57 protein-coding genes and 1 pseudogene (1 of these 58 only partly in view) are annotated in these 56029 nt (G+C 64.2%); 33 read left to right on the top strand and 25 right to left on the bottom strand.

Annotated features, from left to right (window positions below; genetic code table 11):
• From urtC to M1D78_RS02785, 4 genes are all read left to right on the top strand, one after another.
• Positions 1-1080 (top strand): urea ABC transporter permease subunit UrtC, encoded by a 1080-nt coding sequence (urtC, locus tag M1D78_RS02800; protein WP_437422090.1) that lies wholly within the window; start codon positions 1-3, stop codon positions 1078-1080.
• Complete coding sequence (urtD, locus tag M1D78_RS02795) at positions 1077-1922, top strand: urea ABC transporter ATP-binding protein UrtD (protein ID WP_437422091.1); 846 nt, start codon at positions 1077-1079, stop codon at positions 1920-1922. Before urtC ends, urtD begins: the two co-directional genes overlap by 4 nt.
• Before the next feature lie 165 nt (positions 1923-2087).
• A complete protein-coding gene (gene urtE, locus M1D78_RS02790; protein ID WP_437422092.1) occupies positions 2088-2786 on the top strand; it encodes an urea ABC transporter ATP-binding subunit UrtE in 699 nt (232 codons plus the stop codon).
• A gap of 152 nt (positions 2787-2938) precedes the next feature.
• Positions 2939-3700 (top strand): SDR family oxidoreductase, encoded by a 762-nt coding sequence (locus M1D78_RS02785; protein WP_437422093.1) that lies wholly within the window; start codon positions 2939-2941, stop codon positions 3698-3700.
• A 39-nt stretch (positions 3701-3739) separates the two neighbouring features.
• Here M1D78_RS02785 and M1D78_RS02780 read toward each other — a convergent pair whose 3' ends face one another.
• Positions 3740-4438, bottom strand: coding sequence for a methyl-accepting chemotaxis protein (locus M1D78_RS02780; RefSeq protein ID WP_457933571.1), 699 nt, complete (start codon positions 4436-4438; stop codon positions 3740-3742).
• A gap of 471 nt (positions 4439-4909) precedes the next feature.
• Positions 4910-5503 (bottom strand): annotated as a pseudogene (locus M1D78_RS02775) (cache domain-containing protein); the annotation flags it as partial.
• Positions 5504-6011: 508 nt separating this feature from the next.
• Between M1D78_RS02775 and M1D78_RS02770 the strand changes: the two are divergent.
• From M1D78_RS02770 to M1D78_RS02740, 7 genes are all read left to right on the top strand, one after another.
• Complete coding sequence (locus tag M1D78_RS02770; protein ID WP_437422095.1) at positions 6012-6845, top strand: urease accessory protein UreD; 834 nt, start codon at positions 6012-6014, stop codon at positions 6843-6845.
• A gap of 68 nt (positions 6846-6913) precedes the next feature.
• A complete protein-coding gene (gene ureA / locus M1D78_RS02765) occupies positions 6914-7216 on the top strand; it encodes an urease subunit gamma (protein WP_003283033.1) in 303 nt (100 codons plus the stop codon).
• Between the two features lie 11 nt (positions 7217-7227).
• Positions 7228-7782, top strand: a complete 555-nt coding sequence (locus tag M1D78_RS02760; RefSeq protein ID WP_423706022.1) for a GNAT family N-acetyltransferase — start codon at positions 7228-7230, stop codon at positions 7780-7782.
• Positions 7779-8084: an urease subunit beta gene (locus tag M1D78_RS02755; RefSeq protein ID WP_243604003.1), complete on the top strand. Its 306-nt coding sequence runs from the start codon at positions 7779-7781 to the stop codon at positions 8082-8084. The genes M1D78_RS02760 and M1D78_RS02755 overlap by 4 nt, the downstream gene beginning before the upstream one ends.
• A gap of 162 nt (positions 8085-8246) precedes the next feature.
• The gene (ureC, locus tag M1D78_RS02750; protein WP_437422096.1) at positions 8247-9947 is read left to right on the top strand and encodes an urease subunit alpha; all 1701 of its coding nucleotides are present in this window, start codon (positions 8247-8249) and stop codon (positions 9945-9947) included.
• A 767-nt stretch (positions 9948-10714) separates the two neighbouring features.
• Positions 10715-12187, top strand: a complete 1473-nt coding sequence (locus M1D78_RS02745; protein WP_437422097.1) for an NCS1 family nucleobase:cation symporter-1 — start codon at positions 10715-10717, stop codon at positions 12185-12187.
• 97 nt (positions 12188-12284) lie between these two features.
• The gene (locus M1D78_RS02740; protein ID WP_437422098.1) at positions 12285-13466 is read left to right on the top strand and encodes a GAF domain-containing sensor histidine kinase; all 1182 of its coding nucleotides are present in this window, start codon (positions 12285-12287) and stop codon (positions 13464-13466) included.
• Positions 13467-13484: 18 nt separating this feature from the next.
• Here the strand turns inward: M1D78_RS02740 and M1D78_RS02735 are convergent, their stop codons facing one another.
• On the bottom strand, positions 13485-13751 hold the full coding sequence (locus M1D78_RS02735; RefSeq protein ID WP_437422099.1) for a DksA/TraR family C4-type zinc finger protein: 267 nt from the start codon (positions 13749-13751) through the stop codon (positions 13485-13487).
• Positions 13752-14068: 317 nt separating this feature from the next.
• On the opposite strand from M1D78_RS02735, the gene M1D78_RS02730 reads away from it, so the two are divergent.
• A complete protein-coding gene (locus M1D78_RS02730) occupies positions 14069-14788 on the top strand; it encodes a TorF family putative porin (protein WP_243604008.1) in 720 nt (239 codons plus the stop codon).
• A gap of 15 nt (positions 14789-14803) precedes the next feature.
• On the opposite strand, the gene M1D78_RS02725 is transcribed toward M1D78_RS02730, so the two are convergent.
• The 3 genes from M1D78_RS02725 to M1D78_RS02715 form a co-directional block, all read right to left on the bottom strand.
• Positions 14804-15961, bottom strand: a complete 1158-nt coding sequence (locus tag M1D78_RS02725; protein ID WP_437422100.1) for an MFS transporter — start codon at positions 15959-15961, stop codon at positions 14804-14806.
• Positions 15962-16019: 58 nt separating this feature from the next.
• On the bottom strand, positions 16020-16883 hold the full coding sequence (locus tag M1D78_RS02720; RefSeq protein ID WP_437422101.1) for an isocitrate lyase/PEP mutase family protein: 864 nt from the start codon (positions 16881-16883) through the stop codon (positions 16020-16022).
• Between the two features lie 94 nt (positions 16884-16977).
• Positions 16978-17850 carry a DMT family transporter gene (locus M1D78_RS02715; RefSeq protein ID WP_437422102.1) on the bottom strand — a complete coding sequence of 291 codons (873 nt, stop codon included), beginning with the start codon at positions 17848-17850 and terminating at the stop codon, positions 16978-16980.
• Between the two features lie 271 nt (positions 17851-18121).
• Between M1D78_RS02715 and M1D78_RS02710 the strand changes: the two genes are divergently transcribed.
• The 5 genes from M1D78_RS02710 (at position 18122) to M1D78_RS02690 (ending at position 21583) form a co-directional block, all read left to right on the top strand.
• Positions 18122-18604 carry a GNAT family N-acetyltransferase gene (locus tag M1D78_RS02710; RefSeq protein WP_243604512.1) on the top strand — a complete coding sequence of 161 codons (483 nt, stop codon included), beginning with the start codon at positions 18122-18124 and terminating at the stop codon, positions 18602-18604.
• A 166-nt stretch (positions 18605-18770) separates the two neighbouring features.
• A complete protein-coding gene (gene ureE, locus M1D78_RS02705; protein WP_243604012.1) occupies positions 18771-19271 on the top strand; it encodes an urease accessory protein UreE in 501 nt (166 codons plus the stop codon).
• On the top strand, positions 19271-19948 hold the full coding sequence (locus M1D78_RS02700) for an urease accessory protein UreF (protein ID WP_437422502.1): 678 nt from the start codon (positions 19271-19273) through the stop codon (positions 19946-19948). Before ureE ends, M1D78_RS02700 begins: the two co-directional genes overlap by 1 nt.
• A 300-nt stretch (positions 19949-20248) precedes the next feature.
• Positions 20249-20863, top strand: coding sequence for an urease accessory protein UreG (gene ureG / locus M1D78_RS02695; protein ID WP_423706016.1), 615 nt, complete (start codon positions 20249-20251; stop codon positions 20861-20863).
• A gap of 150 nt (positions 20864-21013) precedes the next feature.
• Positions 21014-21583, top strand: a complete 570-nt coding sequence (locus tag M1D78_RS02690) for a HupE/UreJ family protein (protein ID WP_437422103.1) — start codon at positions 21014-21016, stop codon at positions 21581-21583.
• Positions 21584-21738: 155 nt separating this feature from the next.
• Here M1D78_RS02690 and amn read toward each other — a convergent pair whose 3' ends face one another.
• The 6 genes from amn to M1D78_RS02660 all read right to left on the bottom strand — a co-directional run bounded on the left by amn (position 21739) and on the right by M1D78_RS02660 (position 28217).
• On the bottom strand, positions 21739-23211 hold the full coding sequence (gene amn / locus M1D78_RS02685) for an AMP nucleosidase (RefSeq protein WP_437422104.1): 1473 nt from the start codon (positions 23209-23211) through the stop codon (positions 21739-21741).
• Between the two features lie 73 nt (positions 23212-23284).
• On the bottom strand, positions 23285-23461 hold the full coding sequence (locus M1D78_RS02680; protein WP_437422105.1) for a hypothetical protein: 177 nt from the start codon (positions 23459-23461) through the stop codon (positions 23285-23287).
• A 387-nt stretch (positions 23462-23848) separates the two neighbouring features.
• Entirely contained in the window at positions 23849-24103 is a 255-nt protein-coding gene (locus M1D78_RS02675; RefSeq protein WP_437422106.1) for a Txe/YoeB family addiction module toxin, read from the bottom strand.
• Between the two features lie 7 nt (positions 24104-24110).
• Entirely contained in the window at positions 24111-24368 is a 258-nt protein-coding gene (locus M1D78_RS02670; protein ID WP_437422107.1) for a type II toxin-antitoxin system Phd/YefM family antitoxin, read from the bottom strand.
• 119 nt (positions 24369-24487) lie between these two features.
• Positions 24488-26137: an acyl-CoA dehydrogenase family protein gene (locus M1D78_RS02665; protein WP_437422108.1), complete on the bottom strand. Its 1650-nt coding sequence runs from the start codon at positions 26135-26137 to the stop codon at positions 24488-24490.
• A 148-nt stretch (positions 26138-26285) separates the two neighbouring features.
• Positions 26286-28217 carry a sensor histidine kinase gene (locus M1D78_RS02660; protein WP_437422109.1) on the bottom strand — a complete coding sequence of 644 codons (1932 nt, stop codon included), beginning with the start codon at positions 28215-28217 and terminating at the stop codon, positions 26286-26288.
• Between the two features lie 258 nt (positions 28218-28475).
• Between M1D78_RS02660 and M1D78_RS02655 the strand changes: the two genes are divergently transcribed.
• From M1D78_RS02655 to lnt, 10 genes are all read left to right on the top strand, one after another.
• Positions 28476-29270, top strand: a complete 795-nt coding sequence (locus tag M1D78_RS02655) for a hydroxymethylpyrimidine/phosphomethylpyrimidine kinase (protein WP_437422110.1) — start codon at positions 28476-28478, stop codon at positions 29268-29270.
• 10 nt (positions 29271-29280) lie between these two features.
• Complete coding sequence (gene thiE / locus M1D78_RS02650) at positions 29281-29922, top strand: thiamine phosphate synthase (protein ID WP_437422111.1); 642 nt, start codon at positions 29281-29283, stop codon at positions 29920-29922.
• Between the two features lie 57 nt (positions 29923-29979).
• Positions 29980-31269, top strand: coding sequence for a glutamate-1-semialdehyde 2,1-aminomutase (gene hemL, locus M1D78_RS02645; protein WP_437422112.1), 1290 nt, complete (start codon positions 29980-29982; stop codon positions 31267-31269).
• Positions 31269-31904 (top strand): hypothetical protein, encoded by a 636-nt coding sequence (locus M1D78_RS02640; RefSeq protein ID WP_437422113.1) that lies wholly within the window; start codon positions 31269-31271, stop codon positions 31902-31904. The genes hemL and M1D78_RS02640 overlap by 1 nt, the downstream gene beginning before the upstream one ends.
• Before the next feature lie 97 nt (positions 31905-32001).
• Complete coding sequence (locus M1D78_RS02635) at positions 32002-32544, top strand: tetratricopeptide repeat protein (protein ID WP_437422114.1); 543 nt, start codon at positions 32002-32004, stop codon at positions 32542-32544.
• 90 nt (positions 32545-32634) lie between these two features.
• A complete protein-coding gene (gene miaB, locus M1D78_RS02630; RefSeq protein WP_437422115.1) occupies positions 32635-33948 on the top strand; it encodes a tRNA (N6-isopentenyl adenosine(37)-C2)-methylthiotransferase MiaB in 1314 nt (437 codons plus the stop codon).
• Between the two features lie 249 nt (positions 33949-34197).
• Positions 34198-35199, top strand: coding sequence for a PhoH family protein (locus tag M1D78_RS02625; protein WP_437422116.1), 1002 nt, complete (start codon positions 34198-34200; stop codon positions 35197-35199).
• Positions 35192-35659, top strand: coding sequence for an rRNA maturation RNase YbeY (gene ybeY / locus M1D78_RS02620; RefSeq protein ID WP_437422117.1), 468 nt, complete (start codon positions 35192-35194; stop codon positions 35657-35659). The genes M1D78_RS02625 and ybeY overlap by 8 nt, the downstream gene beginning before the upstream one ends.
• A gap of 37 nt (positions 35660-35696) precedes the next feature.
• Positions 35697-36542 (top strand): HlyC/CorC family transporter, encoded by an 846-nt coding sequence (locus M1D78_RS02615; protein WP_437422118.1) that lies wholly within the window; start codon positions 35697-35699, stop codon positions 36540-36542.
• Positions 36543-36645: 103 nt separating this feature from the next.
• Positions 36646-38160, top strand: a complete 1515-nt coding sequence (gene lnt, locus M1D78_RS02610) for an apolipoprotein N-acyltransferase (RefSeq protein WP_437422119.1) — start codon at positions 36646-36648, stop codon at positions 38158-38160.
• 9 nt (positions 38161-38169) lie between these two features.
• Here the strand turns inward: lnt and M1D78_RS02605 are convergent, their stop codons facing one another.
• Positions 38170-38931, bottom strand: a complete 762-nt coding sequence (locus M1D78_RS02605; RefSeq protein WP_437422120.1) for a YdcF family protein — start codon at positions 38929-38931, stop codon at positions 38170-38172.
• A 71-nt stretch (positions 38932-39002) separates the two neighbouring features.
• Positions 39003-39443 (bottom strand): hypothetical protein, encoded by a 441-nt coding sequence (locus M1D78_RS02600; RefSeq protein WP_437422503.1) that lies wholly within the window; start codon positions 39441-39443, stop codon positions 39003-39005.
• A gap of 238 nt (positions 39444-39681) precedes the next feature.
• Here M1D78_RS02600 and leuS point away from each other — a divergent pair, with 238 nt between their 5' ends.
• The 6 genes from leuS to lipA all read left to right on the top strand — a co-directional run bounded on the left by leuS (position 39682) and on the right by lipA (position 46908).
• A complete protein-coding gene (leuS, locus tag M1D78_RS02595) occupies positions 39682-42303 on the top strand; it encodes a leucine--tRNA ligase (RefSeq protein ID WP_437422504.1) in 2622 nt (873 codons plus the stop codon).
• A 44-nt stretch (positions 42304-42347) separates the two neighbouring features.
• Complete coding sequence (locus tag M1D78_RS02590) at positions 42348-42953, top strand: LPS-assembly lipoprotein LptE (RefSeq protein ID WP_437422121.1); 606 nt, start codon at positions 42348-42350, stop codon at positions 42951-42953.
• A 37-nt stretch (positions 42954-42990) separates the two neighbouring features.
• Positions 42991-44019, top strand: a complete 1029-nt coding sequence (holA, locus tag M1D78_RS02585; protein ID WP_437422122.1) for a DNA polymerase III subunit delta — start codon at positions 42991-42993, stop codon at positions 44017-44019.
• Positions 44020-44103: 84 nt separating this feature from the next.
• Positions 44104-44262: an alternative ribosome rescue factor ArfA gene (gene arfA, locus M1D78_RS02580; protein WP_437422505.1), complete on the top strand. Its 159-nt coding sequence runs from the start codon at positions 44104-44106 to the stop codon at positions 44260-44262.
• A gap of 60 nt (positions 44263-44322) precedes the next feature.
• Entirely contained in the window at positions 44323-45630 is a 1308-nt protein-coding gene (locus tag M1D78_RS02575) for a lytic murein transglycosylase (protein WP_437422123.1), read from the top strand.
• Between the two features lie 225 nt (positions 45631-45855).
• Complete coding sequence (gene lipA / locus M1D78_RS02570; protein ID WP_437422124.1) at positions 45856-46908, top strand: lipoyl synthase; 1053 nt, start codon at positions 45856-45858, stop codon at positions 46906-46908.
• Positions 46909-46993: 85 nt separating this feature from the next.
• Here the strand turns inward: lipA and lipB are convergent, their stop codons facing one another.
• The 11 genes from lipB to M1D78_RS02515 all read right to left on the bottom strand — a co-directional run.
• Positions 46994-47653: a lipoyl(octanoyl) transferase LipB gene (lipB, locus tag M1D78_RS02565; protein ID WP_437422125.1), complete on the bottom strand. Its 660-nt coding sequence runs from the start codon at positions 47651-47653 to the stop codon at positions 46994-46996.
• 37 nt (positions 47654-47690) lie between these two features.
• On the bottom strand, positions 47691-47975 hold the full coding sequence (locus M1D78_RS02560; RefSeq protein ID WP_437422126.1) for a DUF493 domain-containing protein: 285 nt from the start codon (positions 47973-47975) through the stop codon (positions 47691-47693).
• A 61-nt stretch (positions 47976-48036) separates the two neighbouring features.
• The gene (locus M1D78_RS02555; protein WP_437422127.1) at positions 48037-49194 is read right to left on the bottom strand and encodes a D-alanyl-D-alanine carboxypeptidase family protein; all 1158 of its coding nucleotides are present in this window, start codon (positions 49192-49194) and stop codon (positions 48037-48039) included.
• Between the two features lie 67 nt (positions 49195-49261).
• On the bottom strand, positions 49262-50251 hold the full coding sequence (locus tag M1D78_RS02550) for a septal ring lytic transglycosylase RlpA family protein (RefSeq protein WP_437422128.1): 990 nt from the start codon (positions 50249-50251) through the stop codon (positions 49262-49264).
• Positions 50251-51228, bottom strand: a complete 978-nt coding sequence (gene mltB, locus M1D78_RS02545) for a lytic murein transglycosylase B (RefSeq protein WP_437422506.1) — start codon at positions 51226-51228, stop codon at positions 50251-50253. The genes M1D78_RS02550 and mltB overlap by 1 nt, the downstream gene beginning before the upstream one ends.
• A gap of 112 nt (positions 51229-51340) precedes the next feature.
• Positions 51341-52444, bottom strand: a complete 1104-nt coding sequence (gene rodA, locus M1D78_RS02540; protein ID WP_457933570.1) for a rod shape-determining protein RodA — start codon at positions 52442-52444, stop codon at positions 51341-51343.
• Positions 52445-52482: 38 nt separating this feature from the next.
• Positions 52483-54372: a penicillin-binding protein 2 gene (gene mrdA, locus M1D78_RS02535; RefSeq protein WP_437422130.1), complete on the bottom strand. Its 1890-nt coding sequence runs from the start codon at positions 54370-54372 to the stop codon at positions 52483-52485.
• A gap of 11 nt (positions 54373-54383) precedes the next feature.
• A complete protein-coding gene (gene rlmH, locus M1D78_RS02530; protein ID WP_437422131.1) occupies positions 54384-54851 on the bottom strand; it encodes a 23S rRNA (pseudouridine(1915)-N(3))-methyltransferase RlmH in 468 nt (155 codons plus the stop codon).
• An 8-nt stretch (positions 54852-54859) separates the two neighbouring features.
• Positions 54860-55219, bottom strand: a complete 360-nt coding sequence (rsfS, locus tag M1D78_RS02525; RefSeq protein WP_437422132.1) for a ribosome silencing factor — start codon at positions 55217-55219, stop codon at positions 54860-54862.
• A gap of 15 nt (positions 55220-55234) precedes the next feature.
• Complete coding sequence (gene nadD, locus M1D78_RS02520) at positions 55235-55894, bottom strand: nicotinate-nucleotide adenylyltransferase (RefSeq protein WP_437422133.1); 660 nt, start codon at positions 55892-55894, stop codon at positions 55235-55237.
• Positions 55894-56029, bottom strand: the final stretch of a protein-coding gene (locus M1D78_RS02515; RefSeq protein ID WP_437422134.1) for a glutamate-5-semialdehyde dehydrogenase. Its footprint extends 1130 nt past the window's final position; 136 of the gene's 1266 nt are visible here — the last part of the coding sequence; its start codon lies beyond the right edge, outside the window — the gene reads right to left on this strand; it ends in the stop codon at positions 55894-55896. The genes nadD and M1D78_RS02515 overlap by 1 nt, the downstream gene beginning before the upstream one ends.

The following is a 56029-nucleotide window of genomic DNA, read 5'->3' as shown; positions in this document are numbered from 1 at the left end:
ATGAACCAGCCACTCACCGTTACCGCCGCACAAAAAGCTGGCCCGACACTGACCGTCGTTGCCCTCGGTTTGGCACTCGCCATCCTGCTGGCCATGCCGCTGCTGCACCTGTTGCCGGCCGACAACGCCTTCCATGTCTCGGCCTACACCTTGACGCTGGTGGGCAAGATTCTCTGTTACGCCATCGTCGCCCTGGCGCTGGACCTGGTGTGGGGTTACGCCGGCCTGTTGTCCCTCGGCCACGGCCTGTTCTTCGCCCTCGGTGGCTACGCCATGGGCATGTACCTGATGCGCCAGAGCGCCGGTGACGGCCTGCCGGCATTCATGAGCTTCCTCGCCTGGAACGAGCTGCCCTGGTACTGGTATGGCACGTCCAGCTTCCTCTGGGCGATGTGCCTGGTCGTGCTGGTGCCGGGCCTGCTCGCTTTTGTGTTCGGGTTTTTCGCCTTCCGCTCACGGATCAAGGGGGTGTACTTCTCGATCATGACCCAGGCGCTGACCTTCGCCGGCATGCTGCTGTTCTTTCGCAACGAGACGGGTTTTGGGGGCAATAACGGCTTTACTGGTTTCAGTCGCATCCTTGGGTTCGACATAACCGCCCCTGCCACCCGCGCAGCGCTCTTTCTCGCCACGGTGGCGCTGCTTGCCGGCAGTTTGTTACTGGGTTGGACGCTTGCGTGGAGCAAGTTCGGCCGGGTACTGACTGCGGTCCGCGATGCCGAAAACCGGCTGATGTTCTGCGGCTACGATCCGCGCGGCTACAAGCTGTTCATCTGGACGCTATCCGCGGTGCTTTGCGGGCTGGCCGGTGCGCTCTACGTGCCGCAGGTGGGGATCATCAATCCCAGCGAAATGGCACCGACCCAATCCATCGAAGCCGCCGTCTGGGTCGCCCTCGGCGGCCGAGGCACGCTTATCGGCCCGCTGCTCGGCGCCGGTATCGTCAATGGCATGAAGAGCTGGTTCACCGTGGCGTTCCCCGAGTACTGGCTGTTCGCGCTCGGTGCGCTGTTCATCATCGTCACGCTGTACCTGCCAAAAGGCGTCATCGGACTACTGCGCCGGAGGGGCGAAGGATGAAGACCGCACCCGTACCCGAACTGATCGAAACGGCCGATGCACTAGGAAGTGGCCGAGATGCCATTGGCCTTGGCCGTATGAAAACCCAAGGCCTGGATGCTCGCCACGGCACGATCCTCAGTCTTGAAGATATCTGCGTCAGCTTCGATGGCTTCAAGGCACTGACCAACCTCAGCCTGTACATCGGCATGGGGGAGCTGCGCTGCATCATCGGCCCCAACGGCGCCGGCAAGACCACCATGATGGACGTCATCACCGGCAAGACCCGACCAGACAGCGGCAGCGCCTATTTCGGCGATACCCTCGACCTCACTCGCATGAGCGAGGTCGAGATCGCCCAGGCAGGCATCGGTCGCAAGTTTCAGAAACCCACGGTATTCGAAGCGCTGTCCGTATTCGAGAACCTGGAACTGGCGCAGAAGACCGACAAATCGGTGTGGGCCAGCCTCAAGGCCAAACTCAACGGCGAACAGAAAGACCGTATCGACGACGTGCTGGAGACCATCCGCCTCGGCCAGTCGCGTCATCGTCCGGCCGGGCTGCTGTCCCACGGGCAGAAGCAGTTCCTCGAGATCGGCATGCTGCTGATGCAGTCGCCGCAGCTCTTGCTGCTCGACGAGCCGGTGGCCGGCATGACGGATGCCGAAACCGAATTCACCGCTGAGCTGTTCAGGTCGCTTGCACGCAAACATTCGCTGATGGTCGTCGAGCACGACATGGGCTTCGTCGACACCATTGCCGACCACGTCACCGTGCTGCATCAAGGCCAGGTGCTGGCCGAGGGTTCGCTGCAGCAGGTGCAAGCGGATGAGCGGGTGATTGAGGTGTATCTGGGGCGGTAAGCCGTTCACAGGGAGATGACTGGCGCCATTCACCGAGGGCATCACGGTGGATGGGTAAAGCGTCATCCACCCTACGCCCGCCAAACGCCCATGCCCGCATCAACGCAAACCTAATCGTAGGGTGGATAACGCCAGAGGCTTATCCACCAAGTGAAGGAGTCGCACATGCTGCAAGTCCAGCAACTGCACCAGTACTACGGCGGTAGCCACATCCTGCGCGGCCTCTCGTTCGAAGTGCCGATCGGCGAAATCACCTGCCTGCTCGGACGCAACGGGGTGGGAAAAACCACCCTGCTCAAGTGCCTGATGGGCCTGATTCCGGCCAAGGAAGGCCAGGTCGAATGGGAAGGCAAACCCATCACGGGCTTCAAGCCGCACCAAAGGGTGCAGGCCGGTATCGCCTACGTTCCGCAAGGGCGGGAAATATTTGGCCGACTGACCGTCGAAGAAAACCTGCTGATGGGCCTGTCCCGCTTTAGCGCCAAGGAAGCCAAGGAAGTGCCGGCGTTCATCTACGAGCTGTTTCCGGTACTCAAGGAAATGAAGCATCGCCGTGGCGGCGACCTTTCCGGCGGCCAGCAACAGCAGCTTGCTATCGGCCGAGCCTTGGCCAGTCGCCCGCGCCTACTGATCCTCGACGAGCCTACCGAGGGCATTCAGCCATCGGTGATTAAGGAGATTGGCGTCGTCATCCAGAAGCTCGCCGCCCGCGGTGACATGGCGATTCTCCTGGTCGAGCAGTTCTATGACTTCGCGGCCGAACTGGCCGACCAGTACTTGGTGATGAGCCGCGGCGAGATTATTCAGCAAGGCCGTGGCGCGGACATGGAAGCCGAGGGGGTGCAACGGTTAGTGGCGATCTGAGCCACGCAGCGCGGGGCGGTGACAAGCGTCGTTGAGGGCGACCTGAGCACTTCTTGCGGTCAACTGTATGCTGCCGCGATCGCCGCAGCGCAGTAAGCTTCGGCAGACCGGCCTTAGCGGCCCGCTTATCCGTACAGATATGAGGTCCTTGCATGAACAACGTGGTTTTCATCACGGGTGCGACATCCGGCTTCGGCCGCGCCACCGCCCGCCGTTTCGCCGAAGCTGGCTGGGCCTTGGTACTCACCGGGCGCCGCGTGGATCGCCTGGAGGCGCTGAAGGAAGAATTGTCGAGTAAGGTCCCGGTGCACATCGCCGCGCTGGATGTGCGCGATGCCGAGGCAGTGAAGCAGGTGGTCGCCGAACTGCCCGAAGGCTTTAGGGAGGTGAAAACGCTGGTCAACAACGCAGGCCTGGCCCTGGCGCCGGAGCCCGCGCAAAAGGTCGCGCTGGAAGACTGGCACACTATGATCGACACCAACGTGACAGGGCTGGTCAACGTCACCCACGCGTTGCTGCCGCGCCTGATCGAAACCGGCAAAGGCGCGAGCATCGTCAGCATCGGCTCGGTCGCCGGCCACTGGCCCTACCCGGGCGGCCACGTCTATGGCGCGACCAAAGCCTTCGTCGAGCAGTTCAGCTACAACCTGCGCTGCGACCTGCTGGGCACCGGTGTTCGGGTGACCGACATTGCCCCGGGCATGGCCGAGACCGAATTCACCCTGGTCCGCACCAAGGGCAACCAGGACGCGTCGGACAAGCTCTACCGCGGCACCACCCCGTTGACTGCCGAAGATATTGCCGAGCAGATCTTCTACGTCGCGACCTTGCCCGATCACATCAACATCAACCGCCTCGAAGTGATGCCGACCCGCCAAGCCTGGTCGCCTTTCAATATCGACCGCGACGCCTGAGCCGGCACAAGGCGGACGCACCAGCGCCCGCCCTCGATGTCACGCGCCGCGGCTCATGCCGGCCAGGCGGTGGGAGATTGCCTGCATGCCTTGGCCGAGTTCGCGCAGGCTGGCCGCATCCCGCGCGCCCTCCTCGCTCGCGGCATGGATGCGAACGGCCAGTTCGTTGATTTCCTGTGTCACATGGCTCTGCTCCTGCGCCGCCACGGCGATCTGCTGGGCGCGCTGGGCGATGTCATCGAAGCTGGCGACGGTGTCGCCCAGGGTGCCGGCGACGCCAGCGGCTTGTTCGACGGCGTCAGTAGTGCGGTTGGCGCCGGTCTGCATGGTCGCCACGGCCTGGCCGGACGCCTGCCGCAGTTGCACGATCATCTGCTGAATTTCGTTCGCCGAGCCCTGGGTGCGTGCCGCGAGGGTGCGGACCTCGTCGGCGACCACGGCGAAGCCCCGGCCCTGCTCCCCGGCGCGCGCCGCCTCGATGGCCGCATTCAGTGCAAGCAGGTTGGTCTGTTCGGAGATCGACTTGATCACCTCGAGCACGCTGCCGACTTGTTCGATGTCCACGCCCAACTGGGTGATCGCCGTCGCCGCGCCGGTGATGTCATCGGCAAGACCGGCGATCGCCTGGCTGTTGCGCTGGACCTGTTCGCGCCCCCGCTCAGCGGCATCCAGCGAATGGCGCGCGGTATCGGAGCAGTCCGTGGTATTGCGCGCCACTTCCGCCGCGCTGGCGGACATTTCGGTGATGGCGGTGGCCAGCTGGGTATTGTCCAGACGCTGCGCCTCGGCACGTTCGGCCAGGCCAACGGACAGTTGCGCCAGCTCCGCAGCCTGCCGCTCGAGATGGTTGGATTCCTCGGCGATGCGCCGCAGCATCTGCCGCAACGAGCCGGCGTAGCGGTTCACGGCGCCACGCAGCGCGCCGAGCTCATCGGCACGGTGGATCTCCAGTTCGTTAGCCGCACTGCCCTGCTCGCCGAGGCGTTCGATCTGCAGTGTGGTTTCGTCCAGTTGCGCCAGCAGACGCTTGCCAGCGAACCAGGCCAGGCCGAGCAGCAGGCCGAGCAGCGGCAGGAGGAGCAACAACATTTCCAGGGTGAGCTCGTCGGCAAGGCCAGTGACCTGGCTTTCAGGCGTGACCAGGCCGACCCACCAGCCCGTGCCTTGGATCGGCTCGAGCGTGACGTAACCGGCGCCACCCAAACGCTCGTCGTTTGGCAGGAACAGCGCGCCGTGCGCGGCGTTGCGGTTGCCCAGTGCCTCGACGACCGGCACCAGGGAGGGCTGCTGCTTGGCCAGGTCGGCCAGGCTCGGCAGTCGCTTGGCTGCGCCGGCCTGTGGGAAAAACAGCAGGTTGCCAGCCCGATCCACTGCAAAGGCGTAGCCGCCGGTGACATTGCCGTTGGCCTGGAGAAACTGGGCCAGCCCGTCGAGTTTGAGGTCGATGGTGGCGACCCCCGCGAATATACCGTCACGCTGGTAGGGCACGCTGCAGGTGGTCATTACCACGCCGCTGACCGAGTCCTCGTAACCGTCGGACCACAGGCAGCGCCCGGCCGGTGCCGAGCGCGCACCGCTGTACCAGGACTCGCCGTGGTAGGGCGCGGTCTGCGCCGCATTGTAGTCGTCGGAATAGTCGAGCCCGCCGGTGGCATTGCGCGCCCAGAAGAAGCTGCGCCGCTCCACGCCCGCAGTGAAGGCGCCTGGCTCCGGCCACAAACCGCCACCGGCGATGGCGGCATCGCCCTGGCCGTCGACAACCCGGGGCAGGGTCACCCGGGCCAGGGCTTCATCGTTGGGCATCACCTCGGCCAGATGTGCGATGGCCGCGGTGGTTCCTTCGATACGCGACAACTGCAAGGCCAGCTGACGCGCCAGCGCCGCGGTCGATTGCTGCGCGGCGGCGCTACCGGCGGCGAGCAGGCGCGGCTTGCCGCCGAGCGCCATGACCGTATAGATCGCCAGTGCCGTCAGCATCAGCAGGACAAGGACGCCCAGCGTCATACGGGAGGCGATCCGGGTAGGAATGATCGACATACTGCAACTCCACGAAAAGTTGGCCGGTTAACGGCACCAAGCGCAGCGACTTGAATCGATTCGTCGGCTTGCCTGGAGCATCCGACAGAAGGCACTTGCGCCCCACAAACGAGCACACTTACGCGAAATGCGCGCTAGTGGTGCAGTTATGCCGATTCCCCTCGACGCCCATTGACGGCGGTCAGGCTGCTCCGCGCCATTTGTGCACCGCCACGGCGCACAGGCACGACTATTGCTGACCGCATTAGACCGAACGCCAGACACGCGACCGCGTATGACTTCACTGACCCCGATCTTCACCCCGCACTGGCTGGCCGAGCTCGACCTCGGCTACGCACGGCTCGGCCAGGCGACGCGCCCGGTCCGCCGTCGTCACAACGGCCCATTGCGGGTGCAGAAGCACCTCTACCCCGAGGGCCCCGAGGTCTGTCAGCACATTGTCGTGCACCCTCCTGGCGGCATCGCCGGGGGCGATCGCCTGGCGATTCATGCGGAAGTTGGCCACGGTGCCTGGGCGCAGCTCACCAGCCCCGGCGCCGCCAAGTGGTATCGCGCTGCCAGCCCGGCCCATCAGACCCTCGACCTGCGTGTGCAGGCCGGCGCGACGCTGGAGTGGCTGCCGCAGGAGACCATCGTCTACGCCGGCGCGCAGCCGGAACTGCGCACCCGCATCGATCTGGAAGGCGACGCGCGATTGTTCTATTGGGACATCGTCGCCCTTGGCCGCCCCGCCTGTGCGGAGCGGTTCGACTGTGGCCGGCTGCGCGCCGCGCTGGACATTCGCCGCGACGACCAGCTGCTCTGGCATGAACGCCAGGCGATCGAAGGCGGCGACCGCCTGCTCGATTCGCCCATCGGCCTCGCCGGCCAACCGGTTTTCGGCACCCTGATCGTCACTGGCACGCTCGACACCGATGTGCTCGACGTCTGCCGCGACCTGAAGACACCTGTGCGCGGCGACCTGACCCAGTTGCCCGGCCTGGTCGTTGCACGCTGCCTGGCCGGCGAAACGCTGGAAGCACGCGCCTGGATGATCGCGCTCTGGCAGCGACTGCGCCCGGCGCTGCTCGGCCGCGAAGCGCTGGCGCCGCGGATATGGAGCACCTGACAGCCTCACCGGCGAGCCGGCCTTGCCGTTACCCTCGCCCGTGCCAATGAACACTACGTGGAATCGCTATGGACCTGTCACCCAGAGAAAAAGACAAGCTGCTGATCTTCACCGCCGGCCTGGTGGCCGAGCGCCGGCTGGCCCGCGGTGTGAAGCTCAACTACCCGGAGGCCATGGCCTACATCTCCGCCGCGCTGCTCGAAGGCGCGCGCGACGGCCAGACGGTCGCCGAGCTGATGCACTACGGCACCACCCTGCTCAGCCGCGAACAGGTGATGGAGGGCGTGCCGGAGATGATCCCGGAGATCCAGGTCGAGGCGACCTTCCCGGACGGCACCAAGCTGGTCACGGTGCATCAACCAATCGCCTGAAATATCGGTCAATGTCTACTGCCCACGACCTTGAACCGTTCTTGAAGGAAACCAACGTGCAGATACGCGACGCCCTGGACACCGACCTCGAAGGCATCCTGCAGATCTACAACGACGCGGTAGAGAACAGCACGGCGATCTGGAACGACCGCACCGTCGACCTCGCCAACCGCCAGGCCTGGCTGGCCGAGCGTCACGCGCAGGGCTACCCGGTGCTGGTGGCTATCGACGAAGCGGGACAGGTGGCCGGCTATGCCTCCTTCGGCCCCTGGCGCCCTCACGACGGCTATCGCCATACCGTGGAGAACTCGGTCTACGTCAGCCCCGACCATCGCGGCAGCGGTATCGGCCGTAGCCTGATGCAGGCACTGATCGAGCGCGCCCGCATGCTCGACAAGCACGTGATGGTCGCCTTCATCGAAAGCGAGAACCGCGCCTCGGTGCACATGCACCAGCAACTGGGCTTCATCCATGTCGGCCAGATGCGCCAGGTCGGCTGCAAGTTCGGCCGCTGGCTGGACCTGACCATGATGCAACTGACCCTGAACAGGACATCGAAACCATGATTCCCGGCGAATACCAGATCCAGGACGGCGACATCGAGCTCAACGCCGGCCGCCGCACCCTGACCCTCTCCGTGGCCAACAGCGGCGACCGACCGATCCAGGTCGGTTCGCACTACCACTTTTTCGAAACTAACGACGCCCTCACCTTCGACCGCGCCGCCACGCGCGGCATGCGCCTGAACATCCCGGCCGGCACCGCGGTGCGCTTCGAACCGGGACAGAGCCGCGAGGTGGAACTGGTCGAGCTGGCCGGCGAGCGCCGAGTATTCGGCTTCGCCGGGCGGGTGATGGGCGCGCTGTGAGCGAGTCGGTCCAGGGGTTCGACGAGCGGGCGAATAAATTCGCCCCTACAGGTTCGGTGCCGAACATCCCGCAGCGTCGACGCAATACGTAGGGGCGAATTCATTCGCCCATGAACGAACCACCGGCAGCCACCGTTCGCGCCGAGGCATCAAGGAACAGCCATGAAGATATCCCGCCAAGCCTACGCCGACATGTTCGGCCCCACCGTCGGCGACAAGGTGCGCCTGGCCGACACCGACCTGTGGATCGAAGTCGAAAAAGACTTCACCACCTACGGCGAGGAAGTGAAGTTCGGCGGCGGCAAGGTGATCCGCGACGGCATGGGCCAGGGCCAGCTGTGCGCCGCAGACGTGGTCGACACGCTGATCACCAACGCGCTGATCCTCGACCACTGGGGCATCGTCAAGGCGGACGTCGGCTTGAAGGACGGCCGCATCGCCACCATCGGCAAGGCCGGCAACCCGGATATCCAGCCCGACGTGACCATCGCCATCGGCGCGGCCACGGAAGTCATCGCCGGCGAAGGGATGATCCTCACCGCCGGCGGCATCGATTCGCACATCCACTTCATCTGCCCGCAGCAGATCGAAGAGGCGCTGATGAGCGGCGTCACCACCATGATTGGCGGCGGCACAGGACCTGCCACCGGCACCAACGCCACCACGGTGACGCCCGGCCCCTGGCATATGGCGATGATGCTCAAGGCCGCCGACGCCTTCCCGATGAACATCGGCTTCACCGGCAAGGGCAACGCCTCGCTGCCTGAACCGCTGATCGAGCAGGTCAAGTCCGGTGCCATCGGCCTCAAGCTGCACGAGGACTGGGGCACCACGCCGGCGGCCATCGATAACTGCCTCTCCGTGGCGGACCAGTACGACGTGCAGGTGGCGATCCATACCGACACCTTGAACGAATCCGGCTTCGTCGAGACCACCCTCGGCGCGTTCAAGGGCCGCACCATCCACACCTACCACACCGAAGGTGCCGGCGGTGGTCACGCGCCGGACATCATCAAGGCCTGCGGCTTTGCCAACGTGCTGCCCAGCTCGACCAACCCGACCCGGCCGTTCACCCGCAACACCATCGACGAGCACCTAGACATGCTCATGGTCTGCCACCACCTGGACCCGAGCATCGCCGAGGACGTGGCCTTCGCCGAGAGCCGTATCCGCCGCGAAACGATTGCCGCCGAGGACATCCTCCACGACCTCGGCGCGTTCTCGATGATCAGCTCCGACAGCCAGGCCATGGGCCGCGTCGGCGAGGTGATCACCCGCACCTGGCAGACCGCCGACAAGATGAAGAAGCAGCGCGGCGCCCTGCCGGGCGACGGCGCGGGCAACGACAACTTCCGCGCCAAACGCTACATCGCCAAGTACACCATCAACCCGGCGATCACCCACGGCGTCAGCCACGAGGTGGGCTCGATCGAAGTGGGCAAGTGGGCCGACCTGGTGCTCTGGCGCCCGGCGTTCTTCGGCGTGAAGCCGAGCCTGATTCTGAAGGGCGGCGCCATTGCCGCGAGCCTGATGGGCGACGCCAACGCGTCGATCCCGACGCCGCAGCCGGTGCACTACCGGCCGATGTTCGCCAGTTACGGCGGTTCACTGCATGCGTCAAGCTTCACCTTCATCAGCCAGGCCGCCTTCGAAGCCGGCGTGCCGGAGCAGCTAGGCCTGAAGAAGAAGATCGGTGTGGTCCGGGGTTGCCGCCAGGTGCAGAAGAAGGACCTGATCCACAACGACTACACGCCGGACATCCAGGTCGACCCGCAGAACTATCAGGTGCGCGCCGATGGCCAGCTGCTCTGGTGCGAGCCGGCCGACGTGCTGCCGATGGCGCAGCGGTATTTCCTGTTCTGATCGGCTAGCGCGGTAACGCGGGTAGGGCGCGCTCAACTTGCGGACCAGATGCGCCCTGTCGTGCGCTGGAACGCGGGCGAATAAATTCGCCCCTACACGGGGATTCCATTCGGTTGGTTGAGCCGTTGCGGGAGCGTGACGTGCGTTGAACGCGGGCGAATGAATTCGCCCCTACAAGGGTTCCATTCGGTTGGTTGGGCCTTTTTCGGACCGTGACGTGCGTTGAACGCGGGCGAATAAATTCGCCCCTACACGGGATTCCATTCGGCTGGTTGAGCCGTTTCGGAGCGTGACGCGCGTTGAATGCGGGCGAATGAATTCGCCCCTACAAAGGTTCCATTCGGTTGGTTGGGCCTTTTCGGGCCTGACGCGCGTTGAACGCGGGTGAATGAATTCGCGACATCGGGTTGGTGTGGCGGGGCATGGCTCGGCCGTACGTCCTGTAGGGGCGAATTTATTCGCCCAGCCGCTCCGGCGGCCATCGGCGCACCATGACTGCACGCTCCGACGGCAGATGCAGCACAACGGGGCATTCTGGCCGCGCGCGCCGGCAAGTGCTGTGCCTGCCGCCACGCGAGTTGTATACATAAATCCGGCACCTTGCCCAAGCGTGATCTAGGCTGAAACCGTTGCCTTCCGGCGGACAGACGGGGCGGCACGCAGCCTTTCGCGACGTGTGCAGTACGCGGAACGCTTCAAGGGAACGCTGGTGCGGTACACAAACTGCATACAGCTGACAGAACCAGCCTTGCACACGAGCGCTCGCCATGAACGATCAGGATTTGACCCTGCCACACCCCGATCCGACCCTGCACAACGCCGACCTCGAGCCCCTCGCGCCTGGCAAACGCAAATGGGGATGGTTCGAAATCTTCAACGTCTGGTCCAACGACATTCAAAGCCTGTTCGGCTACACGCTGGCCGCGACCCTGTTCATCAGTTACGGCCTGAACGGCTGGGCCGTGCTTGCCGGGATCGTGCTGGCCGGCTTCATCGTGATGGGCCTGGTGCAGCTGACCGGCAAGCCCAGCGTGAAGTACGGCATCCCCTTCCCGGTCATGGCCCGCGCCAGCATGGGCGTGCGCGGTGCGAACTTCCCGGCCATGGTGCGCGGCATCGTGGCGATCTTCTGGTACGGCGTGCAGACCTATTTCGCCTCGACCGCCGTGGCCCTGCTGATCCGCACCCTCACGGGTCCAGGCTCCGAGGCGACGCTGCTGGGCCTGACGACCGTCGACTGGGTCGCCTACGTGCTGGTCTGTGCCTTTCAGGTCGCGCTGTTCGTACGTGGCGTGGACTGGGTGACGCGGTTTCTGAACTGGGCCGGGCCGCTGGTATATCTGGTGATGATCGCGATGATGATCGCCATCTGCTACAAGGCCGGCCCGAGCCTCGCTGGCGCGCTGGGCGGAATTTTCAGCGGCACCGGCAGCTACGCAGGCGGGCCGGTTGCAGCGTTCGCCGCGGTTGTCGGCACCATGGTCGCCTACTTCGCGGCAGTAGTGATCAACTACGGCGATTTCGCCCGCTTCGTCAAAACCGAGCGTCAGATGCGAATCGGAAACTTCCTGGGCTTGCCGGTGAGCCTGGCGTTCTTCTCGCTGATCGCGCTGGTGATCACCGCCGGCACCGTGGTGGTGTTCGGCGAGACGCTGACCAACCCGACCGATATCGTGGCGCGGATCGATCATGTGGGCCTGACGCTCATCGCCGCCATCACCTTCTTCGCCGCGACAGTCGGCATCAATCTGGTCGCCAACTTCATCCCGCCGGCCTACGACATCGCCAACCTGTCACCCGCCCGCATCAGCGCACGCACGGGAGGCTTCATCACTGCCGCGATTGCCTTCTTCATCGGTGCGTTGTGGGTTTCGTTCATCAGCGCGGTGGGCATCGCCGCGTTCGTGGACACCCTGGGTGCGGTGCTGGCGCCGCTGTACGGCATCATCGTGGCCGACTACTACCTGGTTCGCCGTCAGCGACTGGATGTGCAACAGCTGTTCAGCGCCGAACCCGGTTCGACCTACTATTTCAATGCTGGCTGGAACCGCAAGGCGATCATCGCCTTCGGCATCGCCTCGATCTTCTCCGTCGCCTCGGTCTGGACGCCGGGCCTGGAAAGCCTGTCGGGCTTCGCCTGGCTGCTGGGCGCGCTGTTCGGGGCCGTGCTGCACTACCTGTTGATGCGCAAGCAGATCCTGCCGGTCAGCGCCACGCCCACCGCGACGTCCCAGCTGTAACCGATCGCACCGGGCCAACCGCGCGTGGGCTCGGTGCGTTTGTCGGGTGACGCATGCTAGAGTGCCCAGCCATCCGTATGGCACAACGACCCGCTCCATGAACCGATCGGTCATCGACGATATCTCGGCCATCGGCCGTATCAGCGCCGTACCGGCGATTCTCCAGGTCATCTGCGACACGACCGGCTTGCGCTTCGCCGCGGTGGCCCGTGTCACCGAGGACTCATGGACGGCCTGCGCGGTACTCGACAAGATAAATTTCGGCCTCGAGGTCGGCGGCGAGCTGGACGTCACGACCACGCTCTGCCACGAGATCCACTCCTCACACGAGACCATCATCATCAGCAAGGCGAGCGAAGACGATCGCTACTGCAATCATCACACGCCCAGGCTGTACGGCTTCGAGAGCTACATTTCCACACCAATCTTCCGCTCGGACGGCAGCTTCTTCGGCACGGTATGCGCGCTGGACCCGCTTCCGGCAAAGCTGTCGGAAGCGGTTGTGCTGCCGATGATGGAATCCTTCGCCAGACTGCTCGCCATGCAGCTGGAGTCGGAGGCGCGTTTCGAGGCGACCGAGGCCGCCTTGTTCGATGCGCGGCAGACGGCCGAATTGCGCGAGCAATTCATCGCCCTGCTCGGGCACGACCTGCGTAACCCGCTCTCCTCAATCATGTCCGGCGCCCAGTTGCTGCAGCGCCGCTCCAGCGACCCCACCGTGCTCGGCATTGCTGGCCACATGCTGACCGCCAGCCATCGCGCCGCTCGGCTGGTGGACGATGTGCTCGACTTCGCCAGGGGCCGGCTCGGCAAGGGCATACCGCTGAACCTGAGCCCCTGTGACGACCTGCGCGGCGCCTTGGGCCATATCGTCGAAGAACTCCAAAGCGCCAACCCGCACCGCAGGATCCAGGCGAACATCGGGCCGCTGGAGGGCGTTCGCTGTGACGCCGATCGCCTCGGCCAGCTGCTCTCGAACCTGCTGGCGAACGCCCTGGTGCACGGCGCGCCCGAGGGGACGATCGAGGTGACCGCAAAGATCGAAGACGATCAACTGCTGCTCTGCGTGAGCAACGCCGGGCAACCCATTGCGCCGGATCGCCTGGCCAAGCTGTTCCAGCCTTACTGGCGTGAGGAAACCAGCCCGCAATCCGGGCTCGGGCTGGGTCTGTACATTGCCAGCGAAATCGCGCAGTCCCACGGCGGGGAGATGCAGGTCGCCTCGACGGCCGAAGCGGGCACCACCTTCATGTTCAGGATGCCTCTAAGCGGGCCCTGATGCGCTGGCGCGGGGCAGTCAACGTAACTGGCTGTCCTTGCTGCCGCGCCGGTTGTACCCGCTGAATCTGGCGTCCTGCTTGTCCTGCTCCGCCTGACAGCGGATGCACAGCCGAACGCCGGGAACGGCCGCGCGTCGTGCCTCTGGAATGGGTTCGTCACAGGCTTCGCAACGCTGCAGGCTCTCGCCATGCCCGAGCCGACTGCGCGCGCGCTGCACGGCGTCCTCGAGCGTGCTGTCGATCTGGTCCTGCACAGCCCCCTCGTTAGCCCAACCGGTAGCCATCGCACCCTCCTCGGCCCGACAGGGCCTTCTCACAGGTCTCTACCTTTCTCTGATCGACCCTGGGCCGGACAGGTTCACCAGCCGCTGAAATCAAGTGCCGCAAATACGTACCGCCAGCACACCGGCACCGCTTGTCGGTTTGCTGGCGCCAAATCGACGAGTGGGGCTCGCCGGAAAAGGGCTTTGGCTATCCTTCGAGCCGAAGTGAAGGGAAGGCCGTGTCTCGGCGGGCGCTTGGAGCGCTCTGGCACGGCCTCGCCCGCTCATGGTCGTCGCTGGTCGGCCTACCAGACACACCTGACCCGTGAAGCGGAATTATGGACAAGAGATACCTGATCGCGCTGGTCATCGCCCTGGGCGGTTGCGCCAGCCAGCCAGAAGTCATGGAACGGGAGGTCGGGCAATTCGACCTCAAACTCGGTACGGCGCCGACACGCAGCATGGCCCAAGGGCTGGTTCAGCCAGCCACGGCCAGCACGTTCCGGGGTGGGCTGGACCTCACCCATGAGAGCGGAGTGTATGTCGGCCAGTGGTCGCCCAGCGTCGGGCTTCTGGACGGCAGCCAGCTGGAGCTCAACAGCTACGTCGGCTACGCGCAGCCTCGGATGGACGACTCGCCCGGCTATGAGCTGGGGGTGATCCGCTACAGCTTCCCGGAAATCGACACCTGGGACCGCGAGGAATACTACGCGGGCTTCAACCTGGGCAGCAGCCGGCTGGGCGGCGCACTGAGCAGCGCACTGGGGCGCACCGACAGCACCCTGTTTATCGAACTGGGTTCGGTCCGCCCTTTCGACGTCGGGGTCCGTCTGAAGTACGCCACCCACTCAGTGGACAACCCGCTGTATTACAACGGCGGCAGCCTGCGAACGTTCAATGACTGGTCGCTGAGCCTGTCCCGGCAGCTGCTCGGGGTGAAGCTGGACCTGTCCTATTCCGACTCGAACCTGCAGGGCGCGCAATGCGGCGTCTATTCGGGACAGAACGCCTATTGCGAAGGGTTCATGATGTTCAAGGCCGAGCGCGCCTTTTTCTAAGCGCCCGGCCGGTCATCAGCCCTGGCGAAAACGCAGCTGCGCATGGCCGACAGCGAGCAGGAATGCTGCTGCGGCGAACCCGTAGAGCAGGCCCAGGTTGCCGTCCTGGAACAGCCACGAGCCCAGCACCGGCCCGGTCGCCATGCCCATGAAGCGGAAGAAGTTGTAGCTGCCGACGGCCGTGGCTCGGTTCTCGTGGTACAGGTCCATCAAGAGGCTGGTCTGCACCGGCAGCGACAACCCGAGAAACAGCCCGAACGCAGTGACCGCCACGACCAGCGCGGCGAGCGATGACTGAGCGACCGCCAGGAACAGCATCAGGCTGAGCGCATTGAGCAGCGCCGTGATCAGCAGCATGGGTCGTGGCCGCCAATGGCCGAGCAGCCGCCCGCCGACGAAACTGCCTATCACCACCGCGATCGACAGCGGCAGGAATACCAGCCCCTTCTCGCTGGCGCTCAACCCGTAGCGGGCGTCCAGGATCCGCGGCATGAACACCAAGTAGTTATAGAACGCGTAGTACTGCACGAAGCTCAGCAGCATGATCGCCAGACCCTGGCGATTGCCGAGCACCTCGAGGTACTGCACCGGGTGAAACGCGCGCGGCGGCCCGCCGGCGGGGCGGGTTTCCTGCAGCCAGAGCGCATTGCTCGTCAGCGCCCCAATACCGACGATCGCCAGCAGCAGAAACACGTAGTGGAAATCCACGTGCTCGCCAACGAAGCCACCCACCACAGGCCCGGCGACCGGACCGAGCGCCACCATCATCTGGAACGAGCCCATTGCACGGCCCCGCGCGGCGCCTTCGAAGCGGTCGCCGATCACCGTGACCGCCACCACCGCACCGGCGGCGATGCCCACCGCCTGCAACGCCCGGAAGGCCAGCAGCACTTCGATGTTGTTGGCCAGAAAGCAGCCCATCGAGGCGACGACGTAGACCGCCAGACCCGCCAGCAGGGTGCGCTTGCGACCGGTGCGGTCGACCAGCGGCCCATAGATGATCTGCATGAAGGCGAGCACGAAGGTAAAGATCGAAATGCTCAGGTTGATCAGGAACGGCGTGGTCCGCAGCGCGGTGCCGAGCTCCGGCAGGATCGGCGTGTAGACCGTCTGGGTGAAGGGGCCGAGAAAGGCGGCGAAGGCGACCATGAAGGTCAGTAGACGTGGGCTCATCAGGTCTCCCAAGCACGGCAATGGTCGCGGCGGCCGGGGCGAGCCGCCGCCGCAGCGGTCACTCCTTGACCTGCATGTATTCCTCGGCCCAGACCATGTACTCCTCCGCTGTCGAGTACTTGACCGACAGCTGCGAGGCGTTGAGGTCGGAGGCGTCGATCTGGCGCTGCTCGCGCAGGCAGTCGTAGGTCGCCTTGATCGCGGCGAAATAGGCGGCATGGCCGTTCACCACGATGCGCACACCCAGCCGGGCGAGGCGTTCGTTGTCGCGCAATTGTGGATTGCCGTAGGTGACGAGCATCAGCGGCACCTTGAGCTTTTCGGCGACCTGCTCGAGCTGCTCGAAATTCTCGATGCCGACCAGACAGATCGCGTCCGCCCCGGCCGCCTCGTAGGCCTGCACGCGCGCGATCACCTCTTCCAGGCCGATCACGCCGGCGTTGGTCCGGGCGATGATGCACAGCTCGGGGTCGATGCGCGCCTCCAGCGCCGCGCGAATCTTGCCGACCGCCTCGAACATACCGATGAGATCGGTGGACTTGCGGCCGAATTTGGCCGGCAACAGGGTGTCCTCGATGGTCAGCGCGGCAATCCCGGCGCGCTCGAGCTCGACCACGGTACGCATCACGTTCAGCGCATTACCGTAGCCATGGTCGGCATCGGCGATGATCGGCAGTCGCGAAACGCGGCCGATGCGCGCGGCCTGCTCGACGAACTCACTGAGGGTGATCAGCGCGAAGTCGGGCGCAGCCAGTACCTGCAGCGAGGCGACCGAGCCACCGAGAATCCCGACCTCGAACTGGAGATCGGCAGCGATGCGGGCCGACATCGGATCGAATACCGAGGCGGTGTGATAACAGCGGTCCGAGGCCAGCAACTTGCGGAAGTCCTGGCGCAGGGTGTGATGAGAGCGTCGTTGCATGTGTCCGTCCTGTTGAGTCGCACGCAAGGGTCTTCGCCCTTGTCTGGTCTAGTGTTGAAAGCTCTGCGGCGGGCCTGCGGCACACCACGGTGAATCAAAGCGGCGCGCGTGGCTGCCGCCCCTGTACGTACGCCATGACCAGCCCACTGGCAATGATCACAGCCATCCCGGTGATGGCACCAGCATCCGGCGTGTGGCCGAACGCGATCAGGCCCACCACACCGGCGAAGATGATCTGCGCATAGGTGAAGGGTGCCAGCGCGGCTGCACTGGCGAAGCGGAACGCGTTGGTCAGCAGCAGATGCCCGCTCATGGCCATGGCGCCGAGCGCCGCCATCATCACGGCGTCATGCAGAGACGGCGTCTGCCAGTTGAAGATCACCAGCACGCTCATGACCAGACTGCCCACCAGGCTGGTGATGAAATTGCTGGTCACCGGATGGTCTGTCGCGCTGAGCCGGCGGGTGATCAATTGGTAGATCGTGAAACTGACCGCGGCGCCGAAGGGCAGCAGGATCGCCGGAGTGAACAGCGCGCCGCCCGGGCGCACGATGATCATCACGCCGATCAGCCCGCAGCCTACCGCCAGCCACTGAGCGCGGCTGACCTGCTCGCCCAACAGCGCCGAGGCGATGGTGACCAGCAATGGCGTGAGGAAGATGACGGCGGTGGCCTCGGCCAGCGGGATGTAGCTCAACCCGCTGATGAACAGCATGCTGACGCTGACCAGGCTCAGGCCGCGGCAGATCTGCAGAGTCGGACGCAGCGTCTGGAAGACGCGCCGTCCCATGCGCGGCGTGAACAGGGCAAGCATCAGGGTCGTCTGCGCCATGTAGCGCGCCCAGATAACCAGGAATACCGGATAGAGCTGCGTCAGGTGTTTGGACAGGCCATCGTGCGAAGCCAGAGTCAGACAGGACACCAGAATGAGCAGCACGCCGAGCAGGGGCTGGTGGGAATTGTTCAATTGGTAAACCGCGACGATAGGTAGCTACCTAAGAATTATGCGCCTAAATCCGTGTTTCGTCAGTCGTCACATGAGCCGAGCCGACCAGACGATCGCCCTTCACCGTGGCCGTCGTGTCGCGAAACGGTCATGCCATTCGGGTGTAATCGCGATCATTCCGTCGGGTACCGCTCCAGCCGCTCGACTATCGCGTATGATCGCCGCCCCGCGCGCGCCGCCATAGCAACGGCCGCGTCAATCCGAGTCTTGTCTGATGTTCAAGTTACGCGCGATGCAGGTGCGCGATATCCCTGCCGTGATGTCGATTCAGGAAGAATCCTACGCCGCCGAAATCCTCGAGGATGAAGCGGTCATCCGCGACCGTCTCGCTGCCTTTCCGCGACTCGCCTGGGTGGCCGAAGACGAACAAGGCGTCTGCGCCTATCTGTTCGCCTATCACTCGCGCGTCGGCAAGGTCACCCCGCTGGACGGCGATTTCAAACAGTACCCCGAAGCCGATTGCCTCTACCTGCACGACCTGGCCGTCTCGCGCCGCGCCGCCGGCCGTGGCATCGGCCCGGCGTTGGTGAGCCGCAACCTGGAGCAGGCCAGCCGCCAGCAGATCCGCTATTCGGCACTGGTCTCGGTGCAGGAATCCGAAGCCTTCTGGTCGCGCCTGGGCTACAGCGCCCATACCGAACTCGAACCGCGCCAGGTTGATAACCTCGCCAGCTATCGCCTCCCCGCGGTTTACATGGTGCGCGCCCTGCATTGACGCACCCTGATGGTGCGACCACATAGCTGACGCACCATCATGATGCGGCCTGAGCCCCATTTTCAGGCACGGCCAGCCCCGCAGCCGGCGCGACGCCTTTGCCAACGCAGGTTGGCAAGCGCCTTGCTCTGCTTGTGCCGAACGCACAACCGGAACTGCCGCGCCCATGCTGGTCATTCATCGCCGTACACAGACGCATGCCAAGGCTGACGCCGAACTCCTGCTTACCTATGAGGCACGCAGCAAGTCGCGCCTGCGCTGCTTCACCACGACGGGCGAGGACGTCGGCCTGTTCCTCGAGCGCGGCCAGCCGCCGCTACGCGATGGCGAGTCTCTCGAGGCCGAAGACGGCCGCATCGTCCGCGTGCGCGCGCGCCCGGAGCGCCTGCTGCATGTCACCTGCGCCAGCGCCTTCGAGCTGACGCGCGCGGCCTATCACCTCGGCAACCGCCACGTGGCGTTGCAGATCGGCGACGGTTGGCTGCGCCTGCTCGACGACTACGTGCTCAAGGACATGCTGCTGCAGCTTGGCGCCACGGTCGAAGCCATCGAGGCGCCCTTCCAGCCCGAACATGGCGCCTATGGCGGCGGCCACCATCACTCCCACGCGGGCGAGGCCGAGTTCAGCTACGCCCCTCGTCTGCACCAGTTCGGAGTGCGCCCGTGATCAACGGTGCGGCCTGGGGCCTGCTGCGCCTGGCCAGCCCGCAGCTGCCGATCGGCGGCTACAGCTACTCGCAGGGTCTGGAAATGGCGGTCGAGCAGGGTCTGGTCGCCACCGCCGAACAGGCTGCTGCCTGGCTCGAGGATCAACTGCTCTTGAACCTGGCGCGCTTCGAGGCGCCGCTTCTGCTGGCGCACTGCGAAGCGGCCGCCCGCGAGGATTGGCCCGCCCTTGCTGAACTCGCCGAGCGCCACCGCGCCAGTCGTGAAACTCGCGAACTGCAGCTGGAAAGCCGGCAGATGGGTTACTCGCTCGGCCAACTGCTAGACGGCCTGCCGGAACTGGACGCCCCTGCCCGCGCGCTGCTTGCCCGCACCCCCGAACCCGGTCTGGCGCTGACCTGGGCGCTCGCCGCCCGCGCCTGGCAGATATCGCCGCGGGAAGCGTTGAGCGCCTGGTTGTGGGGCTGGCTGGAGAACCAGCTGGCGGTGCTGATGAAAACGCTGCCCCTGGGGCAGCAGGCGGCCCAGCGGCTGACGTCAGCCTTGCTGCCAAGCCTCGACCAGGCCGCTCGCATCGCCACCGACCGGACGCCCGAGGATTGGGGGAGCCTGCCGTTTGGACTGGTGCTGGCCAGCATGGGGCACGAGCGGCAGTACAGTCGGTTGTTCAGGTCATGATCAGACCAACGCCGCCTCCGCCATTCGCATCAGGCGGAACGAGCACTGCCCGCGAGCCCGCGCTCCCATGCGACCTACTGTATTCACGGAGCCCATGCAAAGGGACCTCGGCCGCGAAGCCGTTGGCTTTTTGCCCGAGTGTCGGAACGTCCCTTGGAAGCACCCAAGCCACTGCCGACACGCACTGCATCCGCAAGCGGCAAACACGCTCACCCAACGAATCCCATCCCTGCCCCAATCGGCAGCGGCACCCCTTTCGCAACCCCAAGGCAGCCACACCGCCTTCCAGAGGAGACCATCATGAACAGCCAACCCCTGCGCGTCGGCATCGGCGGCCCGGTCGGGTCGGGCAAGACCGCCCTGACCCTCGCCCTGTGCCGCGCCCTGCGCGAGCGCTACAACATCGCCGTCGTCACCAACGACATCTACACCCAGGAGGACGCCCAGTTCCTGGTGCGCAACGAAGCCCTGGCACCCGAGCGCATCATCGGCGTGGAAACCGGCGGCTGCCCGCACACGGCCATTCGTGAAGACGCCTCGATCAACCTCGAAGCGGTCGAGCAGCTCAACCGGCGCTTCCCGGGGCTGGACCTGATCATCGTCGAATCCGGTGGCGACAACCTCTCGGCGACCTTCAGCCCCGAGCTGTCGGACCTGACGCTCTACGTGATTGACGTCTCGGCCGGCGACAAGCTGCCGCGCAAGGGCGGGCCGGGGATCTGCAAGTCCGACCTCCTGGTGATCAACAAGGTCGACCTCGCCCCCATGGTCGGCGCCTCGCTGGAGGTCATGGACCGCGACGCCCGCAAGATGCGCGGCGACAAGCCGTTCGTGTTCAGCAACCAGAAAGTCGGCCAGGGACTCGACGAGATCATCGCCTTCATCGAAAAACAGGGAATGCTCAGCGCCGCCTGAGCCAGCACCGCCTGTAGGCGTGCCCGTCCGTGCTCGCTCATCGCCAAGCGCTTCGCCAGCCAGCGGGCTGCTACCGGGAAACCGCCGACCGCGCCGACGCGAAGCATCGCGACGATTCGAACGCATCATGCAAACCAGAGGGAACACCGAATGAACAGAAAACTTCTCTTCGCCACCGCCCTGCTGCTCAGTCCGGCGCTGGCTGTAGCCCACCCCGGGCACGACCACGCCGGCATCATGTCCGGTCTCGCCCATCCGGTCTTCGGCCTCGATCATCTGCTGGCGATGCTTGCCGTCGGGCTCTGGGCGGCGCAGCAGACCGGCACGGCACGCTGGGCGCTGCCGCTGACCTTCGTTGCAACCATGCTGCTCGGCGGCCTGCTCGGCTTTGCCGGCACCGAGATGCCAATGTTGGAAACCGGCATCGCCGGCTCGGTGCTGGCGCTGGGCCTGTTGGTCGCACTGGCGGTACGCCCGCCGCTGGCCGTCGCAGCCGGTCTGACCGCCCTGTTCGCCGCCAGTCACGGGGTCGCACACGGCTTGGAGTTGCCGGCCCTGTCGAGCCCCTGGGGTTATGCCGCCGGTTTCGTGGCCGCGACCGCGGCGCTGCACGGCGCCGGCTACGTCGTTGCCCGCAGCTTGCCGCAGGTTGCCGCGCCTCTGGTACGCATCGCCGGTGCGGCGTCGGCCCTGGCTGGCGCCTGGTTGCTCGCGGCCTGACAGACGACGCGTGAATGGTCGAGGTGCAGAGCCTCAACTGCGCGCGCCTGGGCCGAAGCGACCGTGTACCCCTGCGGCTTCACGCCGCCATGCCGTTCTTGAAATGAAAAGCCCGAGCCAGTGACCTGACTCGGGCTTTTTTCGTTGCGCCTGGCTCAGCGGAACGGCGGTTCGTCGAAGCTGCGCAGCTTGCGTGAATGCAGCGAGTTGAGCTGGCTGCGCAGCAGGTCGAGGGCAGCGATGCCTATCTTCAAGTGCTGGGTCACGGCCCGCTCGTAGAAGGCGTTGGCAGACCCCGGCAGCTTGATCTCGCTGTGCAGCGGCTTGTCCGACACACAGAGCAGCGTCCCGTATGGCACCCGCAAGCGATAACCCTGGGCGGCGATGGTGCCGCTCTCCATGTCTACCGCTACAGCGCGCGAAAGATTGATCAACGGCCGCTCCTGCGCCCAGCGCAGCTCCCAGTTACGGTCGTCGTAGGTCAGGACAGTGCCGGTGCGTAGGCGCTTCTTCAGTGCCTCACCCTGATCACCGGTAACTTGCGCAGCAGCCTCTTGCAGCGCCTGCTGCACCTCAGCCAGCGCCGGCAGCGGAATATGCGGTGGCAGTACGCGATCGAGAATGCCGTCGCGCCGCATGTAGGCGTGAGCCAGCACATAGTCGCCGATGGACTGCGACTGCCGCAGACCGCCACAGTGGCCGATCATCAACCAACAGTGCGGACGCAGCACCGCGAGATGGTCGGTAATGTTTTTCGCGTTCGATGGCCCTACGCCGATATTGACAAGGGTGATGCCGTGGCCGTCTTTCGCAACCAGGTGATAAGCCGGCATCTGGTAGCGGTGCCAGAGCACGCCGCCAATGATCGCCTGGGCTTCCCCCTCCTCCATGCCTCGCTCGATGACGATGTTGCCTGGCAGCACCATGCGCGTGAAACGGGTGTCATCACGCAGCATGTCCAAACCGTGGCGGATGAATTGGTCGACGTAGCGGTGATAGTTCGTCAACAGAATCCATGGCTGTACGTGGCGCCAATCGCTGCCGGTGTAATGCACCAACCGGCGCAGGGAGAAGTCCACGCGCGCGCCGTCGAACAGCGCAAGCGGATAGGGATCGGCATGTTCCCAGTCGTAGAGCCCATCGGCGATATCATCGGTCGCCGCGGACAAGTCCGTGCTGGGGAACACCCGCGCCAGCTCGGCAGCCGTCACGCCCGTGCCAGCTAGCTCGTCGCCCTGTTCGATCACGTAGGGGTAGGGAATGTTGCGATCACTGATGCCGACCTCGACCTTGACGCCGAAATCGGCGATTAGCGGCCGCAACTGATCGAGCAGATAGCCGCGAAACGCCCCCGGATGAGTCACGGTGACGCTGTATATGCCCGGCGCCTGTACTTTCGCGTAGGCGCGGGTCGAAGCCGGGACCTGGCCGTGGCAGGCGTAGGTCAGGCGTAGCTCGGGGTAGCGAAACAGCGCGCGCTCGGCGGCATCGGGCTCCTCGCGCGTGGCGACATAGCGTTTGAGTGCCTGGTTCAGGGCGCGAGTGGCGTGCTGGTGCAACTCGGCAAGGTGGTCCACGGCCGCTTCAGCGCTGGTGGCAATGCGAAAAGTCTCGCCTGCTGGATTCATGGTGGGTTTCCTTGTCTGGTCATTGAAAACATCTTGCCTGCTGTTCGATGACAGCGGTAGCACCTGCCCGAGCTCATTCATCGCACCGATGCGCCGCGAGCTGCAGTACTAACTGCTCCAGCCGCGCCTTGAGCAGTGCCAGGCTGGGCGCAGCGGTCAGGCTCAGGCGCAGCGCGTGAGGCGCATCATGGCCGACGGCGAACGCCTGTGCGGCGGCTGCCTCGATGCCCGCATCACGGCATATCCGCATCGCATCGACACCCGGAGCCAGGGGCAGCCATAAATGCGGCGACGGCGTGCTCGAAGCGCCAAGCAGTTTTTGCGCCAGGCGCCAGCGGCGCGTGACTTGGTCACGCTGCCCGGGCCAACAGATGTGCCTCTTCCACGCCGCTTCGCAAAATGCCCAGCTTTTCTTCACCTAGCACAACGGGTTATAAACCCGCCGTCGCGCCCCACGCGGGCGCGTGGATTGAAACGCCGCCCAGTTAGCCAGCTTGGCTAGGGTCTTAGTGGTCGCGCCCTACCCGGGCGCTTGGGTTGAAACATCCTTCGCCGTGGCTGGCTCGGTCTTCTGGCCACCACCATTTGCTCAGGTTCAAGCCACGCTTGTAATCGCGCTGATTGAGACAGGGTCTGTTTAATAGTGATAACGACACATGACAATCTGCAACTGACCATCATCCACCGCATAAACCAGCCTGTGCTCGCTGCTGATTCGTCTTGACCATAAACCGCTCAGGTTGTGCTTGAGCGGTTCCGGTTTACCGAGTCCCGTAAAGGGTGTGCGCACGGCATCGCGGATAAGCAGGTTGATTCGTTTAAGACTTGCCTTGTCGTTTTGCTGGAACCAGAGGTAGTCATCCCATCCTTCGGGCGTGAACAGGATATTCATGCCGTGCTTATTCGTCTTCCAGCAACTGTCGAGACGCTAGCTTACCGGCGCGCAAATTGTTGACGGATCTGATCAGACGCTCGGCATTAGCAGGCGAGCGCAATAAATGCGCCGTTTCCTCCAGCGCATTAAAGTCGGCGAGGGAAATCATGACTACCGGCTCACCTTTCTGCCGGGTGACCATAATCGGTGTGCGGTCGCCATTGACCCGGTCCATGGTTTCAGCGAGATGCTGGCGCGCTGTGGTGTAGTTGATGGTTTGCATAGTGGATTCCTCAAGCATGCGCGAAATGTACACATATCTGTACATACCCTCAAGCCGATCAAGCACCGCCGCCCAGCGCGCCTATTGAATCCCCCGGAGTTACCCAGACGGAGAAACGGCTAATCCAGAAACGGCGCACTCCGCGCCAACACCGCACTGATGTCCAGCCCTGTCGGAAGGGTGCCGAAGACGCGGCCGCGGCCGTCCAGGCGGCTGGCGATGAAGGCGTCCGATACGGCTTCGTTGCCCGCCTCGAGGAGCAGCTTGGCCTGCAGGGCGACGGCGAGGTCTTCGGTCAACTGACGGGCCCGGTAATGGATGGCGTCGGTGTCGGCGAGCGCCGCCTGGAGCTGGCGGACATGCACGCGTAGCCGCGGGTCGCCATGGCCGTCGCCAAGCTCGTTGTGCAAGACATCAAGCGCGCCGGATTCCCTGGACAGGGCTCGCAATAGGTCCAGGCACTGGACGTTGCCGGAACCTTCCCAGATCGAATTGACCGGCGCCTCGCGGTAAAGGCGCGGCATGAGGGTGTCCTCGACATAGCCGGCTCCGCCCAGGCATTCGCTGGCCTCGGCGATCATTTCGGGCGCGCGTTTGCAGATCCAATATTTACCGATCGCCGTAACGATGCGCGCGAAGGTCGTCTCACCCTCATCGAACGGGTGGTCCAGCGCGCGGGCCATGCGCAGGGTCAGTGCCAGTGCGGCCTCGCTCTCAAGGGCGAGATCTGCGAGCACGTTCTGCATCAAGGGTTGCTCGATCAGCGCCTTGCCGCCGACCAGACGATGCGTGCAATGGTGCATCGCCTGGGTGAGCGCCTGACGCATCAGCGAGCTGGAGCCGACCATGCAGTCGAAACGGGTGGAGGAGACCATCTCAATGATGGTCGGCACGCCGCGCCCCTCCTCACCGATCATCCAGGCGAGCGCGCCACGGTATTCGACCTCACTGGACGCGTTAGACCAGTTGCCAAGCTTGTTCTTCAGCCGCTGGATGTAGAACTGGTTGCGGCTACCGTCCAGGCGGTGGCGCGGCAGCAGGAAACAGCTCAGCCCTCGCTCGGTTTGCGCCAAGGTCAGAAAGGCGTCGCACATGGGCGCCGAGCAGAACCATTTGTGACCGACCAGCTCGTAGGCCTGGCCTGGCCCGGTCGCGCCGATGGGGTGGGCGCGCGTGGTGTTGGCGCGAACATCGGTGCCACCCTGTTTCTCCGTCATCGCCATGCCGATGGTGACACCGGCTTTTTGCTCCATAGGCACGTTGCGCGGGTCATATTCGCGGCTGAGAACTTTTGGCAACCAGACGTCCGCTATACCGGGCTGCTGCAGCAACGCAGGCACGCTGGCATAGGTCATAGTCAACGGGCAGCTGCTGCCGGCTTCTGCCTGATTGTGCAGGTACATCAGCGCGGCCCGCGCAACCTGGGCGCCAGGCTGCGGGTCGGTCCAGGGCAGCGATGGAATGCCATGCGCGATGGCGGTGCCAATGAGCTGGTGATACGCGGGATGAAACTCGACCACATCGATGCGATGGCCGTAGCGGTCGTGGCTTTTGAACACCGGCCGGCTCTCGTTGGCGAGGAACCCCGCCGCCATCAACGGGCCGCCAGCCAGCGCACCGTAGGTCTCAAGTCGCGTTTCGGCCCAGCCGCCCCGGTAACGCCGCACCCAGTCCTGCAAGGGTAGGTCGAGGCGATAAAGGTTTGCGCCGTCGAGCGGCGGCACCTGGTTCAGCACCTCGTGCGTTTCGGCGTATTGATGCAGGCTCATGGCAGCTCTCCTCGGTGGCGACGTGGCGCGCCGGCAGCGATCCGACCTGGGCAGGCAGGCCGCGCGGGCTCCATCAATGAAGTGAAGCACGCACCAGGAGGGTGCAAAAGCGAGGTTTCGGCCAAAGTTGCGCGGCATCGCGCGGAGGTCAGGTCGCCTGGAACGGCATCAGCAATTGAAAACGGCTGCCCTGGCCGGGTTCAGAATGGTAGGACAGCCGCCCGCCTTGGAGCTCGACCAATTGCCGGCAGAGCGACAAACCAATGCCAAGGCCACCGTACTGACGCGTCATGCTGCCATCGAGCTGCCGGAAATACTGGTAGAGCGAGTCGTCCGACGGCGCCTCGAAACCGATGCCGGTATCGATCACTTCGACCTGCAGCTCATAGTCCGATCCGCTCTGCCGCCCACTGACCGCCAGGGTGACGCCGCCGTGCAAGGTAAACTTGATCGCGTTGTCGAGCAGATAGCCGAGGCTTTGCTTGAGCTTGGCAGCATCACCGACCATCGCTTCGGGCAAGCCGCTGACGAAATCCAGCTCGAAGGACAGGCCGCGCACCGCGGCGCGGGCGCCATAGAGCATGTAGAGCTCGTCGAATACGGCACGCAGCCCGAACGCCTCCCGGCGCACCCGCAGCTTGCCGGCCTGGAGTTCGGTCAGCGCAAGGATGTCGTTGACCAGCCGCATCATGTCACGTGCCGAGCTGGTAGCGATGCGCTGGTACTGTTCCAGCTCGCCATCCAACTCCAATGTTCGCATCAGGTCCAGGCTGCCGATCACGCCATGCATAGGGGTACGCAGCTCGTGGGTGACGTTGGCGAGAAATTGGTCCTTCAGGCGGTTGCTCTCGGCCAGCTCGCGGTTCAGTTCTTCGAGCTTGCGTCCGGTCTCCTCGAGCATCTGGGCGCGCTCTTCCTTCATCATGTTGATGCGGTCGGCCAGCGCCAGCGACAGCAGCGCGACCTCCACCGCCGAGCCGATCTGCCCCGCGTACATGGTGAGGAACATGTGCGGCAGGTAGCCGAGCACCATGAGCGTGTTGATCTGCCCGCCGATGAGAAAGGTCGTCCAGGCGATCATGAAGTAGCGCGCCACACGCATGCCACGGTGCCAGGCGAGGATGCCGGCAACGAAAATGACAAGGATGAACCACAGCGCCAGGAAGGTCGCCAGCCGCAGCGCCAGTGCGTAGCTGGAGGTGAACGACAGCACCATGGTGACCAGCCCGAGCGCCATCAGCCCCAGCAGCGCGCGGTCGATCCAGGGACTGTGCTCGGCGGTGTGCAGGAAACTGCGTGCGAACTGACAACCGAACAGCCCCGCCGCGCCGATCAGAAAGGGCGTCGAGGCGTTGGCCCACCACGGCGACTCTGGCCAGAAATACTGCACGCCAAGGCCGTTCACCGAGATCTGGTAGAGGCCGAACGAGCCGATGTAGAGGATGTAATAGAGGTAGCTGCGGTCGCGGACGCTGAGATAGATGAAGAGGTTGTAGACCAGCATCACCAGCAGTACGCCGTAGATCACCGCCAGGATATAGATGTGCGCCGATTGCTCCTCAAGATAGGCGACGGGCGCCCAGAGCGTCAGCGGCACCTGGATCGAGCCCTCGCTTTCCAGGCGCAGGTACACCCGTTTCGCCTGGCCCGGCGCCATCTGCAATTCGAACAAGTGGTTGCGCTGGTGGATTTCTCGTTCGCTGAAGGGCAGCCTGTCGCCGCTGCGTCCGGCCAGGCGGTAGCCACCCTGGCCGTCCGGGAGGTAAAGCTCGAGCAGGTCCAGCGGCGGATAGGCCAGTTCGAGCCACCAACGGCTGCGCTCACTGGCGCGATAGTCCAGGTCGAGCCGCAGCCAGAAGGCCGAACGCGAATACCCGGCGTTGAGCACCTCCTGGTGCTGCGGCACGAACTGGCCAGCGGCGTCCATCGCGAGCACATCCTCGATCCTCGCTTCGCGGGTCGGATCTTCCAGCACGGCCATTACGCGCCCAAGGGGAATGCGGCGATCGTCTTCATCGAACACGACGGCGTTGGCCAGCATCGGCAGCATGCTAAGGATGAGCAAAAGGAAATGGCGCATGTATCGGGGAATCCATCAGCACGTCAGGGAGCCCATCCCTGAAGACACGTGACCGCTCAGAAGTGGTGGCACTTTAGCATGGGCCGGGGACAAGTTTCCGACGAACCGCGGGAACCCGCCGGACGGTCTACTGTCTCGCCCTGCCCCGACTGACCTCAAGCAAGCCGGGCCAGGTGTTTGGTGATAAGCTCGCACGCCTCTAAATGCCAGCGCAACGCTGCGCTGGCTGCCTGTGCCACGCCAAACTGGGGAATTCGAATGCCCGGCCCTTGCTCCCGTCCTGTCGTCCTCTGCCTGTCTGGCCATGACCCGAGCGGCGGCGCCGGCCTGCAAGCCGACATCGAAGCCCTGATCGCCCAGGCCTGCCACGCAGCACCAGCGGTCACGGCATTGACCGTACAGGACACGGTTGACGTTTCGGATTTTCGCGTGCTGGACCGCGAGTGGGTGCTGGCCCAAGCCAATGCGGTGATTGACGATCTTCCCGTGGCGGCAGTGAAACTGGGCATGCTGGGTTCGGTCGAGATGGTCGGCACGGTGCTGCAGATCATGCAGAAGCTGCCCGGCGTGCCCCTGGTATGCGACCCGGTCCTGCGCGCTGGTGGTGGTGGCGCCCTCGGCAAGGACGAGGTCGGCTACGCCATGCGCGAACGGCTGTTTCCGGTTTCGACGATCGCGACGCCTAACCTCCCCGAGGCACGCATTCTTGCCGAATTACCCGAAGGCTCGGCCGATGAATGTGCCGAACGCCTGTTGCCGCATATCCGTCACTTGCTGATCACTGGCGGGCACGGTGACGAAACCGAAGTACACAACCGCCTCTACTGCCGTGACGGCAGCCGCCACGACTTCAGCTGCCAACGCCTGCCGGGCAGCTATCACGGCTCCGGCTGCACCCTGGCCAGCGCGCTGGCCGGGCGCCTGGCGCTCGGAGAAGAGCTGGTCAGCGCTGTGAAGACAGCCCTTGACTACACCTGGCGCACGCTGCGTGACGCCGAAGCGCCGGGCCGCGGCCAGTACATTCCCCGCCGCCTTCCGCTGGACCTGTCTTAAGGAGCCGCCGATGAAAGAGCTCACCCGACTGCGCGGCCTCTACGCCATTACCGACAGCACATTGCTCGCTGACGGTCGCCTGCTGCCCTATGCCGAAGCCGCGCTGAACGGGGGCGCCCGGCTGCTGCAATACCGCGACAAATCCGACAACGACGCGCGCCGGCTACGAGAAGCCGAGGCGCTGCTGAAATTGTGCGAGCGCTACGGTGCCGGCCTGATCATCAATGACGACGCCGAGCTCGCCGCACGCCTGGGCGCGGGCCTTCATCTAGGCCAGCAAGACGGTTCGCTGTCAGCCGCACGTGCCCTGCTTGGTCGTAAGGCAATCATCGGTGCCACCTGCCACGCCCGGCTAGACCTGGCAGAACAGGCCGTGGCCGACGGCGCCAGCTACATCGCTTTCGGCCGGTTCTTCGACTCTAATACCAAACCCGGCGCACCGGCCGCCACGGTCGATCTGCTCGAACAGGCCCGCCAACGGTTCGCCGTGCCGATTGCCGCGATCGGCGGTGTGACGCTGGCGACCGCGCCCGAGCTGATCGCCCGTGGCGCCAGCTTAATCGCGGTGATTCATGCCCTGTTCAGTGCTGACTCGGCGCAGGACGTCGAGCGCCGCGCCCGCGCTTTCACCGACCTGTTCGCCGCCGGCTGATCGGGGGCGAAGCCCACGCCCGCCCATTCCTAATTCTTTTTGTACGAGAGGCCCCGCATGTCCCGTTCCGAAATCCTCTTCGCCAGCGCCCAGCAACACATTCCCGGTGGCGTGAATTCCCCGGTCCGCGCCTTCCGCAGCGTCGGCGGTACCCCACTGTTCCTCAAGCACGCCGAAGGCGCCTACGTCACCGACGAGGATGACAAGCGCTACGTCGATTACGTCGGCTCCTGGGGCCCTATGATCCTGGGCCACAGCCATCCAGACGTGCTCGACGCAGTACGCCGCCAGTTGCAGCATGGCCTGTCTTACGGCGCGCCGACGGCGATGGAAACCGAAATGGCCGAGCTGGTCTGCAGCCTTGTGCCGTCGATGCAAATGATGCGCATGGTGAGCTCCGGCACCGAGGCCACCATGAGCGCCATCCGCCTGGCCCGCGGCTATACGGGGCGCGACAGCATCATCAAGTTCGAGGGTTGCTACCACGGCCACTCCGACAGCCTGCTGGTCAAGGCAGGCTCCGGCGCGCTGACGCAGGGTGTGCCAAGCTCCGCCGGCGTACCGGCCGCCTTTGCCAAGCACACCCTGACACTGCCATTCAACGACCTGGCCGCCGTCGAGCAGATGCTCAGCGAAGTCGGCGAGGACGTCGCCTGCATCATTGTCGAGCCCGTGGCCGGCAACATGAACTGCGTACCGCCTGCCCCCGGCTACCTGCAAGGGCTGCGCACACTCTGCGACAAGCACGGTGTGGTGCTCATCTTCGACGAGGTGATGACAGGCTTTCGCGTCGCGCTGGGCGGCGCCCAGGCGTACTACGGCGTGACACCGGACCTGACCACCTTTGGCAAGATCATCGGCGGCGGCATGCCTGTCGGCTGCTTTGGCGGCAAGCGCGCCATCATGGAGCGCATCGCTCCGCTCGGCCCGGTCTACCAGGCCGGCACGCTGTCGGGCAATCCACTGGCCATGGCGGCAGGCCTGACCACCCTCAAGTTGATCAACCGCCCGGGCTTCCACGCCGAGCTGACCGACTACACCACACGTATGCTCGACGGGCTGAAAGCACGTGCTTCGGCGGCAGGCATTCCCTTTGTCACGACACAGGTCGGCGGCATGTTCGGCCTCTACTTCAGCGAAGCCGACGATATCGTCACCTTCGAGGATGTGATGGCCAGCGATGCCGAGCGCTTCAAGCGTTTCTTCCACCTGATGCTGGACGGTGGCGTGTACCTGGCGCCGAGCGCCTTCGAGGCTGGCTTTACCTCAATCGCCCACGGCGACACCGAGCTCGAGCTGACCTTGAACGCGGCCGAACGCGCGTTCGCCGAGTTGAAGAGGGTCTAATGCCTGACCTGTTCCAGGCACTGCTGTTGACGGTATCGGCGGCGGCCAGTGCCGTCGCGCTGGGCCTTGCCCGCCGCGGTCATGCCGAACCCAACCAGCCGGCGCTGTTCGGCGCCCTGCTCGCCCTCACCCTGGCGGCCACAAGCGGGGGCTGTGCCGTAGCGAGGCTGGCGTTCGGGCTGGATACCTTGCATGCCGAACGCTGGTTGTTTCAGGCAACCCTGCTGCTGGGGCTGCCCATGGCAGCCGCGGCCGCAGTTGCGCTCAGCCGCGGCTGGGTCTGGAGCCGTCCGACCTGGGGCCGAGTGGTGATCGGCCTGTGCGTATTCTTCGAACTGGCTCGCCGGCTCGACCGAAGCGATGAGTACGCCGCACTTCTGGCACTGGCCAGCGCACTCCTGGTCGCCTATGCCGGACTGGTGCAATGGCCACATCATCAGAAGACGCTGGCTGGACTGGTTGCCGGCGCATTGATGCTGTTCTCCGCCTCCTGGAACGGCTTGGTGTTCAACAATCCCTTGGCCGATTACCAACGCTTTTGCCTAGCCCTGCTCTGCCCGTTGCTGGCTTGGTTCGTGCCAACGCTGGCCTCCCGGCACCATCAGGGCGACGAAATGCGGCCTACGCATGATTAAGGCTTTGTAAGGCGGCGGCGCCTTATCCATAATGTGACCGTCGGCTCGTTTTCAGCCACTTCCAACCACCGCCCTGATCTTCGAGGCGCCTCGATTCATGATTCGCACCGGTCGCAGCCTCGCTCTCGGCTGCCTGCTGCTACTGACGCCGCTGTCGAGCTTCGCAGGCGGCAACTCGCTGTTGATCCCGGCGACCTCCCGCTGCGCACTGAACATGGCCCCCGAAGACATGGCCGATGCCCTGCGCGCTTGTGAGCAGGCCGCGCGCGCCGGTGATGTCCAGGCCGCCTATGAGCTCGGCGAATATCACTATGATGGCCGCCGCGCACCGCGCGATCTGCCCAAGGCCTTGCACTGGTTCGAACAGGCCTCGCTGCAGGGCCACGCCATGGCGCAGCATCGCCTCGGCATCATGTTCTTTCGCGGCGAAGGCGTCCCGGCCAATAACGTCCAGGCCTATGTGGTTCTGAAGATGTCGGCGGTCAACGGTGAAGAGGAAGCGCTGGATACCGCCGACCGGGTGTCCTCGCAGATGCGCCGCGACGAACTGGAGATTGCCACCCAGGTGCTCGGCCAGATCTTTCGCGACTACCTGATGGACCTGCAAACGGCCGGCGAGAGCAAGCCCTTCTCCCCCTGAGCCGCCGCCCGGACTCTGCGCGGCGCTTTCAACGGGTCCGGCGTGCGCATATAATCGCCGGTCATTTTTTGCACAACGCCGGCCCGTAACATGACCCGCAAGCTCTACATCGAAACCCACGGCTGCCAAATGAACGAGTACGACAGCTCGCGCATGGTGGATCTGCTGGGCGAGCAGCAACCCCTTGAGATCACCGCCAACCCGGCGGAAGCCGATGTAATTCTGCTCAACACCTGCTCGATTCGCGAAAAGGCCCAGGAGAAGGTGTTCTCCCAGCTTGGCCGCTGGCGCGAACTGAAGCAGGAAAACCCGCAGCTTGTCATTGGGGTCGGCGGCTGTGTGGCCAGCCAGGAAGGTGCGGCGATTCGCGACCGGGCGCCCTACGTCGATGTAGTCTTTGGCCCGCAAACGCTGCATCGCCTGCCGGAAATGATCGACGCCGCCCGCACCACCAAAGAGCCGCAGGTCGACATTTCCTTTCCCGAGATCGAGAAATTCGACCGCCTCCCAGAGCCACGTGTCGATGGCCCAACCGCCTTCGTTTCGGTCATGGAAGGCTGCAGCAAATACTGCACGTTCTGCGTGGTGCCCTATACCCGCGGCGAGGAGGTCAGCCGCCCGCTGACCGACGTACTGGCTGAGATCATCCACCTCGCCGAGCACGGCGTGAAGGAAGTGACGCTGCTGGGGCAGAACGTCAACGGCTACCGCTACGACGACCATGACTTCGCGGACCTGCTGCATGCCGTGGCGGAGATCGACGGCATCGAGCGCATCCGTTACACCACCAGCCACCCGCTGGAATTTTCCGACGCCATCATTCAGGCCCATGCGGATATCCCGCAGCTGGTCAAATACCTTCATCTGCCTGTGCAGTCCGGCTCCGACCGCGTCCTGGCGGCGATGAAACGCAACCATACGGCGCTGGAATATAAGTCGCGCATCCGCAAACTGAAGGCCGCCGTGCCGGAAATGCTGATCAGCTCAGACTTCATCGTCGGCTTCCCCGGCGAAACGGAGAAGGACTTCGAGCAGACCATGAAGCTAATCGAGGACGTCGGTTTCGACTTCTCCTATTCCTTCGTCTACAGCGCGCGCCCCGGCACGCCCGCGGCCGACCTCACCGACGACACGCCCGAAGAGGTCAAGAAGCAGCGCCTGGCCATTCTCCAGCAGCGCATCAATCAACAAGGCTTCGAAAACAGCCGACGGATGGTGGGAACGCGCCAGCGCATTCTCGTTACCGACTACTCGAAGAAAGATCCGGGCATGCTTCAGGGCCGCACCGAGCACAACCGGATCGTCAACTTCCGCAGCAGCAATCCACTGCTGATCGGCCAGTTCGTCGAAGTTCATATCGACGACGCCTTGCCGCACTCGCTGCGCGGCACGCTGATCGACTGACGGGCGGCAAGCCGGCGGGTTCGCCTCGCGGTTGCCGCTCATCGGAGCGCCACGCGAGGCGACTAGACGATCTCTATCGGCACTTCCCGACTCCTGGGCGCCGCGCCCAGGGCACGCTGCGTTGGCCGCTGCGGTAGCGATTCGGCCCACGAAGAAGTGCCGCGTACCGCCCGCTCCCGCCGCTGCTTTTTTCTTCATGCGGCGCTATTCTCAGCACATCTTCATGCACAGCAGGTCAATCAAAAGCCCTTGAACACCCCTATAGAACCCCATCGTTTCATCCTTGAACCCTTCGAAGCCGATCGCTTCGCCAATCTCTGCGGCCAGTTCGACGAGCATTTGCGCCTGATCGAACAACGCCTGGAACTGGAAATCCGCAACCGCGGCAACCAGTTCGAACTGGTTGGCCCGAGCGAAGTCGCCAAGGCCGCCGAAAACCTCCTGCGTCGCCTCTACCGCGAAACCAAGAGCACCGAGCTATCGCCTGATCTCGTTCACCTGTTCTTGCAGGAATCGGGCATGGAAGAGCTGGCCAACCCCTCCGCAACGCCGAATATCTCGCTGCGCACGCGCAAGGGCAACATCCGCCCACGTGGGGCCAACCAACAGCGCTACGTGAAGTCGATCCTCGATAACGACATCAACTTCGGCATCGGTCCGGCCGGCACGGGCAAGACCTATCTTGCCGTCGCTTGCGCTGTCGACGCCCTGGAGCGCGAGCAGGTGCGGCGCATCCTGCTGGTCCGCCCGGCGGTCGAGGCGGGCGAAAAGCTCGGTTTCCTGCCCGGTGACCTCGCACAGAAGATCGATCCCTACCTGCGCCCGCTCTATGACGCGCTCTACGAGATGCTCGGCTTCGAGCATGTGGCGCGCCTGATCGAGAAGCAGGTGATCGAAATCGCCCCGCTGGCCTATATGCGTGGGCGCACGCTGAACAACAGCTTCATCATCCTCGACGAAAGCCAGAACACGACGCTCGAGCAGATGAAGATGTTCCTCACCCGGATCGGCTTTGGCTCGACCGCCGTGATCACCGGCGACATCACTCAGGTCGATCTGCCTCGCGGCACCAAGAGCGGCCTGTCCCATGTCATTGAAGTGCTGCGTGATGTCGACGGCATCAGCTTCACGCATTTCAAACCCAAGGACGTGGTGCGCCATCCGCTGGTCCAACGGATCGTCGAGGCGTACGAGCGCTTCGATGAGCACGGCGGTGACCAGAAACGGCGGGACGCGCAGCGCAATGATTGAGCTCGATCTACAACGCGCGACCGCGTCCGACGCACCGGACGAGCAGGCGTTTCGCCGCTGGTGCGAGCTGGCCCTGCGTCAACGCAGCGCCGACTCCGAACTGACCATACGCTTGGTCGACGAAGCGGAAGGCCGCAAGCTGAACCGCGATTACCGCGGCAAGGACTACGCCACCAATGTGCTGTCCTTTCCAGCGGACGTGCCCGATGGCCCGGATGGCGAACCGCTTCTCGACATCCCGCTACTCGGCGATCTGGTGATCTGCGCCGCGGTGGTCGAACGCGAGGCGGCCGAACAAGGCAAGGCACTCGAAGCCCACTGGGCGCATCTGGTGATTCACGGCTGCCTGCACTTGCTGGGCTACGACCATCAGGAAGACGTGGAAGCCGAAGAAATGGAAAGCCTGGAACGTCAACTGCTGGCTGAACTGGGTCATCCCGACCCCTACGCTGGCGAATAGCCCCCGGGGCACTGCAAGGACCTTTGAGTCAAAAGACATGAGCGAAGACCGATCGAGCAACGGGCAGAAGTCGTGGTTTGGAAAGATCACACAGGCTTTTGCCCATGAGCCGAAAACCCGAGAAGAGCTGCTGGACGTCCTGCGCGGCGCGCACCAGAACAAGCTGCTCGACAACGAAGCCCTGGCGATTGTCGAGGGCGCCATCCAGGTCGCCGACCTGCAGGTGCGCGACATCATGGTGCCACGCTCGCAGGTGATGAGCATCCGCGCCGACCAATCGCCAAAGGAGTTCCTGCCCGCGGTCATATCCGCCGCGCACTCCCGCTACCCAGTCGTCGGCGACAGCCTCGACGAAGTGATCGGCGTGCTGCTGGCCAAGGACTTGCTGCCTCTGATCCTGCAGGACGACCAGCACAACTTCGACATCAAGGACCTGCTCCGCCCGGCCACCTTCGTGCCCGAATCCAAGCGTTTGAACGTGCTGCTACGCGAGTTCCGCGCCAACCACAGCCACATGGCCATCGTTATCGACGAGTACGGCGGCGTTGCCGGTTTAGTCACCATCGAGGACGTGCTGGAGCAAATCGTCGGCGATATCGAGGATGAGCACGATATCGAGGAAGACAGCTACATCCGCCCGCTGCCGAGTGGCGATTTTCTGGTCAAGGCGCTCACCCCGATCGATAGTTTCAACGACTACTTCGCCAGCGAATTCCCGGACGAAGAGTTCGATACCGTTGCCGGTTTGGTGATGAACGCCTTCGGGCATTTGCCCAAGCGCAACGAGACTACCGAGATCGACGGGTTCCGCTTCCGCGTGCTGAACGCCGACAGCCGGCGCGTACACATGCTGCGCCTGACTCGTACTGCCGCGGACAGCTGATCGAGGCGGGAGGCTGGGCGGACCTGCTGATGTCACGAAGGCCCGCCGTACCTCCCTTCTCCCCGCCAAACGCCTCCTGCGCTTTTCTCGTTGAAGGAAGCCTATGCATTGGATCACTCGCCCCGGCTGGCCGGGCAACCTGCTGGCAATTGCCGCCGGCGCGCTGACGACCCTGTCGCTGGCACCGTTCGATTATTGGCCGCTGGCGCTGGTCTCGATCGCACTGCTCTACATCGGCCTGCGCGAGGTCACGCCGCGGCAGGCCGCCGCCCGCGGTTGGTGCTACGGCTTTGGCCTCTTCGCGTCCGGGGTGAGCTGGGTCTACGTCAGCATTCATGATTTTGGCGCCGCGCCGCCGCCGCTGGCGGGGCTGCTGACATTAGGCTTCGTTGCCGGCCTGGCGTTGTTCTTCTCCTTGCTCGGCTGGTTCTGGGCGTACACGCTGCGCACACCTGGCGCACCGCTGCGCAACGCCTTGGTGTTCGCTGCCCTATGGCTTGCCATCGATGCCTTGCGCGGCTGGCTACTGACTGGCTTTCCCTGGCTGTACACCGGTTATAGCCAGCTGAACGGTCCCCTGGCCGGGCTCGCTCCGCTGGGAGGCGTATGGCTGCTCAGCTTCGGCCTGGCCTTGACCGCGACGCTGGTGAGCGAGGCGCCGCGCTTGTTCGCGAGCAAGGCGCTGTTAGCCGTTGCCGCGCTTGTTCTGGTGCTGCTCTGGGCCAGCGGGCTTGGGCTGGGCGGCCACGCCTGGACCTCCCCGAAAGGCGCGCCAATCAGCGTCGCGGCAATGCAGGGCAACGTGGCGCAGAGCCTCAAATGGGACCCGAAGCAGTTGGAGATGCAGCTACTGCTCTACCGCGACATGACCTTCCGTAGTCGCCCGGTGGACCTGATCGTCTGGCCCGAGACCGCCATCCCGATTCTCAAGGAGCATGCCGAAGGCTACCTGACGATGATGGGCCGTTTCGCCCTGGACCGGCAGGCAGCGATGATCACCGGCGTGCCGGTGCGCCAGCCCAATGGCGATGGCGAGCTGCGCTATTACAACGGCCTCACCACTGCCGGTGACGCGCACGGCACCTATCTCAAACAGAAGCTGGTGCCGTTCGGTGAATATGTCCCGCTGCAAGAAATGCTGCGCGGGCTGATCGCCTTCTTCGACCTGCCGATGTCCGACTTCGCCCGCGGCGAGCCCGGACAGGCGCTGCTGCAGGCCAAGGGTTACCAAATCGCCCCGTTCATTTGTTACGAGGTGGTCTACCCGGAATTCGCCGCCAGCCTCGCGGCACAGAGCGACTTGCTGCTGACAGTCAGCAACGACGCCTGGTTCGGCCATTCGATTGGCCCACTGCAGCATCTGCAGATGGCGCAGATGCGCGCGCTGGAAGCCGGTCGCTGGATGGTCCGCGCGACTAACAACGGTGTCACGGTGCTGATCGACCCGCAGGGGCAGATCACCGAGCAGATCCCCACATTCAAGGAGGCCGTGCTCTATGGGGAAGTCACGCCCATGCAGGGCCTGACGCCCTATCTGCGGTGGCGCTCCTGGCCATTGACCCTGACGTGCGGCCTGCTGCTCGCCTGGGGAGTACTGCGTCGGCGCAGCGCGGCCTGACCGCGCCGCTTACGGGTAGAACAGCGGATACAGAAGCAAGCCAGCCGCCTCGTTGAGCAGCATGCCGTTCTGCCAGATCGCCTTGCTCTCCGGTAGCCAGCCGCCGAAAGGCCTGCCGTTGGGCACGCCGAGGAAGCCCATGGGCGCAGGAATGACTTGCAGCCCGACCTGTTCGAAGCACCAGCGCGCACGTGGCATATGCGGCGCCGAGGTCACCAGCAGCACCCGCTCCACGCCAGCGGCCTTCAGCATCTCGGCACTCTGTACCGCGTTTTCCCAGGTGGTGCGGCTGCGCTCCTCGAGCCAGCGTGTCTCGGTGGAAAAGTCTCGCTGCAGCGCTTCCGCGGCGAGCAGGGCCTCGCTGGGCGGTTCGCCATAATGCAGCCCACCGCTGGCGAGGATCGGTAAACCGGTAGCCTTGGCCAGCCGCGAAGCGTAGCGCAGCCGCTCGAGCGCGATATGGCTGGGCTGGTCCGAGCCCCAACCCGGGTCAGCCTGCTCCCGCCCGGCCCCCAGCACCACGATGGCCTGCGCCACTTGCCCCGCGCGCTCCCAGTCGTTGCTCGCCAGCGCCGGCTCGGTCTCCAATTGACGCGCCGCCCACTCCACCGTGACAGGCAGGCTCATTAGCCACAGGCCGCCGAACCCCAGCACGAAACAGCAAGCCGCGAGGCGAGGCGCACTACGGCGCAACCACCAGCCGGCCAGCAGCAACAGGAGCAGGCCTCCCGGCGGTAATAGCAGCTGCTTGAACAAGTAGCGAATCGGCATGCGTGGCTCCAACGGACGGGTCGCCACACTTTACCTAGCTCGGCGCGCCGTTGTCGGCTTTGGACGAGAGCCTAGTGCCGTGGGTAGGTATGCAGCCGCTGGCGAGCCCGCAGCAATTGCGAGCCGCACGCGCCGCAAGCGACCGCACCCGGTCCGTCTGGCCAATGCACGTGGGTGCCGCAGAGCGCGCAGGTCATTGCCTGCTGAAGCGCCGGCGGTGTCTGTCTGCAGCGCTTCGCCGAGTGCTGGCGCAAGACGTTGCGTAGCGCGGGGCGCGCCGCCTGCCTGACTATCTGTGCCTGCTCTTCGGCCGCCGCATGCCATCCGGACAGCCATTGGGCATCCTGCTGCAGGTACGCACGGATCAGCTCGAACTCGGCGGGCGTCAATCCGGCCACTTCGAGTTCCGTCGATGCGCCCTCGCTTCGCTCCGCCTCTTCAAGGGCGAGGCTCAGCCGCTGCAATACGCGGCCGTACAGATTGCCTTCGTCCGCCTGGCGCTCTTTGCCCATGATTTCACCTCTCATCTGCCTCGCCCCACTACAAGCGTAGTCCAGACTCCGTGCTCCACGGCGCCCGCGACAAACGGGAGCGGCAAAACGGGTTTCCCTCGATTGCAGGGGGTCATGTATGCTACGGCGCTTCCATGCGTTCGTATCCGCCCCGTCGCGCCGCGCCCTGCCGCCAAGTGCCGGCACGCTGCAGCCGACTGCCGAGCGAACCGCCATCCCCTTCTCTATGCCAGTAGCCATGCACGAACAGTATCAGCCCCGCGAAATCGAAGCCGCCGCGCAGTCCCACTGGGACGCGCAGAAATCCTTTGAAGTAAGCGAGCAAGCAGGCAAGGACACCTTCTACTGCCTGTCGATGTTCCCCTACCCCAGCGGCAAGCTGCACATGGGGCACGTGCGCAACTACACCATCGGCGACGTGATTGCGCGCTACCAGCGCATGCAGGGCAAGAACGTCCTGCAACCGATGGGCTGGGACGCGTTCGGCATGCCGGCAGAGAACGCCGCGATGAAGAACAAAGTCGCGCCAGCCAAGTGGACCTACGAGAACATTGCCTATATGAAGGCCCAGCTCAAGTCGCTGGGCCTGGCGGTCGACTGGACGCGCGAGGTCACAACCTGCAAGCCCGACTACTACCGTTGGGAGCAGTGGCTGTTCACCCGCCTGTACGAAAAGGGCGTGATCTACCGCAAAAACGGTACCGTGAACTGGGATCCGGTCGACCAGACCGTGCTGGCCAACGAGCAGGTTATCGACGGCCGTGGCTGGCGCTCGGGCGCGCTGATCGAGAAGCGCGAAATCCCGATGTACTACTTCAAGATCACGGCCTACGCCGACGAACTGCTGTCGAGCCTGGACGAGCTCGATGGCTGGCCGGAACAAGTCAAGACCATGCAGCGCAACTGGATCGGCAAGTCGCGCGGTATGGAGATCGCTTTCCCCTACGACGCGGCTAGCGTCGGCAGCGACGGCGTGATGAAGGTCTTCACCACGCGCCCTGACACCCTGATGGGCGCCACCTACGTGGCGGTGGCTGCCGAGCACCCGCTGGCCTCCATCGCGCTTGAACGCATGGATGCCGATCAGACAGCCGAACTGCAGGCCTTCATCGACGAGTGCAAGCGCGGCGGCGTGGCCGAAGCCGACATCGCCACCCAGGAGAAGAAAGGCCTGGCCACTCCCCTGCGCGTGCAACACCCGCTGACTGGCGAGCTGCTGCCGGTGTGGGTCGCCAACTATGTGCTGATGAATTACGGCGAAGGTGCGGTCATGGCCGTGCCGGCGCATGACGAGCGCGACTTCGCCTTCGCCACCAAGTACGACCTGCCGATCAAGCCGGTGGTACGCACCAGCGCAGGCGATGAGACGCCCGCACCCTGGCAGGACGCCTACGGCGAGCACGGACAGCTGATCAACTCGGGCGACTTCGATGGCCTGGACTTCGAAGGCGCTTTCGACGCTATTGAAGTGGCGCTCCAGAAGAAGGGCCTGGGCCAGTCGCGCACCCAGTTCCGTCTGCGCGACTGGGGCATCAGCCGCCAGCGTTACTGGGGCTGCCCGATCCCGATCATTCATTGCGACAGTTGTGGCGACGTGCCGGTCCCGGAAGACCAACTGCCGGTCGTGCTGCCGGAAGACGTGGTGCCGGACGGCGCTGGAAGTCCGCTGGCGAAGATGCCCGAGTTCTACGAATGCAGCTGCCCGAAGTGCGGCGCGCCGGCCAAGCGCGAAACCGACACCATGGACACCTTCGTCGAGTCGTCCTGGTACTTCGCCCGCTATGCCAGCCCGCATTACGAAGGCGGCATGGTCGACCCGCAGGCCGCCAATCACTGGCTGCCGGTGGACCAGTACATCGGCGGTATCGAACACGCCATCCTGCACCTGCTCTACGCCCGCTTCTTCCACAAGCTGATGCGCGACGAAGGGCTGGTCAACTCCAACGAGCCGTTCAAGAACCTCTTGACCCAGGGCATGGTGGTTGCCGAAACCTACTACCGCACCCTCGAGAACGGTGGCAAGGACTGGTTCAACCCGGCCGATGTCGAGGTCGAGCGTGACGCCAAGGCTAAAGTCATCGGCGCCAGGCTCAAAACCGACGGCTTGCCGGTGGAGATTGGCGGCACCGAGAAGATGTCCAAGTCGAAGAACAACGGCGTCGACCCTCAGGCAATGATCGATGCCTACGGCGCCGACACCTGCCGCCTGTTCATGATGTTCGCCTCGCCGCCAGACATGAGCCTGGAGTGGTCCGACTCCGGCGTTGAGGGAGCCAGCCGCTTCCTGCGCCGCGTCTGGCGCCTGGCTCATGCACATGTCGGCGCCGGCCTGCCGGGTACGCTGGACATCGCTTCGCTGAATGACGAACAGAAGGCCGTGCGCCGCGCCATTCACCTGGCGATCAAGCAGGCCAGCACCGACGTAGGCCAGCATCACAAGTTCAATACCGCCATCGCTCAGGTGATGACCTTGATGAACGTGTTGGAAAAGGCCCCCACCGAGACCGCACAGGACCGCGCCCTGCTGCAGGAAGGTCTGGAAGCCGTGGCGCTGCTGCTCGCCCCCATCACGCCGCATATCTGCCATGCCCTCTGGGAACAGCTGGGCAAGCCGGGCGCGATCATCGACGCCGCTTGGCCCGCAGTCGACGAGTCCGCCCTTGTGCAGGACAGCCTGACGCTCGTCGTGCAGGTCAACGGCAAGCTGCGCGGCCAGATCGAAGTGCCGGCCAGCGCCAGCCGCGAAGAAGTCGAGGCGACGGCGCGTGGCAATGAAAACGTGCTGCGCTTTACCGAGGGCCTGACCATTCGCAAGGTCATCGTGGTGCCGGGCAAGCTGGTCAACATCGTCGCAAACTGATTCGCCACGGCGCGGTGCGCCGGGCTGGCAAGGGGGATAACAAGATGATCAAACGTAATCTGCTGGTGGCCGGCCTGGCCATGTTGCTCAGTGCCTGCGGTTTCCAGCTGCGCGGCACCGGTGAAACCAGCTTCGCCCTACAGGAGTTGAATCTGCAGGCCCGCGACAGTTACGGCGAAACAGCCGGACAGCTCGAAGGTTTGCTGGAACAGAGTGGTGTTCGCGTCCATCCCGGCGCCCGCTACACCCTGGACCTGACCCGCGAGCAGAACCTGCAGCGCACCGCGAGTTACACCACCGCCGCACGCACCGCCGAATACGAGCTCAGCACCATTCTGGACTATGCACTTGAAGGGCCGCAGAACACCGTCCTGCTCGAAGACCGCGTCGAAGTCCAGCGTGTCTACGTACACGACAGCAGCAACCTGATCAGCTCCGACCAGGAAGCCGCTCAGCTACGTCAGGAGATGCGCCGCGAGGTACTTCAACAGCTTGCCATGCGCCTTGGCCGTATTACCCCGGCGCAGCTCGACCAGCTACAGGAAACCGCTGAGGCCAAGCGCCGCGCAGAAGCCGAGGCGATCGAAGCGCAGATTCGCGAACAGGCGGCGCAGCCTCAGCAATCGCCCATCGAATTGCCGATCCAGTGACATCAGGGAGCCGCCTACAGGCGGCTCCCCCAGCCCCATGAAATTATCCCCCGCCCAGCTCACCAAGCATCTGCAAGGCCCGCTCTCACCGGTCTACGTCGTCAGTGGCGACGAGCACCTCCTGTGCCAGGAAGCCAGCGACGCCATTCGCCAGGCCTGCCGGGCGCTGGGCTTTAGCGAACGCCAGGTGCTGAACGTCGAGACCGGTTTCGACTGGGGCCAGCTCATCGAGGCAGGCGCCAGCCTGTCCCTGTTCGCTGACAAGCGCCTGATCGAGCTGCGCATCCCCAACGGCAAACCCGGCGACAAAGGTGCAGCGGCGTTGATCGAATACCTCGGGCGGCCTGCCGAGGACACGGTGTTGCTGGTCAGCCTGCCCAAGCTCGACGGCAGCACTCAGAAAACCAAATGGGCTAAAGCGCTGATCGATGGAAAGGACAGCCAGTTCATCCAGATCTGGCCGGTCGATGCGGTGCAACTGCCACAGTGGATTCGTCAGCGCCTGGCACAGGCCGGCCTCGCGGCGGACCAAGAGGCCGTCGAGCTGATCGCCGCACGCGTCGAGGGCAACCTGCTAGCAGCCGCGCAGGAAATCGAAAAGCTCAAGCTGCTCGCCGAGGGCGGACAGGTCACGCTCGATACCGTTCAGGCAGCGGTTGCGGACAGCGCACGATATGACGTGTTCGGCCTGATCGATGCCGCCCTGCTGGGTCAACCCGAGCATGTTCTGCGCATGCTTACGGGGCTTCGGGCGGAAGGTGTCGAGGCGCCTGTCATCCTCTGGGCTGTGGCTCGGGAAATACGCCAGCTCGCCAACATCGCACAGCAGTATGGCCAGGGCGTGCCACTGGACCGGGCGTTCAGCCAGGCACGCCCACCCGTGTGGGACAAGCGCAAGCCGATCGTGGGCAAGGCCCTGCAGCGCCACGACACTGCCGGCTGGCAGTGTCTTCTGGGCGAGGCCCAGCAGATCGATGCCCAAATCAAAGGGCAGGCAGAGGGCGACGCCTGGGTCGGCCTGGCTCAGGTCTGTCTGCAATTGAGCGGCAAGCGGATCGCGCTCTAGCCTGCCAGCTCACTACGATTGGACATTTTCTGCACAACGCCTATGATGCGCTCGCCCATCGCCGGGCATACGCCGGAGATATCCATGAACAAAAATCGCAAACGGCCCAACAAAGCCAAGGCGCTGATCGCGCAACCGCTGTTCCGCAATCGCCCGGAACGGCCCGCCAAAGGCAAAGGTAGCTACCGCCGCGAAGCCTCCCAGTCTGACAACTGGGAGGCTTCGGTCCTTCTGGCAGCCTGAAAAGCCAACTGGCGCAAAGCGTGATAAGGTCACCTGCCGACGTCCTGCCGAGTGTGGTGCATGCTTTACACCTTCGTTCCCGTCCTGCTTCTGCGCACACTGGTGGTTGGCTCCGCGCTGAGCATCGTCGTCGCTTGTGCAGCCGAGCCCCCCGCGACTGATACCCTCGCACCTCGCGAACCGGTAACGAGCCCGTCCCCGCAGAACGCGCCTGCCCCGCAGGCCGAAGCACAACCGCAGCCTCAACCGCCGCAGACCTTCGAACAATGGCGCGAGGCGTTCCGCGCCGAAGCGTTGCAAGCCGGCATCACTCCCACTCTGTTCGACAGAGCATTCGCGGGCGTCACACCCGACCCAAGCATCATCGCAGCCGACCGCAGCCAGCCGGAGTTCAATCGCCCCGTCTGGCAATACCTCGACGGCGCCCTATCGGACCAGCGCGTGCGCGGCGGCAAGCGGCTGTTACGCGAGCATGCCGACACGCTTGATGGCATCGAGGCGCGTTATGGCGTTGACCGCACCGCGCTTGTCGCCATCTGGGGGCTGGAGAGCAGCTTCGGCCAAATTCAGGGTGACAAATCGGTAATCCGCTCCCTGGCGACGCTGGCCCACGAAGGACGCCGTCCCGGCTTTGCCAAGAGCCAGTTGCTCGCAGCACTCGATATCCTCGCCCACGGTGATGTGCCACCCGAGCAATTGCGTGGCTCCTGGGCTGGCGCAATGGGGCAGACCCAGTTCATCCCCACGACCTACAACACCCACGCGGTGGACTTCGATGGTGATGGCCACCGCGACATTTGGAACAGCCCGGCCGACGCCCTGGCTTCCGCTGCACACTACCTCCAGGCCTCTGGCTGGCGCGCAGGCGAACCATGGGGTTTCGAGGTGCGGCTGCCTACGGATTTCGACTACGCCTTGGCCGACCCGCTGATCCGTAAACCGCTGGCCGAGTGGCGCCGCCTCGGCCTAGAAAACCTACCCCAGGGCCGCGATGACGCCATGGCGAGCCTCCTGCTGCCTGCCGGCTATCGTGGCCCCGCCTTCCTGTTACTCGACAACTTCCGCGCCATCCTGCGTTACAACAACTCGTCGTCCTATGCCTTGGCGATCGGCCTGCTCTCGGAACGATTCGAAGGCGGCGGCATGGTCAGGGGCGACTGGCCTCGGTCGGAGCTGCCACTCAGCCGCTCGGAACGCGTGGAACTACAGGAGCGCTTGCAGGAACGAGGGTTCGATCCCGGCGTCGCCGACGGCATCATCGGTGCCAACACCCGCAACGCGATTCGAGGCTTCCAGCAGCAGCTTGGCTGGCCTGCAGATGGCCACCCTACCCAGGAGCTCCTTGGTCGCCTGCGCGCAGCGCACTAGCGCGCAGGGCTCAAACGATCCAGCCACGCCCCGGGCCAACCCGCCGCTTGGTCGCGGGAAAGCAAGCTGCCGTAGCACGCATTAGCCCGCGTGATCGCCGGCGCGCAGTTCGCCAACCCGCAGCACACCTCGCTGTTAGGACTGAACGGTCAGCGCCTGTGATAAACTGCGCGGCGGTCAAACGCCGCCTCGTCCACGGAGCCTCTAGCGGAGCCCATGAAGCCGATGTCCGATATATCCCAGCCCAAGCCCGTTGCCAGCGGCGAAAAATTCCGCACCACCCAAGGCATCACCGCGATCAAGGATGGGCAGAAGCGCCGTGCCTCGAGCGAACCCCAGGTATTCGAACCCAAGCCCAAGTGGCTACGGGTCAAGGCACCCAGCGGCAGCCGCTTCGAAGCCGTCAAGCGCAACGTCGGTGAGCACCGCCTGAGCACCGTTTGCCAGGAGTCGCATTGCCCGAACATGGGCGAATGCTGGTCCAACGGCACAGCCACCATCATGTTGATGGGCTCGGTGTGCACCCGCGCATGCCGCTTCTGTGCAGTGGATACGGGCAATCCCAATGGCTGGCTGGATCTGGAGGAGCCGCAGAACACCGCCAAATCTGTGGAACTGATGGCACTGCGCTACATCGTGCTGACCTCAGTGGATCGTGACGATCTCGACGACGGCGGCGCGAGCCACTACGCAGCCTGCGTACGCGCCATTAAGGAAAACACCCCGCAGGTGGTGGTCGAGGCGCTTACACCGGATTTCGACGGGGATCACCTGGCGATCGAACGGGTGGTGGATTCTGGCCTCGAGGTGTTCGCGCAGAATGTCGAGACGGTCAAGCGCCTGACCCACGTGGTGCGTGACCCACGTGCCGGCTACGAGAAGACGCTCAAGGTGCTCGCGCACGCCAAGCAACACCGCCCGGCGGTTCTCACCAAGACCAGCTTGATGCTCGGCCTCGGCGAAACCGATGAGGAAATTCTGGAAACCATGGACGATTTGCGCGCGATCGGTGTGGACATCCTCACCCTTGGTCAGTACCTGCAGCCGACGCGCAACCACCTGCCGGTCAAGCGCTGGGTCAGCCCAGAAGAGTTCAACCGTTTCCGTGACATCGGCTTGGAGAAGGGCTTCATGGAAGTCGCCGCCGGTCCACTGGTGCGCTCCAGCTACCGCGCCGACCGGGTGTTCGAAAAGAACAACCTGGGCCTGGCCGCACCCGTGCCGGTTCCGGGCCAGGCGTTCGACAGCAGCCTGATTCCGGCCGTCAATCTGAACTGATCGCGCTGAAAAATCACCTGCCCGGGCTTCGCATAAGGGCAGGTGCTTCACACACCCGCCGCAGGCCACACGCGATAGCCTCCACTCAGCCAGCTAACGCGCCCGCCAGTGTCTCCTGCCCCGCGTAGCCGAGCTGCTTAACCAACTGATCACTCAAACGAGCGTTGACCTCGGAGAGCGCTACGGGCCCAGTGACCAGATCAGCCATTTGGGTCATGGGCAAGCCGGCATACCCGCATGGATTGATCCGCTTGAACGGCCCGAGATCCATATCGACGTTAAGGGCCAAGCCGTGGAATGAACGCCCATTACGGATGCGCAGGCCAAGCGAGGCAATCTTGGCGCCGTTCACATAGACGCCCGGCGCATCAGGTCTAGCGGATGCCTCGACACCATAGCCGGCGAGCAGATCGATAAGGCTGTACTCGATCCGGCTGACCAGCTCACGGACACCGATGCCAAGACGCCTGACGTCCAGTAGCAGATAGCACACCAGTTGACCAGGCCCATGGTAGGTCACCTGCCCACCCCGGTCCGCCTGCACCACGGGGATATCGCCCGGCACCAGCAAGTGCTCGGCCTTTCCGGCCTGGCCCTGGGTGAACACCGGCGGGTGCTGAAGCAGCCACGCCTCGTCCTGGGTGTCCGGGCCGCGCTCGTTGGTGAAGCGCTGCATGGCATGCCAAGCGGGCTCATAATCGACCAGCCCCAGCGCCCGCACACCGAGCAGACTGCCGTTCAGCATGGCCTGCAATCCAGGCGACACAACGACTCAGGGAGCATCAAAGCACCATGTGCACACGGCCGGTTGCACGCAAGTCGACATGAATCGCCTGGAGCTGCTCGACACCTGTCGCCGTAATCAACACCTGCAGGGAGAGGAACCGTCCGTTGCGGCTGTCACGGGTGACCAGCGTAGTTTCATCGAAACCAGGCGCATGGCGCCGGATCACCTCGATCACGGCCTCGCGGAAGCCCTCGCCAGCATCGCCGATCACCTTGATCGGGTAACGCTCGCAGGGAAATTCGATCTTTGAGGCTTGTACATCGTCGTTGCTATCGGTCATGGCAGTAGCGGACTCATGATCCGCGGGCGCGCCCGGCATATCAGGCGCGCGCAGCGAGCTATCAATTGAAGAGGTTGAAGAAAAACAGCCGGATGCTATCCCAGATGCGGCTGAACAGCCCACCTTCCTCGATAGTCTGCAGCGCGATCAAGTCGCTGCTCTGCACGACCTGCCCATCCAGGTTCACCTCGACCTTGCCGACCACATCGCCCTGCTGAATCGGCGCGGTGAGTTCGGGGGTGAAGGTCATGGTTGCCTGCAGCTTGTCCAACTGGCCGCGTGGCAGCGTCATGGTCAGGTCATTGGCCAGGCCAGCGCTGAGCTGATCCTGTTCGCCCTTCCAGACGCGCGCCTGGGCCAGCTCGGTGCCTTGCTTGTAGAAGGTGCGTGTCTCGAAGAAGCGGAAGCCGTAGGTCAGGAGCTTCTGAGTCTCGGCCGCGCGAGCCTGTTCGCTATTGGTACCGAATACGACGGAAATCAAGCGCATGCCATCGCGAACGGCAGAGGCGACCAGGCAATAGCCGGCTTCCTCGGTGTGACCGGTCTTGAGGCCATCGACGGTCTTGTCGCGCCACAGCAGCAGATTGCGGTTGGGCTGCTTGATGTTGTTCCAGAAGAACTCCTTCTGCGCGTAGATGCCATAGTGCGCAGGGTCTTCATAGATGATCGCGCGAGCCAGCTTGGCCATGTCGCTGGCCGAGGAATAGTGCTCCGGGTGCGGCAGGCCGGTGGCGTTCATGAAATGGGTATTGGTCATGCCCAGGCGCTGGGCCGTGCTGTTCATCAGGTCGGCAAAGGCGTCTTCGCTGCCCGCGATGTGCTCGGCGATCGCCACGCTGGCATCGTTACCCGACTGGATGATGATGCCGTGCAGCAGATCGTCCACCGACACCTGCGTGTTGACCTGGATGAACATCCTGGACCCACCGGTGCGCCAGGCCCTCTCGCTGACAGTGACCATGTCGCTCTCGGAGATCTGCCCCTTGCGAATCTCCAGGGTGGCGATATACGCCGTCATGAGTTTGGTCAGGCTGGCGGGCGGCAGGCGCTCGTCACCGCCGCTCTCGACCAGGACCTTGCCGCTGGCGGCATCCATCAAAACATAGGACTTGGCCGCCAGCTGCGGTGCGGACGGAATGATCGTCTCGGCCCAGGCAGCCGGCACGACGGCCAGCAGGGTAACGAGAAACAGGCGGTGCACGAAGGTGGTGATAGTCATTGTGCTCTCGGTGAATGAATGGGCGTTACGGATACGTGGCTGGCTGAATCAGCGTCCTGCCGAGGGGCTAGTCGCCCCGCACCCGCCGTGGCTGTCCTAGATTAGCGAGGCGCACGCTCTGCTCGAGCTGAGCCGCCTCGTCCGGCGAACTGATGGGCCCCAACCGGACCCGATGCAGAATTTGCTCCTGATGCACCACGGAACTGACGAAAACGGGCGCCTGCGTGATGTTGCTGAGCTTGTCACGTAGCAGTTGCGCAGCATCCGGGTTGGCGAACGCGCCGACCTGCAGGAACAACCCGTCATTGCTGCTCGGCGTATCGCTGCGATCGACCTCGACCGGAAGCGTCGCCCCCGCGTGCTGGGCGGGCGGCGGTGTGTATTGCTCGACCGGCTGAGCGAGGCTGGCGGTACGCAAGGTCTCGCTACGCTTCGGCTGGGCCAGCACCGCCGGCGCAGAGCCGCCGCGCTCAGCCCACCATTGTTGCGGGTCGATACCCTCGACCTTGACGCGTGCGGTTCCGGTTTCGGCGTAGCCGAGCTTTTTCGCTGCGGCAAACGACAGGTCGATGATCCGATCCGAGTAGAACGGCCCCCGATCATTCACACGCAAGATGACTGAGCGATTGTTGTCGAGGTTGGTGACACGTACGTACGACGGCAGCGGCAACGTCTTGTGCGCTGCGCTCATGCCGTACAGGTCGTATTTCTCACCATTGGCGGTCGGCTGGCCGTGGAACTTGGTGCCATACCAGGAGGCGGTGCCGGTGGCCTTGTAGTTGCGGCTGTCGTTGATCGGGTAGTAAGTCTTGCCGAGCACCGTGTAGGGGTTGGCCTTGAACGGGCCGTTATGGGGCGTTGGGGTAGCGTCTGGAATGCGCGACACGTCGACGTCCCACCAGGGTGCGCCGTCCTTGTGCGGCCGCACATAGTCACCCGGACCGCTGGTGTCGCTCGGTTGGGAAGTCGAGCCATGTCGCGACGGCGATGGCGACGACGAGCAACCGGCGATCACCAGCGCGACGCTGCCTGCCAGGAGAAGGCGGAGCGTATTCATCACTGCTCCCCTCGCGCCGCAGCGAGCTGCCCGGCCAGTTGGTGCACGGCCATGGCGTACATGATGCTGCGGTTGTATCGGGTGATCACGTAGAAATTGGGCAGGCCGATCCAATATTCGTCGCCCTCGGCACCATCGAGGCGAAACGCCGTGACCAGGGTTTCGTCGGGGATCTGCACGTCAGTCTGCCATCCTAGTTCGCGCAGCTGGGCGGCGGTCAGCACCGGCTCGAGACCTTCAGTCAGACCCTCCGCATGCCGATCGCCCTCAGGGCGGGCACGCGCCACGACAGGCGCGTCGGGCAACCAGCCGTGCTGCTTGAAGTAATTCGCCGCGCTGCCGATGGCGTCGACAGGGTTTTTCCAGATGTCGATGTGGCCGTCGGCATCGAAATCCACGGCATAGGCGCGAAAGCTGCTGGGCATGAATTGAGGCAGCCCCATGGCTCCGGCGTAGGAACCGGTGAGGGTGAGCGGGTCGACCTGTTCCTCACGGGCCAACAGCAGGAATTCCTTGAGCTGCTGGCGGAAGAATGGCTGGCGCGGCGGGTAGTCGAAACCCAGGGTGGCGAGCGCATCGATCACGCGATGCCCACCGGTATTACGCCCGTAAAAGGTCTCGACGCCGATGATGGCGACGACGATCTCTGCCGGCACGCCGTATTCGGCCTCGGCCCGCGTCAGTGCCGCCTCGTTCTCGCGCCAGAAGTCGACACCCTGGGCAACGCGTGCTTCGGTCAGGAAGATCGGCCGATACTCTTTCCACGGCTTGACCCGCTCCGCCGGACGCGAGATGGCGTCGAGAATGCCCTGCTTGCGCTCGGCCTGGGCAAGCAGGTCGGCCAGCTGTTCGCTGGCGAATCCGTAGTCACGGGTCATCTCGTCGACGAACTCGGCGACCTTTTCACCTTCGTAGTCGCCTGCCTGGGCAACCTGCATGCTGGCGACGAAACCGACCAGCCCTACACCGAGAAGGATGTTCGCCAACCTGCCACGCCGTAATGGAATCAAGAATTTCACCTAGGTCTATTTGAGTTGTGTACTGCACGCGACGATCCCAGCAGGACGCGCTCGCTCTCTCCAGCAGCCGTCATACCTGCGCAATCCATTTTCGATGGGTGTGGACCGACATCAGAATCCCGAAGCCTGACAATAGCGTTACCAGCGAAGTTCCGCCGAAGCTGATGAAGGGCAGCGGCACGCCCACCACGGGAAGCAGCCCGCTGACCATGCCGATATTAATGAACACGTAGACGAAAAACGTCATGGTCAGCGACCCGGCCAGCAACTTGCCGAACAGGGTTTGCGCCTGAACAGTGATCATCAGCCCGCGCGCGATCAGCAACAGATACACCAGCAACAGCAGGCACACCCCGACCAGGCCGAACTCTTCCGCGAGAACGGCAATGATAAAGTCCGTGTGGCTTTCGGGCAAAAAATCCAGGTGCGACTGGGTGCCCAGCAGCCAGCCCTTGCCGAACACGCCGCCGGAGCCGATCGCAGCTTTGGACTGGATGATGTTCCAGCCGGTGCCCAGCGGGTCGCTCTCGGGATCCAGGAAGGTATGAACGCGTTGCTTCTGGTAGTTGTGCAGCACGAAGTACCACATGCCGACCGCGATCGGGACCAGCGCCGCGACCGCGCCAGCGATCCAGCGCCAACGCAAGCCGGCAATGAACAGGACGAAGGCACCGGATACCAACACCAGCAGCGAAGTCCCGAGGTCGGGCTGCTTGAGGATCAGCACGAAGGGCACCACGATCATCGCCAGGCTGATGAGCGTGTGTTTGATACTCGGCGGCAACGCCCGTGCGGAGAGATACCAGGCGATCGTCATCGGCATGATGATTTTCATGAATTCGGATGGCTGGAAGCGGATTACGCCCGGAATGCTGATCCAGCGCGTCGCGCCCATCGCGGTGTAGCCGACGAAGTCCACCGCCACCAGCAGGCCGACCACGATGAGGTAACCGAGCGGCACCCAGCGCGCCATGAATCGCGGTTCCAGCTGAGCGATGACGAACATCGCGGCCATGCCAATGCCGAACGACGAGGCCTGCTTGAGCAGCAGGTCGAGGTTCTTGCCGCCTGCCGAATAGAGAATGAACAGGCTGCCACATGCCAGCAGCAACAGCAGCACCAGGAGCACGCCGTCGATATGCAGGCGTTGCAGCAGCGTCGCGCGGCGGCGCATCACGTCGGTGGTAGAGAGGGTCCGGTCGAACGTCTGGCTCATGGGGCGGCTACCTCCGCTTTTAATAACGGGGCGTATTCCGCTTTTAGCTGGCCATTCTCGTCCAGCAGCCAGGCATCCATCACCTGCTTGGCGACCGGGGCCGCCACGCCCGAGCCCGACTCCCCGTTCTCCACCATGACGGCCACGGCAATCTGCGGGTTGTCCACCGGCGCGAAGGCGACGAACAAGGCGTGATCGCGGTGCCGCTCGTTGAGTTTGCCGCTGTCGTAGCGCTCGCCTTGTTTGATCGCCACCACCTGGGCTGTACCGCTCTTGCCGGCGATGCGGTAGGTCGAGGTGTCGCCGACTTTTTTCGCAGTGCCGCGCGCGCCGTGCAGCACCTTCACCATGCCATTGATCGAAGCCTCCCAGTAGCGTGGATCGCGCAGCTGGATGTCCGGCATGGGCTCCGGATCGACCGGTAGCTCGCCTTCGATGCGGCGCGCCAGGTGCGGACGAATCCATTTGCCACGGTTAGCCATCAACGCGGTAGCTTGTGCCAACTGCAGAGGCGTGGCCTGCATGTAGCCCTGACCAATACCGAGAATGACCGTTTCCCCCGGATACCACGGCTGACGATAACGTGCCCGCTTCCAGTCCCGCGAGGGCATCAGACCAGCCGTTTCCTCGAACATGTCCAGCGACACGCGCTGGCCAATGCCAAATCGGGACATGTAGTCGTGCATGCGGTCGATGCCCATCTTGTGGGCAAGGTCGTAAAAATAGGTGTCATTGGATCGCATGATCGCCGTTTCCAGGTCCACCCAACCATCACCGCCGCGGTTCCAGTTACGGTACTTGTGCTTGACGTTGGGCAGCTGGAAGAAGCCAGGGTCAAAGACGCGCGAGTTTTCGGTCACCACGCCGGTATCGAGCCCGGCGACCGCCATCATCGGCTTGATCGTCGAACCCGGCGGGTAAAGGCCACGCAGGACGCGGTTGAACAGCGGCCGGTCGATCGAATCGCGCAGCGCGCCGTAATCCTTGAAGCTGATCCCGGTGACGAATAGGTTGGGGTCGAAGCTGGGCTGACTGACCATGGCCAGTACCTCGCCCGTGGCGGGCTGCAACGCAACGACTGCACCACGCCGGCCGGCGAGCGCCGCCTCCGCAGCTTCCTGCAGGTCGAGGTCGAGGGTCAGCGTCAGGTCCTTGCCCGGAATCGGGTCGGTGCGCTTGAGCACCCGCAGGACCCGCCCGCGAGCATTGGTTTCAACTTCCTCGTAGCCCACCTGACCGTGCAGCGAGTCCTCGTAGAAGCGCTCGATGCCGGTCTTACCGATGTGGTGGGTGCCGCTGTAGTTGACCGGATCGAGTTGCTTGAGCTCCGCCTCGTTGATCCGCCCCACGTAGCCGACCGAGTGGGCGAAGTGCTCGCCCTGGGGGTAGTGCCGCACCAACTGCGCGGCCACCTCGACGCCCGGCAGGCGGAACTGGTCCACCGCGATGCGCGCGATCTGTTCTTCGGACAGCTCGTACATGATCGGCACGGGCTCGAACGGTCTGCGCCCCTGCAAGACGCGCTTTTCGAACAAGGCACGTTCTTCGGCCGACAGTCCAAGCACCTCGACCACGGTATCCAGCGTGTGCCGCCAATCGCCGGCGCGCTCGCGGGTCACCGTCAGGCTGAAACTCGGCCGGTTGTCGGCGATGATCTTGCCGGTGCGGTCGAAGATGAGCCCGCGGTTAGGCGGGATAGGCTGCACATGAACCCGGTTGTTCTCGGACAGCGTGGAGTGATACTGGTACTGCACCACTTGCAAGTAGTACATCCGGGCGATCAGCACACAAATCATCACGAGCACCACCACCGCGCCCACGATCACGCGCTGACGCACCAGACGGGCGTCCTTTTCGTGGTCCTTAAGGGGTATGGGCTGGGACATCTCGGGCTGAACTACTTGTGATAAGGGTGGCCGGACAGCAGCGTCCAGGCGCGGTAGATCTGCTCACCCACCAGGATGCGTACCAGCGGATGCGGCAGCGTCAAGGGCGACAGCGACCAACGCTGTTCGCTACGCGCGCAGACCTCTGGCGCGAGCCCTTCAGGCCCACCTACCATGAGGTTGACGTTACGCGCATCGAGCCGCCAGCGATCGAGCTCGGCCGCCAGCTGCTCAGTACTCCAGGGGCGGCCTTGCACCTCGAGGGTGACGATCCGCTCGCCGGGCTGCACCTTCGCCAGCATGGCCTCGCCTTCCTGGCGAATCAACCGCGCCACGTCGGCATTCTTGCCACGGGTATTAAGCGGTATCTCGTGCAGTTCCAAGGGCAACTCGGCCGGGAGGCGTTTGACGTACTCCTGCCAGCCGTCTTCCACCCAGCGCGGCATCTTCGAACCCACGGCGACCAGCTTGATCCGCACGGAGCGCGTTACTCCTGCTCGCCGGCGTGGTGTGCGCGGCTCTGCTCGGCGCCCTGCCAGAGGCGCTCGAGGTCATAGAACTGCCGGGTCGGCACCTGCATGACATGTACCACGACGTCACCCAGGTCGAGCAGCGCCCACTCGCCGCCTTCCAGGCCTTCGCTACCCAGCGGGCGCACGCCCTGCTCCTTGACCTTTTCCAAGACATTGTCGGCCAGCGACTTGACGTGACGGCTGGAGGTCCCGCTAGCGATCACCATGAAGTCGGTAACACTGGTCTTTCCGCGGACATCGATGGTGGTGATGTCGGCGCCTTTCAGGTCTTCCAGGGCGCTGACGGCCAGCTGGACCAAAGAATCATTTTGCATAGTGCTTGAACAACCTCAGTTCGACGCCCGGTACAGTCCGTGCGCGTTGATATAAGCCAGTACGGTATCGGGTACGAGAAATCGGACCGACCGACCGCTGGCCAGAAATTGACGGATGCGCGTAGCCGACACACCCAGCGGCGCCTGCCAGACGAAAGCGATCTGCCCATGGCGCCCGGTCAACGCCTGTGGATCGCTCACGCTGCGCGCGGCGAGCAGATCACGCAGCGCTTCGGGCGCCTCGCTATCGGCGTCGGGCCGCTGCATGACCAACAAGTGGCAATGTTCGAGCAACTCGTCCCAGCGGTACCAGCCAGGCAAACCGCAGAACGCATCCCAGCCGACGATCAGAAAAAGCTGGTCATCGGCGCCCAGCTCACTGCGAAGCGACTCCAACGTCTCGATGGTGTACGACGGCCGATCGCGCTCCAGTTCACGTGCATCCACACTCAGCGGCGGGACGCCTTCGACAGCCAGCCGGACCATCGCCAGGCGATCCTGCGCCGAACTGCAGGGCGCTTCGCGGTGCGGCGGACGGAAATTCGGCAACAGCCGCACCTCGTCGAGCCCGAACATTTCGGCCACTTCCAGCGCACCGCGCAAATGGCCGATGTGAATCGGATCGAACGTACCGCCCAGCACGCCGACGCGCCGTGCTCCAGGAATCGCTGTCATCAGGTCCGTACGTGGCCATCGCCGAACACGACGTACTTCTCGCTCGTCAGGCCCTCCAGGCCCACCGGCCCGCGTGCGTGCAGCTTGTCGGTGGAAATGCCTATCTCGGCACCCAGCCCGTATTCGAAACCATCG

This window comes from Pseudomonas sp. SA195 (assembly GCF_054131565.1).
Note: the sequence above shows the minus strand (reverse complement) of the source record. Positions and strands in the feature narration are given on the sequence as shown.

Bases quoted from the DNA above. Each gene is read 5' to 3' on its own strand.
- lnt (WP_437422119.1), top strand. From the start codon at position 36,646: ATGCATTGGATCACTCGCCCCGGCTGGCCGGGCAACCTGCTGGCAATT.
- miaB (WP_437422115.1), top strand. From the start codon at position 32,635: ATGACCCGCAAGCTCTACATCGAAACCCACGGCTGCCAAATGAACGAG.
- M1D78_RS02760 (WP_423706022.1), top strand. From the start codon at position 7,228: ATGTCTACTGCCCACGACCTTGAACCGTTCTTGAAGGAAACCAACGTG.
- ureE (WP_243604012.1), top strand. From the start codon at position 18,771: ATGCTGGTCATTCATCGCCGTACACAGACGCATGCCAAGGCTGACGCC.
- M1D78_RS02755 (WP_243604003.1), top strand. From the start codon at position 7,779: ATGATTCCCGGCGAATACCAGATCCAGGACGGCGACATCGAGCTCAAC.
- M1D78_RS02575 (WP_437422123.1), top strand. From the start codon at position 44,323: ATGCTTTACACCTTCGTTCCCGTCCTGCTTCTGCGCACACTGGTGGTT.
- ybeY (WP_437422117.1), top strand. From the start codon at position 35,192: ATGATTGAGCTCGATCTACAACGCGCGACCGCGTCCGACGCACCGGAC.
- M1D78_RS02655 (WP_437422110.1), top strand. From the start codon at position 28,476: ATGCCCGGCCCTTGCTCCCGTCCTGTCGTCCTCTGCCTGTCTGGCCAT.
- ureG (WP_423706016.1), top strand. From the start codon at position 20,249: ATGAACAGCCAACCCCTGCGCGTCGGCATCGGCGGCCCGGTCGGGTCG.
- M1D78_RS02710 (WP_243604512.1), top strand. From the start codon at position 18,122: ATGCAGGTGCGCGATATCCCTGCCGTGATGTCGATTCAGGAAGAATCC.
- M1D78_RS02735 (WP_437422099.1), bottom strand. From the start codon at position 13,751: ATGGCTACCGGTTGGGCTAACGAGGGGGCTGTGCAGGACCAGATCGAC.
- rodA (WP_457933570.1), bottom strand. From the start codon at position 52,444: ATGCGCCGCCGCGCGACGCTGCTGCAACGCCTGCATATCGACGGCGTG.
- M1D78_RS02665 (WP_437422108.1), bottom strand. From the start codon at position 26,137: ATGAGCCTGCATCAATACGCCGAAACGCACGAGGTGCTGAACCAGGTG.
- M1D78_RS02660 (WP_437422109.1), bottom strand. From the start codon at position 28,217: ATGCGCCATTTCCTTTTGCTCATCCTTAGCATGCTGCCGATGCTGGCC.
- M1D78_RS02770 (WP_437422095.1), top strand. From the start codon at position 6,012: ATGACTTCACTGACCCCGATCTTCACCCCGCACTGGCTGGCCGAGCTC.
- mrdA (WP_437422130.1), bottom strand. From the start codon at position 54,372: ATGTCCCAGCCCATACCCCTTAAGGACCACGAAAAGGACGCCCGTCTG.
- M1D78_RS02675 (WP_437422106.1), bottom strand. From the start codon at position 24,103: ATGAATATCCTGTTCACGCCCGAAGGATGGGATGACTACCTCTGGTTC.
- ureA (WP_003283033.1), top strand. From the start codon at position 6,914: ATGGACCTGTCACCCAGAGAAAAAGACAAGCTGCTGATCTTCACCGCC.
- M1D78_RS02605 (WP_437422120.1), bottom strand. From the start codon at position 38,931: ATGCCGATTCGCTACTTGTTCAAGCAGCTGCTATTACCGCCGGGAGGC.
- M1D78_RS02785 (WP_437422093.1), top strand. From the start codon at position 2,939: ATGAACAACGTGGTTTTCATCACGGGTGCGACATCCGGCTTCGGCCGC.
- M1D78_RS02635 (WP_437422114.1), top strand. From the start codon at position 32,002: ATGATTCGCACCGGTCGCAGCCTCGCTCTCGGCTGCCTGCTGCTACTG.
- M1D78_RS02560 (WP_437422126.1), bottom strand. From the start codon at position 47,975: ATGACCGATAGCAACGACGATGTACAAGCCTCAAAGATCGAATTTCCC.
- M1D78_RS02690 (WP_437422103.1), top strand. From the start codon at position 21,014: ATGAACAGAAAACTTCTCTTCGCCACCGCCCTGCTGCTCAGTCCGGCG.
- rsfS (WP_437422132.1), bottom strand. From the start codon at position 55,219: ATGCAAAATGATTCTTTGGTCCAGCTGGCCGTCAGCGCCCTGGAAGAC.
- M1D78_RS02600 (WP_437422503.1), bottom strand. From the start codon at position 39,443: ATGGGCAAAGAGCGCCAGGCGGACGAAGGCAATCTGTACGGCCGCGTA.
- urtD (WP_437422091.1), top strand. From the start codon at position 1,077: ATGAAGACCGCACCCGTACCCGAACTGATCGAAACGGCCGATGCACTA.
- arfA (WP_437422505.1), top strand. From the start codon at position 44,104: ATGAACAAAAATCGCAAACGGCCCAACAAAGCCAAGGCGCTGATCGCG.
- lipB (WP_437422125.1), bottom strand. From the start codon at position 47,653: ATGCTGAACGGCAGTCTGCTCGGTGTGCGGGCGCTGGGGCTGGTCGAT.
- urtC (WP_437422090.1), top strand. From the start codon at position 1: ATGAACCAGCCACTCACCGTTACCGCCGCACAAAAAGCTGGCCCGACA.
- amn (WP_437422104.1), bottom strand. From the start codon at position 23,211: ATGAATCCAGCAGGCGAGACTTTTCGCATTGCCACCAGCGCTGAAGCG.
- M1D78_RS02725 (WP_437422100.1), bottom strand. From the start codon at position 15,961: ATGAGCCCACGTCTACTGACCTTCATGGTCGCCTTCGCCGCCTTTCTC.
- M1D78_RS02550 (WP_437422128.1), bottom strand. From the start codon at position 50,251: ATGAATACGCTCCGCCTTCTCCTGGCAGGCAGCGTCGCGCTGGTGATC.
- M1D78_RS02680 (WP_437422105.1), bottom strand. From the start codon at position 23,461: ATGCGGATATGCCGTGATGCGGGCATCGAGGCAGCCGCCGCACAGGCG.
- M1D78_RS02720 (WP_437422101.1), bottom strand. From the start codon at position 16,883: ATGCAACGACGCTCTCATCACACCCTGCGCCAGGACTTCCGCAAGTTG.
- hemL (WP_437422112.1), top strand. From the start codon at position 29,980: ATGTCCCGTTCCGAAATCCTCTTCGCCAGCGCCCAGCAACACATTCCC.
- M1D78_RS02555 (WP_437422127.1), bottom strand. From the start codon at position 49,194: ATGACTATCACCACCTTCGTGCACCGCCTGTTTCTCGTTACCCTGCTG.
- urtE (WP_437422092.1), top strand. From the start codon at position 2,088: ATGCTGCAAGTCCAGCAACTGCACCAGTACTACGGCGGTAGCCACATC.
- lipA (WP_437422124.1), top strand. From the start codon at position 45,856: ATGTCCGATATATCCCAGCCCAAGCCCGTTGCCAGCGGCGAAAAATTC.
- thiE (WP_437422111.1), top strand. From the start codon at position 29,281: ATGAAAGAGCTCACCCGACTGCGCGGCCTCTACGCCATTACCGACAGC.
- leuS (WP_437422504.1), top strand. From the start codon at position 39,682: ATGCACGAACAGTATCAGCCCCGCGAAATCGAAGCCGCCGCGCAGTCC.
- M1D78_RS02670 (WP_437422107.1), bottom strand. From the start codon at position 24,368: ATGCAAACCATCAACTACACCACAGCGCGCCAGCATCTCGCTGAAACC.
- nadD (WP_437422133.1), bottom strand. From the start codon at position 55,894: ATGACAGCGATTCCTGGAGCACGGCGCGTCGGCGTGCTGGGCGGTACG.
- M1D78_RS02590 (WP_437422121.1), top strand. From the start codon at position 42,348: ATGATCAAACGTAATCTGCTGGTGGCCGGCCTGGCCATGTTGCTCAGT.
- holA (WP_437422122.1), top strand. From the start codon at position 42,991: ATGAAATTATCCCCCGCCCAGCTCACCAAGCATCTGCAAGGCCCGCTC.
- M1D78_RS02740 (WP_437422098.1), top strand. From the start codon at position 12,285: ATGAACCGATCGGTCATCGACGATATCTCGGCCATCGGCCGTATCAGC.
- M1D78_RS02730 (WP_243604008.1), top strand. From the start codon at position 14,069: ATGGACAAGAGATACCTGATCGCGCTGGTCATCGCCCTGGGCGGTTGC.
- M1D78_RS02615 (WP_437422118.1), top strand. From the start codon at position 35,697: ATGAGCGAAGACCGATCGAGCAACGGGCAGAAGTCGTGGTTTGGAAAG.
- M1D78_RS02640 (WP_437422113.1), top strand. From the start codon at position 31,269: ATGCCTGACCTGTTCCAGGCACTGCTGTTGACGGTATCGGCGGCGGCC.
- ureC (WP_437422096.1), top strand. From the start codon at position 8,247: ATGAAGATATCCCGCCAAGCCTACGCCGACATGTTCGGCCCCACCGTC.
- M1D78_RS02780 (WP_457933571.1), bottom strand. From the start codon at position 4,438: ATGTCCGCCAGCGCGGCGGAAGTGGCGCGCAATACCACGGACTGCTCC.
- M1D78_RS02745 (WP_437422097.1), top strand. From the start codon at position 10,715: ATGAACGATCAGGATTTGACCCTGCCACACCCCGATCCGACCCTGCAC.